Origin of the sequence: Salinicoccus albus DSM 19776, assembly GCF_000385175.1 — a bacterium.
Lineage (GTDB): Bacteria > Bacillota > Bacilli > Staphylococcales > Salinicoccaceae > Salinicoccus > Salinicoccus albus.
In genome coordinates this window covers 1-57,671 of the sequence record NZ_ARQJ01000024.1, presented here as the reverse complement: position 1 = coordinate 57,671, position 57,671 = coordinate 1, and the positions used below count along the sequence as shown (strand labels likewise).

The following is a 57,671-nucleotide window of genomic DNA, read 5'->3' as shown; positions in this document are numbered from 1 at the left end:
TTTATTCATGATGTGGTTGCCTCTGACAATCGCAATATGAAAATCATTCTGTTCCTCAACAATCTGCTGTGAAGAACCGACTTTGATCTTTATATTTACATTGGGATACAATTTTAAATACTGGGCAAGAATTTCCGGCAGGATCGTATGTCCGATTAAAGAGGAAACGCCGATTGAAAGATTCCCCTGGACAGAGTTTTGATTAATCCTGATATATTCTTTGACGTGAGCCTCTCTGTCCACTACATTTCTGGCATGCTCAATAATCTTCTCCCCTTCACCGGTGATATACAATTCCTTTTTCGTACGGATAAAGATTTTAACGCCCCATTCATCTTCTATGGATCTCAGCCGCTGACTGACAGCAGGCTGGGAAATGAATAATTTTTCAGCCGCCCGCCTTAAAGTCCTTGTCTCATCCAATGTCACCAGCAGTCTGTAATCATCAACTTTCATAGCCAACACCCTTTCATACATAAGAGAATCTTATCATAAAATACATATTATTCAATCGATAACTATAAATGTGTCGATGGAGCGTTTTAAGGGTATCTTTTTAATGTATACACAAAGAGGAGGTATCTTTTAGTATGGATGACAGGGATAAATTTGAAAAGATTGATGAAAACATAGAAGGTTATACACAGGAAAGACAGCCGGGCATAGAAAAAGATATGACACCCAGGCCTATTTATGAAGCTGACTATTATAAGGGCAGCGGGAAACTCAGAGGCCAAGCGGCTGTGATTACAGGCGGCGATTCCGGTATCGGCCGTGCGGTTGCCATTTTGTATGCCAAAGAAGGGGCGGATGTTGTCATTGGATACCTTGATGAACACGAAGACGCCGAAGAAACAAAAGCACTGGTTGAGGCCCACGGGGTAAAATGTGAAACTTTCTCTTTTGATGTTAAGCGCAGATCAGAGTGCCATAAACTGGTCAATTTCACTTTAGATAAGCTGGGTAAGATCAATATCCTGGTCAATCACGCGGGTGTCCAGTATCCAACCTCAGATTTTCTCGATGTGAGTGAGCCGCAGTTAAAAGACACTTTTGAGACAAACGTCTACGGCATCATTTTTATGGCACAGGCCGTCCTCCCCCATCTGGATAAGAATGATACAATCATTAATACGACAAGCGTCACTGCGTACAGAGGATCGCCGGGACTTATAGAATACTCCGCAACTAATGGAGCAATCAGCGCCTTCACCCGGTCTTTGTCTGAAAACCAGGCCGGTAACGGCATCCGGGTGAATGCAGTGGCCCCCGGACCCATCTACACACCAATCATCCCGGCCTCATTTGATGCTGAAAAAGTGGAGAAACAGGGGGGTAACACACCGCTGGGCCGCCGGGGTCAGCCAAGTGAGCTGGGGCCCGCCTATGTATTCCTCGCTTCGCAGGATGCCAGCTACATGACCGGGCAGGTCATTCATGTCAACGGCGGGGATTTTGTCAGCAATTAGATACTTTAACTAGAATGGCACAGGGGAAGACGCCGGGGTCAAATGATTCCGGCGTCTTCTCAATGACTTTGTTCATTGCCCTTTCAATGCGTTCAAACAGTGTGATACCAGCGCCTCAAACTGACTGAAGTCCCGGTCGATCTCATCCATGATATGGCGGGCGGTCTTGTACGCAAAATTATACAGATCCCCTGCTATCTCACCCCGCAGCTTTGCAAGCTCCAAATCCCTCTGATCCACCAGTTCACATCGTCCGTCCGGCAGTGCCAGAACATCAAGATATATATCCTTCCGTCTGGCATTGGCAGGTTCGAGTATATGTTTATAATTGATATCGAAATAATACTGGAGCGTATTCCAATCATCATCATACATGACAGTCATGCTGTAGTTCCTGCCCTCCGGTAATATCTGCAGCCAGTGATAGCCGTCGTCACATACCAGTACATCTTTATCAAGAACCGGCACCGTCAAGGGCGATCTGACTTCTATGATATCAATGATGCCTGTCAGGATTTTTTCACCTTTGTAATTGATGATCTTTTCATGGTAATTGGACTGGAGGAGACGTCTCCATCCTCTTTTATCGAGATACTTGGTCTTCATCACACTCATCTCCTTCCCTTAATTATACAGAAATTTTAGAAAGGATGTTAAGAGATAAGGGTTTAATACTGCTGCCCCAGACCCAATATGGCAAACTTTCAGCTGCTGTTGTTCCAAAACCCGGGTCGCTCAAAATCAGTGCCCCCAAGTTATATTATCGTTCATTCTCAAAAAAGCGTCATTTTTTACAATGCATGTCCGGAGCCGCCGTCAATGTTTACTGCCGCACCGCTGACATATGAAGCAAGGTCGGAGCAGAGGAACGTAATGACATTCGCTGCCTCTTCGGTGTCCCCTATCCTCCCAAGCGGGATATTGAACTTGTCGAGCGCACCGTATTCTTCAAATGTTAATTCCGGCGATTCCGCCTGCCAGATCTTTTCAATCTGGTCGCTCCTGACCAGGCCGATACACACAGTATTCACCCGGATATTGTATCGGCCAAGATCCTTGCTCATCGCTTTTGTCATCGCCATGCCGGCCGCTCTTGAAGTGGTTGTCGGCAGCGAAGATGCGGATGGGGTCTTTGCCAGTACTGCTGTCAGATTAAGGATGGCGCCGCCGTTTTGTTTCATGTAAGGCAACGCTGTTTTAGACATTTTGACGGCTGACATCAATTTAAGATCAATATCCTGCTGCCAGTCGGAAACTTCCAGGGATTCAAACGGTTCGGCAAATGAACCCCCGGCATTATTGATCAGCACGTCCAGTCTGCCGAATTTATCAATCGTGTGATCAATGACTTTTTCTGCTGCCCCTTCCTCGGTGACATCAGCCTGGATACAGTCCACTTCACCATACTGGGAAATATCTGCCTTCGCTTTTTCCAGCGTCTCAGAGCCTCTGGCAACAAGCATGACCCTGGCACCGAGTTTCACCATCTGTTCAGCTGTCTCTCTGCCGATGCCTTTGCTGGACCCGGTAATAACGACAGTTTTTCCTTCATATCCAAAATTCATAAAATCGCTCCTTTCATATTACTGAACACCTAAATTTACATTATGATGGACGTCTGAAACGTCTTCCAAATCTTCCAGCGCTTCAATCAGTTTTTCGAACTGTTCCAAAGATGCTTCATCCAGGGAGGCTTCGCTCTGGGCGATCATAGAAGTTTCAGCAACTTCATAATCATCGACCCCCATCTCATCCAGAGACGGTTTTACGTCATGGAAACGCCGGGCACCCGCATAAACGACGGTAAATCCATTTTCTTCTGTTACATCATCAACATCCACATCGTTTTCCATCAGATAAAGCATCGTCTCTTCGGCATCGAACCCATTGAAAACAAACACCGCCTTCGGGTCAAACATGTAACTGACCGACCCGCTGACACCCATGTTGCCGCTATTTTTCCCAAATGCTGCACGGACCTCCGATGCCGTCCGGTTCACATTGTCAGAGAGCGCATCCACGATAATCATTGAACCCGCCGGACCAAAGCCCTCATAGCGTAATTCATCGTACGTATCGTCATCGCTGCCCTCCGCCTTATCGAGTGCTTTATCAACAATATGCCTGGGCACTGAATATGTTTTCGCCCGGTCCAGAACGGCTTTTAAAGCCTGATTGCTTTCAGGGTCCGGCGCCCCTTTTCTGGCGGCAGCATAAATTTCCCGGCCGAATTTAGCATAGATGCGGCTGGTGTCCTGATCCCTCTGCGCTTTTTTCTCTTTAATATTATTCCATTTTCTTCCCATAGTCTTCATCTTCCTTCAAATCGATTTTCCATGCTATTATATATCATCTAACGCCGGCTGTTTACATATCTGTACAGGCGGAGCAGCCGTTTAATAATCATCAGCAGATTGATGAAAAGATGAAAGCCCATCACCCGCGGGGTGTATTTTTTATTCTTAATGCGGTTGAAGTCATACATTGTAAAACAGACGTAAACCACAAGCGCTGCGATCGTAATGATCAGTGACAGGTACGGTAAATTGATAAAAAAGTTCATCAGTGATGCAAAGATGACAATGAGGAGGGCAATGAACAAATACTTACCCCAGTGTGACACATCATCCAGCCAGAAATAACCGATGAAACCGAAGAATATAAACACCAGTACCCCCAGTATGATTACTCTGTAAAAGATTCCCGAGCCAAAATCTTCTATAAACGATTCGAACAGTCCGTATGAAACAAGGCCAATCAGTATCGCGTAAAAATGACTGATGACAGGACCAGCGCGATTAAACCCTCTTACAAACAGGGATATCATCAGAATGCCAAATACCACCATCGATGCCGTCGGCCGCCATGATTCCGGGAGATACTGGCCAAAGTATGTACCGATACCGAAAATAACCCAATAATATATAAAATAAAGCCAGACAAGGCGTAAATTTCGATCTTTGCTCATGATAAAAACCCTCCGATTAAAAGTTTACGTCACCATTATACCCTTAAACAACTGCATCAACCACATTGTTCTTTCTTTTAAATTACAATCACCCGTATTTTATAACCTTAATATTTTATTTATATTACAGTTCGATTACATCGGTCATTTTGGCACTTTTATCTGTTACCATGAATGATGTGATTAAAGACAGCGGTTCAGAACAATCATACAAGATGCATTCATACTATATAAAATAATCCAATACCCAGGAGGTCGAATCAAACTATGAACAAAAAATTCGTTACAGCACTCACTGCGACAGCAGCATTCACTACATATGGCCTGGCCGACCAGGCAGAAGCTTCAAGTACATACACCGTCGACAGCGGTGATACGCTCTATGGAATTTCACAGGAATACGGCGTTACAGTAGACCAGCTTAAATCTTGGAATAACCTGTCATCCGATTTAATCCTTGTCAACCAGACTTTAACTGTTTCCGGCGGATCAAGTGAGTCATCAGATGATTCTTCTGACAGCCAGTCAAACACTTCATCCGACAGTGCTTCCGAGTCAAGCTCAGGCGGCACTTACACAGTCAAATCCGGTGATACACTGAGTAAAATCGCGAGAGCCCACGGCATGAACTACAGAACATTGATGAACAACAACAACATCAGCTCACACATTATCCATCCGGGTCAGACGCTTTCGGTAAACGGCAGTTCTTCAGGCAGCTCTTCCTCGAGCAGCAGTTCTGCTTCCTCCGATAATAGTTCTTCTGAATCAGCTTCGCAAAATGTTTCAGCTCCCGCACCATCAAGTACCAGCAATGGGGCAAACCATTACTGGTGGGGCGAATGTACATGGTATGTATTCGAACGCCGTGATGAGATGGGCAAACCCGTTGGCAATGACTGGGGGCACGCTGACAACTGGGATGACGAAGCGAGAGCTGACGGATATACAGTCAATAACTCACCATCAGTCGGTGCCATCATGCAGGCAAATGCATGGACAAATAATACGTGGGGCATGGGGCACGTTGCAATTGTTGAAAAAGTGAACGCTGACGGTTCCATCCTTGTTTCCGAAATGAATTTCGGCAGCGGCCAGGGTGTTAAGACATTCAGAACAATCAGTGCTTCATCCGCTGCAAACCACAACTTCATTCACTAATACTTAGGCACAGAAATCCTGAGTCCAACTTTGATGATTGGACTCAGGATTTTTTCGTTTTCCTGTTGTGACAGGCTGCCGGGACATTGTCCGCATTACAATCGCCGGCATCGGTATTTCACCGCACGTAAAAACGCCCGGACCTCAACTTGAGGTGTCGGGCGCTTTCTTCATTCACCAAATGGTCTGTTATGTGAGCCGGGTGCCTGGGTATTTATCGCCATTTCAACCTGGTAAATACGGTTAACCAGACTGTGTATCGGGGCCTGGGTCATCATGTAGACAATCCAGGGCAATTTCGGTTCAAAGTCATGCAGGGCAATGAGAAATTCATCCCGCTTTGGCAGTTCTCTGAACTCAAGACGCGGCACCTTATTGGGTTCGCGTTTAGACAATCCGCCGCCCTTGATCCGGTAGATTTCCACCCCGTTATAACTGCTTTCTTCATCATATTCTATCAGCAGCACAGGCTGATCCCGATTGGCAACCCTGATTTCAATCAACGGCTTTTTAAACTCGACATTTATCAGGCTGTAAAGGATTTCATCCAGCCATTGAAAATAATACATACCTACATTTTTGATGGACCATCGCTCAGGGAGCGGCCCTCTCTGCACGCTTCTGACGTTGTTGTAGTCTGAAGCTCTGTATGACAGGGTTTTACCGTATCTTTTTATCGGAGTGGCAGTAACTTTTACTTCTGCTCCCCGTGCGCCGAGTACTTCGACCATATAATCATTGCTGATTTCATCTTCAACGAAAATGATATTATATATTTCATTTATCTCGCAGGCTCTGGCGATATTATCTGCGATCAATACGTAGAGATCCTCAAAGCGTCCCTGGGTCAACCTGTTTAATCGCATAATCGGGTCTTCAAAGAACACGACGACATCGATATCTTTGAGTGCGGCTTCGACTTCAGGCAGTATGAACAGGTCATTTTTTAAAAGTGTGATGTCCAGTCCTTCATCCACCTGATGTTCACTGGAAAAAGCAAACAGGTTGAAGTCATCTTTTAATTCTTCATACAAATTCTGTCCAATTCTTCCGTGAATCCCCATCAGCAACAGATTCTCCTTCATGTGACACCCTCCAATAATCTTCCTTACATCACTTCTGCTGTGGCCTCACTTTTTTTGTGGGCAGTGTAAACCAATGATAATAGAAGAATGATAATGATGCCAATGAATATGAATGGCATTTCAAAATATGTTGCGAATATACCTGAAAGGTACGAGCCTGCAACGGAACCGAGCGAAAAGTACGAATAAAAGATCCCGTTGGCCTTGCCCCGTTCGCTCATGCCGGCATTCTGTCCGATGATTTTATTCATGGAAGGGAAGATGAAGCTGAATCCTGCGCCATAGAGTACCATTGTCAGGTAGACCAGCGCTGTATTCGGTACCAGATGGAGCAGTATCATCGATATACCGATGGTGAAAATACCGGCGGATACAAGCGTTACGGAACTGAATTTCGTATAGATTCTGTTGAGCGGGGTGCCAAAAACAATGATGGCTGTAATACCGAAGACACTGAGCATCGCTCCGGTAGAAGCATCCGCCAGCCCCAGCGCCTGTGTTTTCAACGGCAGCCCAAACGCCAGCGAACCGTTGGATACCATCAAGGTGAATGCAGAAATATATGCAACAATTAATGACGGCCGCTTCATAAGCTGCCAGTAGTTCGTTTCATAGTGGCCGCCCCGGCTTTCCCTGGTCGTACTTTCCCTGACGGTAAACAGGATCAGTGCAATACCGACTACAAATATGGCCGCCATGATCAGATAGACCATCTGGTAACCGGCATTGGCTGAAATAATTCCGCCGAGCGCCGGACCGGCGACAGCAGCGGTCCCGATCGAAACCCCAGTAAATGCCATTGAACGACCGATTGTTTTCTTCCTGGAAAGATCTGCAACAAGGCTGAATGCGGCAGGCGTTAACAAACCGCTTGAAAAACCGTGGATGACACGGATGACCATTAACAATGCCACGGATGGAACAACCGTATAAGTCAGCAATATAATAATCTGTATCCCCATTCCGAGCAGGAGCATATTCTTTCTCCCTAACTTATCCGAGAAATAGCCCCCGAAAACATTACCGACCATATTGAACAATGAATAGACCGCTACGATCACGCCGGCAGTATATTCGGATGCCCCGAGTGACATTGCGAATGGCGTAATAATCGGCAGCTGGACGAATAAGTCCAGAAAACATATGACGATGACAATATATAAAAATTTATTCATTCCGATTATCCTTTATCTTTTTTTCACTAGTATATATTATAGACAAAATCGCCTTCAAAGTATAAAAAACCGCTCAACAATAATAAAAGACCGTTTAAAAACGGCCTTTTATCCTATTCAATTGTTCGTTTCCGGTCATAGGCATCAATCATCGAAGACACTGCACCGTCCCCGGTAATGTTTGCCGCAGTGCCGAAGCTGTCCTGGGCCATATACAGTGCAATCATAAATGCAACAGCCGACTCGTCGAAGCCAAGATTGGTCGACAGTATGCCGCTGGCTGCCATGATGGCACCGCCTGGAACGCCCGGTGCGGCAATCATTACGATACCCAGCAGCAGGATGGTGCCCAGCATCACGCCGAACCCGGGCAGATCATAATCCGGGAGCACTGTCATGACAGCGATGGAACAGCTGACAATCGTGATTGTACTGCCGGAGAGGTGAATGTTCGCACAGAGCGGGACGACAAAGTCTGCAATCCGGTTCCTGATGCCATTTTCTTTCGTCTGTTTGAGTGTCATCGGTATGGTCGCTGCACTGCTCATGGTTCCAAGCGCGGTGAAGTATGCCGGAATCATGGTTTTCATCATTTTTGCAGGGTTTTTACCGAGCGCTGCGCCCGCAATGGAGTATTGGATGGTGATCCAGACCCAGTGCAGCAATACGGCCACGAGAAGCACAACCCCGAATACCGCGAGCGTATCGAAAATGGTTCCCTGTGCAGCCATGCCGGCAAATACGCCTGCGATATAAAACGGCAGGATGGGGATAACAGCCTTTTCAATGAGGAATTCTATAATATTCTTGCCTTCCTCAAACCACTTTCTCATCAGTTCCGAACGGGTCAGAGTAATGACAATTCCGAAAGCGAATGCCAGCACCAGCGCGGTCAGAATATCCATCAGCGGTGTCACTTCAAACTCAAAAAATGGTTCCAGTTCCGCATTTTCTTCGGGGACACTGCCGCCGTCAGTAATCCTCGGCATGACGAACATCGACACAGCATAAGCCAGCAGACCTGCGCCCAGCGTTGAAAGATATGCCGTCCCCAGTGTCGCACCAACCACTTTTCCGGAACCTTCACCAATCTTTGTAATTCCATTAACGATGAAGAATAAAATAATCAAAGGAATCATAAAGAAGATGAAACTGCCAAGGATTGATTCAAGTGTGACAAACAGCCTTGCCAAAAATTCAAAAACAGCGCCTGCAGTTCCTTCAGGCCCCGCCGCATAATAGATTGCACCGATTGTGATACCGACAACGATACCGGCAACCAGCTTAAGCAGTAATTTCACTGAAATTCCCCCTAATATGTAATATATAGCTTCTCTATATTACACCATCCAGGGCAGGGAACAAAAGATTAAACCCATTTTTCAGATTTTCTCTGCTATTACCTTTTCGTAAGCCACGTACCAGTCATCTGAGTCCGCTTCAAGTTTCAGTTTTCCTATAAACTGATAATCATGCTGTTCAAACCTCATCTGCATTCTCTTATTCTCCAAAGACGTGTCGGTGCGTATCCCTTTATATCCTTTTGCAGCAAGCTTCTGTTCGACAGCTTCAATGATATTAGCGGCAATGCCCTGTCCCTGACATGCTGGATCAACAGCCATCCGGTGCATCGCAGCACTTTTTTTCCTCGTCAGTCTCCACGAAAGCGCTCTGTATGGTTCAGGATGTTCATCATCTGCCACAACGAACCCCTTTATCGCGTCATCCGCCGTATATACATATAACGAGCCGTTAGAGACATCTTCACTAAACCTTTCATAATCCGGGTACGCATCACTCCATTGCGTATTTCCTGCATTTATCATGATCGGCACAACCGCATCCTTAATCTCCATTACTCTGGCCAAATCGTCAGCACCGGCTTTTCTCAAAAACATCTGAATCACTCCTTAATTTTCTCATTAATCTTTATTTTCACTATTTTTCTGTTCATACACACATAAATATAGTGTATAATGTGAGTGATAATTAATACAGAGGGGGTTTAAAAAATGTTTAAATTCGACAAGTATACACGACCCTATCACATCTCCAACTTCATATTCTATACATTTATGCTGGCCGTAATCGCGTTGATCTATGTCTATGTCTTTTACCCGCCCATCGCTGAAGTGACCACCAGCGAATTCTTCGCCAGCTTCGGCCTGCGTCAATTTGGAGGATCCCTGTTCTTCGTGATTTTAGCAGTTGTGCCGCTCATGGTACTTTTTGGAGCAGTCTTTCATCTGTATAAGCTTGTGACTTTCAAGAAACATTCGGCAACAGCGGAAGATTAATCGCAGCATCTTATACAGACAAATCAAAGGGGTGAAAAACGCTTGGATATTTAATCCAAGCGTTTCCATCATAATCACTTTATACCGCTGGATGCAGCCCCTGCCTATGACTGAACCCGGGCGGAATCATAGGCCATAGGCTCTGCAGCTTTTCCTCTTCCCGCCATTTTAACGAGCAGATATACAACAGGGGTATCAACAAGCGCAATAATGAGTTTAACAATATACTGTGCACCGATCATACCGAGCATTGCCTGGGTCGGTACGGCTCCCCAGAAAGCGATGACGATAAAGATTACGGTATCTGCCAGCTGGGCGGCAGCGGTGGACAGGTTGTTTCTGAACCAGAGTTTTTTCTTCCCATGCTTTTTCTTCAGCGTGTGAAAGATTGTGACATCCAGGTTCTGGCTGATCAGATAAGATACAAGGCTTGCAGCGATGACCTGAAAACTGCCGCCGAGTACCATGGCGTACTCTGCCTGCATCCCGAATGCAGGGGCCGCTGGCAGTTCTATCGCCAGATAGATGAAGACAAGCGCAATAATCTGCGTGAAAAAACCGGCCTGAACAGTCCGCCGGGCGTTTTTCCTGCCGTAGACCTCCCCAATGACGTCAGTAATGAGAAATGTGGCCATATAGACAACCACTGCTGCAGGCATCATGAACGGTCCGATTGAAAACAATTTCACTCCAAGGATATTGGAGACAACCAGCAAACCGGAAAAAAGTGCAGTCAAATAGAATAACATTTCATTTCCTCCTCTTTGATGTTTCAGGAAGAAATTCTTAGCGCCCTTCAGTATTAGCGGTTATCAATCATTTCAGGATTCATATCGTGGTTCATCATGCGGTGATCCGCCATCTCTTCATATTTCGTCCCTTTACGGCCGTGGTTACAGTAAGGATCGATTGAGATACCGCCTCTTGGTGTGAATTTGCCCCATATTTCGATATATTTGGGATCCATCAGATCTATGAGATCATCCATGATCATGTTGATGCTTTTTTCATGAAAACCACCGTGATTTCTGAAACTGAAAAGATACAGCTTCAGCGCCTTGCTTTCCACCATCTTCACATCCGGTATGTAGCTGATGTAAAGGGTCGCAAAGTCCGGCTGGCCGGTGATCGGGCAGAGCGTCGTAAATTCGGGGCAGTTCAATTTAACGAAGTAATCGCGTCCCTGGTGGCTGTTATCGAAAGTTTCCAGCAGATCAGGGTTGTAGTCAAACTCATATTTGACTGCTTCTTTACCCAGCAGACTTAAATCTTCAGTATTATTTTCACTCATGATTCTTCTCCTTTCAGACACAGGCTGTTCAAACGATAAAAATGCCATGTATCCCGCTAAGGCACATGGCATATAACTTATAATTATAGAATCCGTGTCTTAGTTTTTTATAGAGGGTTGGGCTAAGAACCTCTTCATATTCATTTGCACTTGCAATAGTATACTACACAGATTTTGAAAATGAAAGCCCCATTTTCATTATTGGTCTGACTCTTCATATGCTTTGGCCAGTGCTTCCTGGAAAGCGTCCGCCGGCTGCGCGCCGGAAATGCCATACTTCCTGTTGATGACAAAAAACGGCACGCCCTGGGCGCCCAGCTGATTGGCTACGTTCTGTTCAGTATAGACATCCTCTTTATAATCATCACTATCCAGCATTTTAGTGACCGCGTCTGTATCCAATCCGAGCTCGCCGGCAATCTTAAGCAGTGTTGTTCTGTCTGCAACATTTTCACCGTTCGTGAAATAGGCCGCATAGAAACGCTCCACCGCCTCCTCCGGGCTGCCGGATTCTGTGGCCAATTTGATAACCCGGTGGGCATCCATCGTGTTCGAGGGCACCACTTCATCCATATTGAAAGTGAGTCCCGCTTCTTTCGCCGCGTCAGCAACCTGGGTGTTCATAATCTCAGCTTCCTTTATGGTCTTACCGTACTTATTGGCCAGCAATTCATGCATGGATTCAGTCGGCACCTGTTTAGCGGAAGGGGCGAGCTGATAGCTTCTGAAAACAATATCAAGCGCTTCTTTTCCTTCGAATTGATCCACGCCCGCTTCGAAATTTTTCTTACCGATATAACAAAATGGGCAGCCAATATCCGACCAGATTTCTACTTTCATACAATTTCCTCCTGTCAGGCGTTTTATAACCCTGCTTACTTATTAAAATTATATCAGTTTGATCCGCAGCCGTCTCCCCGCTTGCTTCAGTTATATAACCCCGCTGTTGCGTCATAGCGGCGTGTGAAACGATGCAGCACCCAGAGTTCATTCATTCTCAAATCTTTCATCGACATACCGTCCTGCCGCCTTTTCTTCCATATATGTATACAGGCCGTCATTTCTTAACTTACAGGCCGGACATTCACCGCAGCCATCTCCCATGATCCCTTCATAGCAGGTCAGTGTATTTTCCCTGATATAATCAAAACTGCCGTATTTATCTGCCAGCGCCCACGTTTCTTTCTTGTCGAGCCACATGAGCGGCGTTTCAATCACAAAATCGCAATCCATCGCAAGGTTTGCCGTTACATTCATCGATTTTACAAATATATCCCTGCAGTCCGGATAGCCGCTGAAGTCTGTCTCACAAACACCAGTAATAATCGTCTTCGCTCCGATCTGATACGCCAGGGCAGAAGCAAAAGATAAAAACAGCATATTTCTTGCAGGCAGGCACAAATGTATTCGGCACCTCCCCTTCCTCTATCTTTATGTCATGCCGGGTCAGTGCATTCGGACTCAGCTGGGAAAGCAGTGACATGTCCAGAACATGATGTTTCAATCCCTGGTCTTCTGCAATGTTTTTCGCAACATCTATTTCCAGACTGTGCCGCTGGCCGTACTGGAAAGTGACCAGTTCTGCTTCCTTGTAATGCGCCATCGCATGAAACAGGCAGGTGGTGCTGTCCTGACCGCCCGAGAAGACTACGAGCGCTTTATCTTTATCCATAGTATCATCCCTTCCTGAGTACATATCCAGTATCTATTCGATTATATGATTTTAACAATTTATCGGTAACATTGCTACATTCTGTGTTACAGGGCCCCCGGTGGCTCTGTGGATTCGCAGATATGCCCAGCGATGACAAATTGACATCTATGTAAAAATTACTTTCAAATACACTTCATTTTTGATATAATCCAACAATGCATGAAAACTTCTTCATGCATTTCTATCAGGTATATCCTGCAAATATAAATGATAGGTGGAAACAGACAATGAAATATCAGGTATTACTTTATTATTATTACACAGACATTGAAGCCCCCGAGGAATTCGCCGCAGAACATCTCGAACTGTGCACAGATATGAACCTGAAAGGTCGTATCCTGGTGGCCACAGAAGGGATAAACGGTACCGTATCCGGGACTGTGGCAGATACTGAAAGATATAAGGAATATATGGAAAACCATCCATTATTCGAAGGGATTACATTTAAAATCGACGAATCGGAGGATCATGCATTCAAGAAAATGCACGTACGTCCGCGTCCGGAACTGGTAAACCTCAGCCTTGATGAAGATATCGATCCGAGGGAACTGACCGGCGAGTATCTGGAGCCGTCTGAATTCATGAAAGAGATGCAGGACGACAATACAGTTCTCCTGGATGCGAGAAATACGTATGAGTATGACGTCGGCCATTTCAGAGGTGCAATCCGTCCGGAAGTGGAAACATTCCGCGATCTGCCTGAGTGGGTAGCGGACAATCGCGACATGCTTGAAGGTAAACGCATTTTAACCTACTGCACCGGCGGCATCCGCTGTGAAAAATTCTCAGGCTGGCTGAAGCGTGAAGGGTTTGATGATGTCGGCCAATTGCATGGCGGGATTGCAAGTTACAGTAAAGATCCTGTGGCAAAGGGACAGAACTGGGACGGCATGATGTACGTGTTCGACGAAAGGATTACCGTACCGGTTAATCAGGTTGAACATACTGTCGTCGGCAGAGATCATTTCGACGGTACACCATGTGAACGCTATACCAACTGTGCCGACCCTGACTGCAATGCGCAAATTCTTGCATCAGAAGAAAATGAGGCAAAGCATCTGGGCGGCTGTTCCATCGAATGCACAAAAAGCCCGAAAAATAGATATATCATCGAAAATGAACTTCCAGCTGAAGCTGTTGAAGCACAGATTCAAAAACTGGAAGCAGAATATTACGCAAAATAAGTAAAAAAGCAGTCCAATCGGAATCGATTGGACTGCTTTTTACATTTTTACAATGATTCTCCCGCGGATTTCTCCTTGGAGTATACTGTGCAGTGTATCCGGCAGTTCATCCAACGATATTTCGTGGGAAATATCTGTCTCGAGCGCGGAAGGCTTCATATCGTCAGCAAGTCTCTGCCATACTTTGATGCGTTTCTCCATCGGATATTTGACCGAATCAATACCCAGCCAGTTAATCCCCCGGGAGATAAACGGCAGTACAGTCGTCTCTACTTCAATACCGCCGGCAAGCCCGCATGTGGCCACTGATCCGCCATAATCCAGGCTGCTCAAAATATACTGCAGTGTCTTACCGCCGACTGGATCGATCGCAGCGGCCCACTGTCTTGTGCGTGTGGCTTTGCCTCTGAAGTCCGTCACCTGATCCCTGTGAATGACTTTGGAAGCGCCCAGTGATTTCAGATATGATGCCTCTTCTGTGCGCCCGGTACTCGCAACCACATCATAATCCCTGTCATAAAGCATGTTTATCGCCAGGCTGCCAACACCGCCACTCGCGCCGTCGACCAATATTTTACCGGAGCCCGGTGTCAATTCATTCTCCTCCAGCCGCTGAATGGCGAGTGCTGCAGTAAATCCTGCAGTGCCGAGTTTCATCGATTCCTCAAAGGTGAGTCCGTCAGGCAAAGGAACCACCCATTCAGATGGTATTCTGGCTACTTCACTGAAGCCGCCTGTATGTCTCGTACCAATGAAATAGCTGGTGGCAATCACCGGATCGCCTTCCTGGAAGCGATCATCCTCTGAAGCAATGACTGTACCGGCCAGGTCAATACCCGGAACCAGCGGCAGCGTTTCAGCTAAATCCCCTTTAACAGCCACCATACCATCCTTGTAGTTCACGCTGGAATAGGCGACGCTTATCGTCACTTCTCCTTCAGAGAGGTCGGAAAGGCCAATATGCTTCACTTCCATAGACATCTTTTCATCTTTTTTATCCACGACTAATGCTTTAAAATCGTCCATATGTGCATCCACTCCTTCATAATGATTCAAAGTTGATTTACAACTCATTATAATACATATGGATGCCAGTGTATTCCCAGACGAATTAAGAAGGGGCCCTGATGTCTTCAGGCGGATAGCTGCCATAATCAGAAACCATTAGAGAAAGTGGACACTTCGAAATCGGGTATCACACCATCAAAACACAAAAACCAGGACGCAAGCGCCCTGGTTTTATTTATCTGCACTCTAGTCTAATACTGCCAAGATGAATCCGTCATGTCCCTTGCTTCCTACTGTCTGAACTGCAGTTGCATCTACTCTTTCACTGTTTTTGAGTATCTCCATACATCTCTGCATTTCAGGATCAACCGAGTTCTCATCGAACTTCTCAACAATTTTACGTTCGGTTATAATCACCGACCCGCATTTCGCCATGTCTATGGCTTCTTCCAGATAATCCGGGAATAATTTCTGATTGGCATCGATGTAGATGAAATCAAACCGCGGATATCCGCGTTCGAGTAATTTCGGCAATGATTCTTCAGCAGGCTCGGTAATAATTTCAACTTTGTCTTCAAGTCCAGCTGCAGCAATATGATCTTCAGCAATTTCTGCATGTTCACTGTTTGATTCAAGTGTTGCCATTCTCCCGTCTTCAGGAAGTGCTTTACCCAGCCATAATGTGCTGTATCCGCCAAGTGTGCCAATCTCTAAAATCGATTTGGCATCTTTGATCTTGGCCAGCAGCTGCATGAATTTTCCCTGGCCGGCGACTGCCGCCTCCCGATCTTCTTTCGTTTCGAGAATGCCTGTTATCACTTCATCATCAGCATTCAATTCTGAATTAAAATAATCGTCCACAGCGTTCCAAAGTTTGGACATGTTAAATAAGACCCCTCCATAGTTGATGGTTCTTTCTAGATTATAACTTATCTGCACTCACAATATTTTCAATATTCACAAATAAGTTATGTTGGTTATTTTACAATAAAATGAAGTTCTATGCAAATCGTATCAATAATTTCCAGGGAGAACAGACAAGCGAAGCGGGAGCCGCTTCGCTTGTCATCAGTTGCCTGCAACATCCCGTTTTGTGAACGCCAGCCATGAAGCCGCCATTAATATGACCCAGTATACAACAAGTACCACGATTGAAAAGCCCATCGTCATCTCGTCTCTCACCGGTCCCATACCGCTTGTATAAACAGTCAGATCTGTATTCGCAAACAGTATATATTTGACCCAGACTCTATCAGCAAAGAAAGAGACGATCGAAGTCCCTGCCATCATCAGGAATACTGCCGTACCGATGGCAAGTGCACTGTTGCGGAAAATCGCTGAAATCATAAAAGCGAAAGTCGTCATCATGAACAGATTGACTAACTTGAACCCGTAGCTGCTGATGATTTCTTCAACCACTGTTGAGGCTTGAAGTTCGCCGCCTTTCCTCAGCACCATTTCCGGGTTCAGTCCCTGGACGCCAAACAGCATGGCTCCGGCAATCCAGGATAGTACCAGCACAAATGCCAGTGTAGCTAATGCAAATATTAAGACAGAAATATACTTGGACAGCAATATTGTACTTCTCGATATCGGACGGATGAGAAGCTGTTTGATCGTCCCCCATTTGAATTCATTGGCAACGATGCCACCAGCCACAATAATCGTCAGCAGACTGATGAATGAGGACAGCATCGAATTTTCAAAAACAAACTGCCATGCATCATACTCTGCAGGTTTGATGTCATTTTCGATGTGGTAATCATTCTTTTCAATTTGCTGAGTGTTAAAGTCACCCGCAAACTCGCTTTCCTGCATCTCTTCGGTCAGCGCTTCATTCTCTGCTTCGAGCTCCGCCTTCCAGTCATCGCCGTATTCATTGTTATTAACGTCTGAAAAGAATGACAGTGCAGCAACGCCGGCAATCAGCAATATGATAAATATATACATGATCCAGGTAGATTTCTGTATATATATTTTCGCCACTTCATTCCATATAAGGCTGAACAATCTACCCAATCACATTCTCCCCAATCATATCAAAGAATTTATCCTCCACTGATGCTTTGGACACTTCAACCCTGTACACAAGCACTTCCTCATTAACGAGCGTTGTGACAATCTGCGGCACAAAAGTCTTGGATGCCTCAAAAGCGACGAAACCTTCTTTCATTTCAACGTCGATACCATGGCGTTCTTTGAGCAGTTCCGCCGCTTTGTCAGACGGCTCCGCTTCTATGGCAATCTGTCTGCTGCCATCATCGTCAGCGTCTTGCTCATTGACGGACTCAAAACCGATCATTTCCCCATTTTTGATAATGCCTATCCTGTCACACATTAATTCAATCTCGGTTAGCAGATGGCTGGAAATGATCACTGCGACATTCTCTTCAGAAGCCAGGCGCCGGATATACTTCCGGATATGGCGGATGCCTGCCGGATCCAGTCCATTCGTCGGTTCATCCAATATGAGTATGGACGGTTTATGGAGCAGCGCCTGTGCAATGCCGAGACGCTGACGCATACCGAGTGAATATCTGCCGACTTTCGTTTTAATCGCATTTTCCATGCCGACCAGACCCACAACCTCATCGATCCGCTCCCTTGTGATCCCCGGCGTCATCCTGGCAAAGTGCTTTAAGTTCTGCATGCCCGTCATAAATGGATACATTTCAGGGTTTTCGACGATAGCGCCCACTTCCTGTATCGCCTTCTTGAAATTCGATTTTACACTCTGGCCCTGAATAACGACCTCTCCTTCTGTAATGCCCATCAAACCAACCATCATGCGGATGGTTGTTGTTTTACCTGCACCATTCGGTCCGATGAAACCAAACACTTCACCCTTTTGAATTTCAAAATCCAGTCCTTTAATAATCTCTTTACTGCCAATTTTCTTTTTTAACTGCTTCAATTCCATGGCTGTTTCAGACATCATCCACCAGCCTCCTTAATAAAAAGTACATTTCAATACTACCAGATTATAATATTAAAAACATTATTTTATAAATTCCTTTTGAACAGCCCGTCCGAACTATAAAAATGCTTTTAAATTAAAAGCATTTTTATACTGAGCATTTTATTTTTTCCTGACTGATCTGACCGTCGTTTGATTTCCATACTTTCTCTTAGCAATCTTTCTGGCATCGACTTGATTGCGTGCCGGTATTTCATGCTGCATGACTTCGTTGCCCTCCTCGAGCTTCACGACAAAACATTTTGTCCCGCATCTCACTGAACTTTCCCCTTTCTGAATATGAATGTTTTCTGTCCATCGGTGTGTATGGTTTCCAGAAGTTCCCAGCCTTTTTGCATATAATAGTCATATCTTTTCTGTGAATCTGTCCTGGCATAAATGATCTCAAAACCCAGCTCACTGATATGCTCCAGCATATCTGAAACCAGTCTGTCAGCGATGCCTTCCCCGCGATAGCCTGGCAATACATACAGTGCTGCCAGCCAGGGCTGATAATTTGGTCTTTCCGTCAGATCATTTTTATAAATGGAGACAGTCCCCACACATTTCCTGCCTTCCAGGTCAATCAGGGTTATGGGATACCCCTTTTCAGTCGAGCCGCCGAAAAATTCTACCGCTTCTTTGTAATTCCCTTTGATATTTTCATCCAGATCGAATCGTTCATGGATGATCATGGCAACTTCTGTAATATATTCTGGTCTGTCAGATAAAAATGAAGTATTCATATCATCACCCCTGCTCTATATCACATTTTCATATTTAATGTATGATAAATTTCACCAATTATATTATGTATGCATCTATTCATGATACGATGGACAGGTTAGGAGGAATGCATCATGACGGGCAAAACACATGCACTGGGCGGTATTGCAGCAGGACTTGCATACGCCCATATGACCGGCCAGCCTCCGGTGATCATGACAGGGGCTGCGATCGTCGGTGGTTTGCTGCCGGATATATGTCACAGCGGCAGTAAAATTGGCAGAAAACTGCCGCTGATTTCAAAGCTCATCAATTTGATTTTCGGCCACAGGACATTTACCCACAGCTTATTATTCCTTATTATTATTGCATTTATCATGAACCGTTTTATCCAGATCGAAGCATTAACTGCTGGTCTGATTATTGGAATACTCAGCCATTATGTTCTCGACATGGCTACAAGAAATGGTATAAAATTATTTTTCCCGCTTGGCCTGACGGTTAAATTTCCACTGACGATCCGGACCGGCGGGCTTGCAGAAAACATTATTTTCAGCATTCTGGCCGCAGCGTCATTCTATTTCGGATTTCAGGTGCTGCAGTTCTATATCTAGTCAAGAACCTCCTTGACTCTGCCAACCGTGCCATCTTCAAGCTTCACTTTGATGCCGTGCGGATGCGTCCCTGAGTTTGTCAGCAGACGAGAGACTGTACCTTCCGTCAATTTGCCGGAACGCTGATCCTGTTTCTTCACTATTTTAACTTTTTGGCCGGCTTTAATATCGTTTCTGTTGGTTCCTTCCATCTTAACTTCTCCTTTTTGTATCCTGCGGTCTGTTACAACTCCTTTGGATAAACGTATCCAAAGGAGCCACCGGACCAGATTATAATGAATGCTTATACTGGGCTGCCGTCAGTCCGCTTGCATATAGTCTGACAGACTGTAGAGCGACAGAAGCAGCCCTCTTTCGTGATCCTGCTGATCGATTCCTGAAGGGACATCCGTGCATTCCACAATAACCTCCGTACTGCCGCCTCTGTCAGCCAGAGTCCAAGTCTGTCTCATCGTTCCCCCGAACGCCGGAGAACCAGTTTCAAATGCTGTTTCTAAAACAATCCTCTGGTAGGGAACAAGTTCTACAAACCTGCCCTTGAAAGCATCGCTGTTACCGGTCGTCTTTCCGATTGCTTCATTATCATGATAGTAAAGGGTCATTTCGTATGCCCCGCCTTCAACTGCATCAAAGGTTTTTAGGTCACCGGTCATATCACCCGGCGGCAGCCATGTTTCAAACGCCTCCCTATTGATGAATGCCTGATAAATTTTCTCTTGAGGTGCATCTATTACCAGTCTCGACCGATCCTTTCTCTCAGCCATAAAATCCGCCCCTCACTATTATTTTATCTTGAACTTCAGAAACGCGTCTGGTTTATCATGTAATCGGTGAAGCCGGCACTTTCTTCCGGCAGGTCCAACAGATTTCCCCTGCGCCACAACCTTTCTTCTACTCCAATCTTTTCATTCCCCATGGCTCCGCTTAAAAACATTTTCAAAGCGGGTAATTTACGTTCCGCATCTTTATAACCCTGATTATATATATCTTTGAGTCTGATCTTGCGCTTTTCAACCCGGCTGGCTGCCAGCGGAAGATCCGGCTGGATAAGAAATATCTTATTTTCAGCTGCCAGTTTCTTGAGCTTTTCAATCGTCTGATTGTAAATGATATGCCTGTTAAATAATAACTTAACAAGCATCGGCCTTTCTTTAAACATCTTTTTATATAACCAATTCAACTGTGTTGCCCGTTTAAAATAGCCCATGTTACGTGTCAATATGACCACATTCTTTTTATATCCTCTGTCAATCAGCGAATCAATAAGGATTGGATTTGAAATGCCGCCATCCATGAGTTCATGATTATCATACAGTACACTTCGGGATAAAGCAGGCAGAGAACATGACGCCCGTGTAACAGTATTTAAATCATCCATCGTCTCATATGTATCGTAGTAGACAGGGGATCCTGTGTTGATATCTGTCGTACCGATCAGGAAATCCGTGTTCGAATCTGAAATCCTGTTGAAGTCTAGCGGGACAATCTCACTGGGAATTTTATCGAAGATGTAATCCATATTAAAGAGTTCACGCTGTCTGAGGAGCCTTTTGAAGGAAATTGTCTGAGGATGGCTGCTCACCGCTTTTAAAATTTCATAATTCCTGTCGCGCTGTTTTGATATAAAAGAAGAAGAAATGATCGCGCCTGCCGATGTTGTTGCAACAGCGGGGAATTCTATATTCTGATCGAGGAACAAATCCAGTACGCCGGCAGCATAGGCACTTCTCATGCCTCCGCCTTCTATCATCAGCCCTGTACTGTCTGTCACTGCTTCCACCTCATTTATATTCTAATGTTAAACTTCCCGGTTGATTCTCTGAGGAAGCATTTTATCATTTAATCCCCCCCTCTTATATAATGATATAAAAAGGGGGGGCAGATTACAATTCATTCAGTTTACAGCGTATTATTTCAGTGACCCGTGTGGATCAATGACAAATTTCTTTGATACACCGCTATCGAAATCACTGTAGCCCTGCGGCGCTTCATCCAGGCCGATGACTGTCGCATTAACTGCCTTAGCAATCTGCGCCCTGCCTGAGAGCACAGCTTTCATCAGATCACGGTTGTATTTCATCGCCGGTGTCTGACCTGTATGGAAGGAATGGGCCTTCGACCATCCATGCCCGAACCTCACATTCAAAGAGCCTTTCTGGGCATCTTTATCAGGTGCACCGGGATCTTCAGTGACGTAAAGACCCGGGATGCCGAGCTGTCCGCCGGCCTGTGTGATATCCATCATGCTGTTGAGCACAGCTGCAGGCTGGTCTCCTGCATCCTCACCATGACCGGAGGCTTCAAATCCGACCGCATCGATGGAACAATCCACCTCAGGCACACCCAGAATCTGTTCAATCTGTTCACCCAGACGGTCATGTTTTGCTACGTTGACGGTTTCACAGCCGAAACTTTCCGCCTGTTTCAGCCGCTCTTCGATCATATCTCCCACAATTACCGTGGAAGCCCCCATCAGCTGGGCAGCGTGTGCAGCTGCAAGACCGACCGGACCGGCACCTGCCACATATACTGTAGAACCTGCTTTTACACCTGCAGTATATGCCCCGTGATAGCCTGTAGGGAAAATATCAGAGAGCATAGTCAAATCCAATATCTTTTCCATTGCCAATTCCTTATCCGGGAACACAAGCAGCTGAAAATCAGCGTACGGTACCATTACATACTCTGACTGGCCGCCAACCCAGCCGCCCATGTCCACATAACCATACGCAGCACCAGGTTTTTCCGGATTGGTATTCAGACAGATATGTGTCTTCTGCTCTCTGCACATCACACAACGGCCGCAAGCAATATTGAATGGCACAGATGCAACGTCCCCTTTTTTGACGAACTCGACATCCCGGCCGACTTCAATCACTTCACCTGTAATTTCATGCCCCAGCACCAGCCCTTCGGGGGCTGTCGTACGGCCGCGCACCATGTGCTGGTCACTGCCGCAGATATTCGTCGTAATGACTTTTAGAATAACGCCGTGCTCGCATTTACGCCCGACATTTGCTTTAGGTACGCCCGGCCCGTCTTTTAGAACCAGTTCCGGATATTCGATATCCTGCACTTCCACGCTTCCTGCTCCAGTGTAAACAACGCCTCGATTTCCTGCCATTATACCCCTCCTAGCAGTATTGATTACTGCGTATTATAAATCGGTTTGTTCAAACACTTTTAATCCCGCTTCTGCCACCTGCACATCCTGCTTAACGCTGCCGCCGGAGACACCGACTGCTCCGATGACCTTATCATCCCTCTCAAGCGGTATACCGCCGCCAAATACTACAATACGCCCCTGATTTGTTGTATTCAGTCCATAAAGTTCAGCGTTCGGCACCGTCGCTTCCTCGAGATTTGATGTCGGCATCTTCAGCGCAACAGCCGTCCATGCCTTATTCTGGGCGATATCCACACTCGCAATCCATGCATCGTCCATACGATGTGTCGCTATCAGATTCGCCCCTTCATCATAAACTGAAATGACCATCTGCACCCCGATATCAGAAGCTTCCTTTTCCGCACCTTCAATTATCTTCTTTGCAACATCCAAATTAATCTTACTCACAAAAATACTCCTTTCATGAATGATTAAATGATATTAGAAGCCTCATTCAAGGCTTGGAATCACATTGTAACTGCCTATACTGTGACTGCATGAAAACCATTTTTTAGTAAACGTTCAATTGCCTTTATCATAACCAAATCAGAATTTTCGGTCAAATAAACAGACTTTTATAAAACCTGGCGCACTGCATCTGTGCGATGCGCTTCGTTTTTCCCGGATAAGAACGCGATATTTTTTGAGTACACTCGAATTACGACCGAAGATAAGCGGAACCGCCAGCGTATACGTAGAAACACTCCATTTTAAGCACACAAAAAACTCCATCGCAGGAATCGTGAACTTACTGTTCACAAATATCCTGCGATGGAGCTGAAATATTAAATAAAATGCTTCATGCAGCGTTATCGATCTCCGCTCTTAAAAGTTACTCATCCTGCGGCGGTTCTCTTAATTCTTCTCCGTTTTTACCTTCAAAGCGCAGCCCCCATCCTGTAAGTGCTGCGATCAGCATGACGATTACCAGGATCCAGCCCTGGAAAACGAACGGGAACACTTCTGTGGGATTAACGATTGGCAGCCATTCATAAGTCCCCTGCATTGTCTGGATGGTAGAATACCCTAATAACACCGGTGCGCCCCAAGGGAAAATATATCCCAGTGCGGAGGTTACTGCATCGAGCATATTCGCTCTTCTGTACCGGTGGATCTTGTATTTCTCACCCAGTTCCTTGACGAATGGCGCAGCAGCAATCTCAGCCGCTGTATTAATGGTAATGGCACTATTCAGCAATCCAACAATGGCCCACATGGCTACCTCTGCCTTACGCACAGATTTGCCGATCCACTTTATAAGCCCTTTCGTTATGGCATCCATCGTGCCGCCCAATCTCAGCAAGTGGGCAGCAGCAACGATCAACAGAATAAGGATCGCCATATTCACATAACCCGAAATACCTTCAATTAGGGCACCTTCAACAACGGCATCAGACTCCGGATTAAAACGGATAATGTCCCCGAATGTTCCAAGGTTTAAAATGATAATCAGTGGTATAGCGGAAATAATTCCCCATGTCAGGGAAGTGATCAAATGATGGCCGGATAATGCTAATATAAGTACTAAAGCGAATGGAGCCAGCATCACCAGACCGCTTGGGTTCGTTTCATCAATCATCGAAGTGATCGCTGCCTGATCAACATTGGCAAGTCCCCCGCCACCGCCAAATATAGCAAATAAGATCACTGAAGGCACAGCTGCCACAATCGCATATTTGAAACGGCTGCGAACAACCCCCGGCACATCCGCATCCTGCGTGGTTGCAGAAACAATCGTGGTATCAGAAACCGGTGCCAGGTTATCACCAAACACTGCACCAGCCAAAATTGCCGCAAACATCATCACCGGATCAGCTTCAACCGCAACACCTGCCGGGAACATGAGCGTACAAAAAGCGACGGTCGTCCCGTATCCTGTGCCCACCGCTGTTGAGAAGACGGAGGCGAGCAGGAATGTTAACGCAACGAATAACCCGCCGGTTAAACCTGTGATACCGCCGACCCAGACGAGCCCTTCAACTAAACCGCCCACCTGGAGCACTTGCGCGAACATACCGGCATAAAACCATGCCACCATCGCGATAACCCCGACAGGCTGCGCCAGCCCGTCGAACAGCCCTTGAGCATAGTCCGCCCACTTGCTCTTTGACATCAGCAGGCCGAGCGTCAAACCGATGACGGCACCTAACACCAGCCCGATTTCAGATGACAGCTGAAGCACACTGGTCGTAATTGCCCATATTACGAAAAATACTAAAGGCACTGCTGCACCGAATACGCCAAAACGAAAATACAACCTTTTAATCGATGTATTCCCTGTCGCGCGGTCCAGCTCTTCGTTATTTGACATTTTTCTTCCCCCTATGTAAAGTATTCTCCCATCTTGTTTCCAACGTTAAAGCATTCAATTGATACCTATTTTCATATACAAGCCTTGTTACAGCGTACCACATATTTAGAAAATTATGAATATGTAAATAAATAGACTTGTACTGACTGCCCTAGCTCTTATAAAAAAGGGGAGAAGCTGTGAGAGACATAGGAATTTCACTGGTTAAATGTCCGATTACAGTTCCATTGACAGTCTGACCATATCCCTGAGAAGGATACCATTAATAATAATGGATTCATCATAGTGTTTCACGAAAAAACCATGATCGATGGATGTCATCCTGAATCCACACTTCTGGTAGAACATCAATTGCTCCACCCCCAGGCTTGCAGTCCCGACATCCATGATCTTATAGCCCTGTTCTTTTGCGGCGGCTGTTGCATGTTCAACCATCTGCTTTCCAAACCCCTGGCCCTGGTAATCTTCATCGACAGCAATATTCATCAGTTCGAGTGTTTCGGGACGTGTGGGCACAAGGACATACACCCCGATTATCCTGCTGGCTTTTTCTAACAGATACACTTTGCCCCTCGAAACTTATGCCCTCACAATTTCCTCAGCAGGATCAGCTATCAGCAAGAGTGCCATTGGCAGTGATTCATTTTTGTTTATTTCCCTAATCATAGTTATCCCCTTGATTTTTCGTTATTTTCAGATTAATTATTATCAGGCACTACTTCAGCCAGCCTTTTTCTTGTGCTTTGCTGATGGCTTCTATACGGTTCTTTACTTGAAGTTTTTCAAGTACGATGGATACGTAATTCCTGACGGTGCCGTTTGACAGATGCAGTTCTTTGGCAATTGATTTGGTGGAACGTCCCGATGACAGCAGCTGGATAATCTCAATCTCCCTGTGTGTCAGTGGATTGCCGGATTCGAATGCGATATCGATCAGTTCCGGAGAATATATCCGTTTTCCTTTAACGATCTGTCTGATCGAATTTGCCAGCGTTTCACTCGGACTGTCTTTTAACAAGTATCCGCTGACTTCTGCCTTCTTGGCCCTTTCAAAATAGCCGGGCCGCGCAAAAGTGGTCAGGATCACGACTTCGCTCCGGGCCCCTTTGAGCTTTTCAGCTGCCTCCAAACCTGTCATTATCGGCATCTCTATATCCATCAGACAGATATCCGGATCTTCCTGTTCCACAAGTTCAATGGTTTCCCGCCCGTTGCCTGATTTACCGACCACTGTCATATCTTCCTCCAGATCAAGGAGCGAGCCAAGCGCCCCAAGCAGTAAATTCTGATCTTCTGCAATGACGATACGGATCAATGCTAAACCTCCTCCATCTGTCTTAATACTTTAGGTACGGAAATATTTATCTCAAACCCTGCCTTGGAACTGAACACATGTATACTGCCATTGATAAAGGACAGTCTTTCCCTCATACCGAGCAGACCGTTGCCATATTCGGGCGTCTTTGATTGATTGGCCCCATCGTCAGACACCTTCAGCAGAACTTCTTTGTCTGTTTCCGTGAAATGAATGATACATGTGCCCGCTCTGCTGTGTTTGACGATATTGGTGACCGCTTCCTTTAAACACATACTGAGTACATTTTCTATCAAAACCGGCAGATCTTTTATATCGATATCAACATTAATATCCTGTTCTATATCGGCGGCCCTGAGCAACGTACTGGCATGATTGATTTCGTCACTCAGATTCACTGATTTCATATCGCTGATCATCTCTCTGACTTCATTCAACGCCTGCCTGGATGCACTCTGTATATCACTCAGTTCCGCTTTTGCCTGATCAGGATCCCTGTCGATAAGTCTGGCCGACAGCTCACTCTTCAGGCCGATCATCGACAGCTTCTGCCCAAGGGTGTCATGCAGATCCCTGGCGATCCGATGCCTTTCTTCAACAACGGCGAGTTCTGAAATCTTCTGGTTGGCATCTTCAAGCTGATCTTCCAGTGCTTCCTGCCGGAGCCTGTTCCGTTTATTCAGCGGAATCAGAATGACAGCGAGAACCGTCATGATCAGAAAAGGCAGATGTCCCAAAAACAGCTGATAGTTATAGAAGAACCCTGTCAGAATCGCGCCTGAAGTGCTCACCAGATGGATCACATACATGGATATGAATCCTGCTTTGCTGCTGATACTGCCAATATAGAAGGCAATGAATATCGCAAAATACACATATCCATACAAAATCGTCATCACAATATTGATCAAAAATTCCAGGCTGATGCCAATATAAATCGAAGGCCCCCGGGTATTGAACGTGAGCCAGAATACCGCAAAGAACAGAAGCGTAACGATGATACCGAACACAACTTCACCCAATGAATTGGAACGGAATATGAAGTAAAAAGGAAGCACACAGAAAATGATCCAGATGTACAGACTCAGCCCGGTATTCCTGGGGAATATATGATACCATTCCCGCATATCACCACCGCCTCTCGTTATTCCTTGAACGTATTGTAACAGTTTTTTCGTCTGTAAAACACGAACAATCCCCCTTCAGTCCAGGGGGATTGTCTATCCGCTTTTCTAGGTTGTATGGGAGCTGGCCGCAGTGTTCCTGAGCCTGTCCCTCACCTGTTTGAAAGTGACGAATGCTTTGGATTCCTCATCATACAGCCGGAATTTCACTGATTCGAGACTGGTCTTCAATGTGATTGTCGTTGCTCTGTGGAGCGGCGGTGTACTCTCATGAGCTGCTTCCAGATTATAGTTTGGCACCCTCGGCACGAGATGGTGGACATGGTGATAACCGATGCTGCCCGTCATCCATTCGAGCCACCTGGGGAGCTTATAGTAGGAACTGCCGTCAACTGCCGCTTTCACATAATCCCATTCAGACTCATTTTCAAAATAGGAATCCTCGAACTGGTGCTGGACATAGAACAGCCAGATCCCCATCGCACCGGCGATATAGAGGATCGGCAGCTGTACCATCAGAAGCACATGCCAGCCCAGCCCAAATCCGATCAGGCAGTAAATGCCTGCAAGTATGAGGTTGATCAGATAGGTGTTCATCCGTTCTTTTTGTTTCGCCCCTTTACGGTTAAAACGGTTGGCACTCAGGAACAGATGCAGGGGACCCAGTCCGAACATAATGACCGGGTTGCGGTAGAGGCGATACTGCAGCCGCTTCCATCTGCCGGCTTCCTTATATTCCTGTACTGTCATCACCCAGATATCTCCGATACCTCTTTTATCAAGATTGCCGCTTGTCGCATGATGCATTTGATGTTCATATTTCCATCGGTTATAAGCGAAGTGTGTAATCACGCCTGTACATGTACCAATGAAATTGTTGAGCTTTTTATCCTTGAAAAAAGAATGGTGGGCACAATCGTGAAAAATAATGAACGTCCGGATCATAAATCCGGCGGCACCCACGCTGAACAGCAAACTCAGCCAAAACGAAATGCTTAATGACTGGTAGGCCAGAAACCATAATACAAAGAACGGGATGATTGTATTGCATAACTGGATGATGCTCGCTTTAGTCTGTGACTTTGCATATGGCATCACTTCTTTTCTGAGTTGTGCTTGCTTTTGTTTCGTCATACCCTGACCCTCTTTTCAGTAATCTATTCGATTCCAGTATAGCTTACCGACAGCTGCGGGTGCAGAGTAATATGTCAGCAATTCAGCATGACATTTGTCATATCTGCGTTTAATATGCGCTCAATTCACACTTTTAATACACCGCGAAATCCTCTCACACCATAGTATGAATCCGCCCCGTTATGATAAGTGAAGACGGTATCATAACGGTAATCACAGAAGAGTGCGCCCCCGAGGTTCCGGATTTTCTGCGGGGTCATTATCCAGCTTGATGTCTTTTTGTCAAAGACCCCAAGCGTCTGCAGGTATCTATACTGCCCTTTATCGAGCATATCAATCCCCATCTCCTCTGCCATATCCATGGCGCTGGTTTCCGGTTTATATTTTTTCCTTGCTTCCAGAGCCGTACGATCATAGCATACTTTCCGCCGGCCTTTCGGACTTTCCGGTGCACAGTCATAGAAGATGTATTCACCCGCCTCGTATGCCACAACGTCAGGCGCCCCTTCGGTCCGCTCCATCTCATTCAGCGACCATAATTTTTCCGGATTTCCGCCGAGTTTCTTTTCAACCTGAGTCCATTCTATCCCTTCATGCCTGTATGCATGCTGGTCAAAACGCTTCTTCAATGTTTGAAGCAGTGCCTCCTGTGTGTCTTTAGACAGCGCTTTATTCACCATATAGTTATCCCCTTCAATTCCATACTTTTGATGCTGTTACTATTTACCACATTTCTCAGGCAAAAAACCTCAATCACCCATGAGTGATTGAGGCCATAAATATACGATACAATTTTTATGGAGCTTCGACGCCGCTTTCTTCAGCCAGCTTCCTGTATCTCATTGTAAGATAGAAACCATAGATTACTGAAGCCGCTGCACCGCCAATTCCCGCAATCGCAAATACCATCATCCAGGTCGTATCTGCCTGGAATGCATAATATGACGCGATACAGCTGGAGATAATCGGCAGCGGTGCAACCAGATAATCGATTTTCCGCGTGGTGATTGAGGCCTGCTGTATGAAATGGACGCCGACCATAAGTGACAGGAACGGCAGTATGAAGTGTACCAGCTCATAGGAGATGAGCATGACAATCACTATGACCGCAATCGCACTCCCGATACCGATCAGCAGCCCCATAGACTGGCTGATCCGTCTGCCTTCCTGACTTCTGTATAATTTGAAACGTCTTAAATGCTGCAGATGCTTATAGTTTTTCCAGAGCAGATAAAAAGCCACCGCTAACATTACAATGGTCAATATCCAGCCGGCTGCCCCCCATGCCGCACCAAACCAGAGTGAGTAGGCAATTGTAAACAGTCCCATGAGTATACCAAATGGGACAATCTGCTGTGCCGCCTCCCTGTATGTTCTTGGTGCTTCATCTGTTGTAACTTCTGCATTCATCATATCAACCCCTTATATTTCGGACATTTAACGCATAATAATTAGAACGATAATATCAGTACTTAATTTTATTATGACAATTTTATGTATGTATTTCAAATTAAATAATCTAACTTTCATAAAATTAAATCATAAATTAAAACCTTACATTTCATACTGCTGATTAATAACGGGGGACAACATATATCAACGAAACTCAAGATGGAAAAGTGTCTCATGAACTGCTCTGAGAAACTATCATCAATGAAAAAATGAAAAGACGATAAAACAACCAGCAGAACTTTGTTCTGCTGGCTGTTCTCACTCTCATAACTATTGACTGAACTCCTGTGAGTGAATCTGGCTGACAATTTCTTTTTCTTTTTTGGGCGGCTGCAGGAACAGGGCGAGTATAAATGCGATAAAGGAAAGGATTGTACTTCCCATGAATGCCCATTCGAATCCTGTAACCTGTGCCAACTGTGCCGCCATCTCCGGCGAGGTACCAGAGGCCGGTGCGTAATTTGCCGCGCCCATCGCGACGAGTGTGACAAGAATCGCTGTACCGATGGAGGCTGCAATCTGCTGCAGTGTATTGGCCATAGCGGAGCCATGTGCATACCATTTCGGCGGCAGCTGATTCAATGCTGAAGTCATTACAGGCATGAGGGCCAATGACAAGCCAAACATGCGGACAGCAAACACGACGGTCATATACAGGAATGAGGTTTCCAATGACAGCTGGGTAAACATGAATGTCGTTGCAGTCACGACAGCAAGGCCGCTGAGCGCCAGCCATTTGGCACCGTACATATCAAACAGGCGCCCGGTAATCGGCGACATGAGTCCGATTACCACCGCTCCCGGCAATAATACGAGTCCGGACTGAAGCGGTGTAAACCCAAGGACATTCTGCATGAACAATGGCAGCAGTGTTTCAGCACCGATCAGGGAGATCAATACAGTCATTGTAATAATGATGGCCAATGTGAATATGCGGAACTGGAACACTCTGAATTCGAGCATCGGCGTTTGCAGTATCGTCTGTCTCTTGATGAACAATCCGATAATGAGTGCACCCGCGATAACAGCAGTCAGTACAAGCGGACTTGTCCATCCCTCTTCTGAAGCGATGCTGAAACCATACAGGAAAGATCCGAAACCTGCAGACGACAGAATAATGGACAGAACATCGATTTTAGGCTTCCTCAAATCAGTGACATTCTTCAGGAACAATGCACCGACAGTCAATGTCACAGCAACGATCGGCAGAACGGTGATGAACAGGGAACGCCAGGAGAAATGTTCCAGCAAAAACCCTGATAAAGTCGGCCCGATCGCCGGGCCGAACGCGATGACGATACCAATCATACCCATGGCAGTCCCGCGTCGATGAACACTGACCACTGCCAGCAGGACGGTCATCAGAAGCGGCAGCATAATGCCCGATCCCGATGCCTGGACAATGCGGCCCAACAGCAGGATCGGATACACGGGGGCGACAGCCGCAATGGCTGTGCCGGCACCAAATAATCCAATTGCAGTCAGGAACAGTCCTCTCGTTGAAAAGCGTTCAATTAAAAAGGCGGATATCGGAATCATGATACCGTTCGTCATCAGGAATGCTGTGGTCATCCATTGTACTTCTCCCTGTGTGATACCAAAGGCATCCTGTATCGAAGGAAGTGCGGTTGCCAGCAGCGTTTCGTTCGTAATGCCCATGAAAGCTCCGATGAGGAGCGCTGCGATCATCAATACTTTTTGTTTCATGGGCAGATCCCAAGTGTCATTCATTTATATTCTCCTTCCACACTTCCCATTCAATGATAATGGAAGTCAGTTTTCTCTTTAGTTCCGGTATTTGACTCAGCTGGGTAAATAATGCTTCCACAAGGAATTCCCTCGGCCGGGACTGGATAAGTTCTTCAATAAGTAAATCAAAGGTCTGGATTGTTTTCTCTTCTGCTAAATCGAGTGTTTCACGATGTGCTTTTAGCTCTTCGACCATATTAAGATGCAGATTTTCTCCATCTTTCATTTCGTCCATCAATTTCGGCAGCACCGGCTGCAATGCATCATCGTTATTCACGATCGCCCGCAGACTCTCGGCTATGAAATCTCCAACCATATCAAGCGGCAGATCAGTATCCGACCAGATGATTGTCATCAGATAGAAATGCATCGTTCCTTCCATCATTAATGAAAGATCATTGATATAGTTTAAAGGCTTCGTGCCGAATGCTGCAAAAAGTGCCTGCCTATGCCATTCCTGTATCATTTCAATGATGCGCCCCAGGGCTGTCTGTACGTCAACTTCGTTCGACAGAGAGGCATCATTCCTGATTTCATGAAAGAAATAGTGATAGTCAAACAACTGTTCCAATTCAATCGTAATCTTCTTTTTCAGAACCAGTAAAGCGTCCCCCTGGAGCGCTTTGACATGATGCTCGGATTTCTCCAGCATATCTTCATAAAAACGATTCAGCAGCCCCAAAACCAGACTTTCTTTTGATTTAAAATGTTTATAGAAACCGCCTTTGGATATTCCAATCGCTTCTGTAATATCCTCGACAGATGTTGCATGAAACCCATTTCTCTGAAACAGATCAATTGCAGCATCGAGCAGTTCTTCTTTTCTCCCTGCCAATATCTCACCCCGAATGACTATTCATTTACCTTAAGTATCTTTTGAGTCACGATGGATAATGTAACACATACATTTTTTACATTCAATCTTTTTTAACCATAAAAATTCCCGTTAACGGAATGCATCCGCTAACGGGGTCTAAATTACATAAATGGGAGATCTGCCCGCTTGTCCGCTTCATTTTTCGGACCACTGAAACTGCCTGCATAAGTCATCTCTGCCCCGAGGTCCGCAAGAAACAATACAACAATGCTGTCTTCAACCAGATTGAGAATCGGAAACGTTTTTGCTTCTCCTGACATTGCATCTCCTTTTTCAAGTACGCTGCCGTCCGCTTCCGCCCTGCCTTCCATCATATAGAGGAAAGGTGTCATACCGTTGAAACGGGGCAATTCCAATTGCTGTCCGGCTTTACCATGGGCGTCATACACGACAACTGCCTGGCGGATTTCAAGCGGGGGATCAATTTCTCCGGGCCCTGCAACTAAGTGCCATTCGCCGGTCTGTTTAATCTTTCTTTCAGCAAACTGCACGTTTGGGGACATATCTGCTTCGCGCGGTCTGATAATGACCTGAAGCATATCCACATCACCGTATTTTGCGGATTCCTGATGATAGAAACTGTCACCGGCATTCATCATCATTGTACGGGCCGGACTCACCCAAACCTTTGAGCCATCCGAGTCTTCATGAAGCATTTCACCTGTGTGGATGTAACTCAATATTTCGTCATTCGTGTGCTCATGCATTTTAATCTTCAGACCTTTTTTAAGTCTGGCATGATCGATCAGCGCAATCGGACCGAAAGCCCAGTCATCACTGCTGCCATTTTCAAAGATCAATCCCGGCCGGTATCTCTCAACACTGAAAAAACCTGTCCCTATACGAAATGCCTGATCTTTCTTCATTACATTCATAGATCTGTCCTTCCCTGCTTTATATCTCAATTTTATCATCAAACATCGGTTATTCATCAGAATCTGATTCATTAGAAAGCCTGCCACTTTGAGTGGCAGGCGGACCCGTCATTATTTGATTACCGGTTATTGTTCAATCACACCGCAGGCAATTCTGTCCCCTGCATCACCTGAAGGCTGGGATTCATAGTCATCCGCTTCTGAGTGGATAACCAGCGCTGTACCGTCTTCAGTAAACAGTGTATTGTCCTGACCTTCTTCGAGCGTCACCATATCTGCTGTACGTTCAGCACTTACAGTGCCATCTTCAGACACTTCGATATTCTCCAAATCACCGGCATGAGGGCCGTCCGGGTCATCAAAACCGTGATTGGCATCCGTCGGGTTATAATGATCTCCTGCTGATTGGAAATCCGGTGTTTCACAGGCACCGCTATTGTGTATGTGGAATCCTTTTTCACCTGAAGACAAGTTTTCACCTTCCAATGCAATGTTTACACCGGAGTCATCTTCAGTCAATGTCGCGGTTGCAGTTTCTTCACCGTCATTATTCTGCATGGAAACTTCCACTTCTTCAGAACTTCCGCCCGAAGATCCTTCCTCTGTATTTTCCGAACTGCCGGAATCTTCTTCAGAGCCGTTCTCGCCTGTGCCGCATGCTGCCAGAACCAGTGTAAGTGCTGCAATCAGAGCTAAAAATATCCAGCGTTTCATAAAGCACTCCTTTCAACTTACAATTTTCTTAACCTTTCCCATTCACAGACAGCTGTAAACTCACTTTCCTCAATATGGTCAGTCACATTATATAAAAGCTGCCTGCAGATGCAGGCAGCTTTTATATTACTATTCTTCCTCTGTACCTTCCGAATTCTGCCCATTTTGCTGCTGGGGTGTGTCATCAATGGTCTGCTGCTGATCGCCTTCATCCTCATCATTTCCCATTCCCGGAACACATCCAGACAATATGAGCATAAACATTGCCATAAGGGAGGTGAACAACCATCGTCTCATTTAAATCTCCTTTCAAATGCAACTGACAGGATCACAGTTACGCATCATACGATTCCATTGCATTCACACTGTGTGCAAAAGCTGAACCTGCTTTCAATGCAGTCCCCACCATGATGGACTCGGCCATTTCTTCACGGGAGACCTCCAGGCTTTTAGCATTTTTAGTATGAATTTCAATGCAGTACGGGCAGCCGGTGATATGCGCCACTGCCACTGCAATCAACTCTTTATCTTTCTGGCTGATCAGGCCGGGCTTCATCGCCTCTTTATCAAACTGATTGAATGCTTTGAATCCATCCGGACTCAGTTCCCCGAATTCACTCAGTCTCTTGATGTTCGATTTCTGGTAAAGTTCCTCATTCTCACCGTCATATGCCTGGAGCGCATTGACACCATGCGCCATGGCGGAACCTGCTTTAAGTGCCGCCGCCACCATGATCGCTTCTGATATTTCTTCTTTTGAGACTTCCAGTTTTTTAGCATTGTTTACATGGATATCAATGCAGTACGGGCAGCCGGTGACGTGGGCCGACGCCACCGCAATCAGTTCTTTCGTCTTTTGCGGGACGACGCCGTCGGCAACCGCCGCCTGATCAAAGGCATTAAATTTTTTGAATGCATCCGGGGCGAGTTTGGACATTTCAGGCAAACGCTCGAGATTTGATTTTTGATAAAGACTGTCTTCAGACATATGATGACCTCCTGGAATTTAATATAAAGTTAATTTTCAGAACATAAAAACATTTCTTTATCCAGAATATCCAAAGCAGCGCCCGGTTTCAAACGATTGAACTTACCTACTGTCCGTTTCAGCCCATATCAGATACATACTGCCTGCCAGATATCTTTCTTCCCTGAGGATATTCAGTCGTGAGGACTTGACAATACCGCTGATATCCCTGTTCTGATGGCATCCCACAATCATAACTGCTGCCGGATCAACCAGTCTCTGGATGCCGGAAAGAAATTTATTGGAGCTGATGCCATGTTCCATCAAAAGGATTTTACCCTCCGGTCTGCACCACTTCCGGAATTTTTCCAATACCTTCGCCGGTTCCCGGTATGCACAAAAACTGAGCGAAGAGACGATGGTATCAAAACTGTCTGCATCAAAGGCCATCGACTCCACATCTGCTTGTATCAGCGTCGTTGTAAAAGGGTAATCTTTTGAAGCAGCAGCAGCCGCTTTCAGCATTTCCCCGCTGAAATCGACCCCGGTCAGCTCAGACACTTCGCTATAGAAGGCAAAGTTATATCCCGAGCCGACAGCCACCTCCAGAACATGCCCTTCAGCTTCTGGGAAAATGCGTTTTCTGAATCGGTAAGTATTATCTTTTTCACGTCGTGCGTCATACTTTTTTGCCTGTTTATCAAATTTCCTGATCAATGATTTCCGGTCCATATTATCCCGTCTCCCCGAGTCCATCATTTTCCATAAGAATATCTGTTTGCAGACCGTTTGTCTATCAGCAAAAACCGGTTGTTTATCAAAAGCGAGAATTAGATATATAATGGGAAAGAATGCAATACATCCATGCTGTTATAGGAGCTTCACTATGAATATATTGGAAAAATTCCAGACGCTGATCATCCTGTCCGGCGTTGGCATGGGTCTGTTACTCGGGCAGCTCCCCGTTGTTGAACAAAATGCCGGTGCCTTCATTATCCCTTTCATACTGCTGATGCTGTACGGATTGTTTTTAACCATCCCTATCCAGAACCTGAAGGATGCGTTTAAACACATCAAATTCCTCAGCACGAGTACACTCATTAATTTTGTGTGGTCACCGCTTTTAGCCTGGGCCCTCGGTGCAATATTCCTAAGCGATCATCCGGCATTGTGGATCGGCTTCATCATGCTGATGGTGACCCCGTGTACAGACTGGTATCTGATGTTTACTGCTGTGGCCCGCGGCAATGTCCCGTTATCCGCCTCACTGCTGCCGGTCAACTTTATCCTTCAGATTCTGCTTTTGCCGGTCTATCTGCTTATCTTTTCAGGCACGATTACAGCCGTTCCCTTTAACACGGTGCTGGAAAGCATTGTGCTCGTAATTTTCTTACCATTTATAATTGCTCATCTAACCCGGCTGCTGTTCAAGAATAGGAAAAATCTCCTCGAAGACAAGCTCATCCCGTTCTTTTCATCAGCGCAGATATTGTTCCTGACAATGGCCATCACGGCCATGTTTGCCTCACAGGGCGCGTATTTGACGAATAATCCCGAAGTTCTCTTCATCATGATGATACCGGTCCTGCTCTTCTTCATCATTAATTTTATCGTCGCACAGACTGCGGGCAGAGTAATGAATTTTTCGTATGCGGATACGGTGAGCCTCAACATGACAATCATTGCCCGTAACTCTCCGGTAGCGCTGGCTATCGCCGTCACCGCATTTGTGGACCAGCCGCTAGTTGCACTGGTGCTTGTCATCGGGCCGCTGATTGAGCTGCCGGTGCTGGCCATCATTTCGCAAATACTGCTTCTCTTCAGAAAAAGACGGGGATAAATACACCCGTCTCCAACGTATCATTCATCATTTTCAGATTTTTTGTTATTTTAGATTATTATAGATGAAACTTTTGCCGGTAAGATGTTATAATACGTTTAAAGGGGATAGATATCCGTACCACCCTTTTTATTTTCGTATAATATGTAAGCGCTTTCATTATGAGATATGAGGAAGGATGTGCGGTAATTATGGAAAAGAAAGTGAATCCAGCCACAAACACTGTCTGGGCAGGGGAGAAGGCGTACAGAGTCCATGGTGCCAGCCAGGTGCCGATCGTCAATAGTGTCACCTATAACTATGATGATCTGGACCTTTGGTACCAGGTCGCGCTCGGTAATGAGAAAGGGCATATTTATGGCAGGAATACCAACCCGACGCTGGCCGCTTTTGAGGACAAGATCAGAGATTTGGAAGGTGCTGAAGCAGCCACAAGTTTTTCTACTGGAATGGCGGCAATCAGTGCCGCAATGCACACCTTTTTGCGCCCCGGAGACCGGGTCGTCAGCATCAAGGACACCTATGGCGGAACAAACAGAATTTTCAATGAGTTCCTGCCGAAACTGGACATCGTTGTCACACTTTGTGAAACCGGGGACCATGATGGACTGGAAGCAGAAATCAGTAAGGGATGTAAAATTGTACATCTGGAAACACCGACGAACCCGACGGTGAAAATCACTGACATTGAACGAATCGCCAAAACAGCAAAAGCAAATAACGCACTTCTCGTGGTGGACAACACATTTGCAACCCCCATACTGCAGAACCCCCTCGATCTCGGCGCAGATCTGGTTATCCACAGTGCGACGAAATTTTTGGGCGGGCATGCGGATGCGCTTGGCGGCGCGGTATGCGGCAGCAGGGATCTGGTGGGACAGGTCTTCCACTACCGGGAAATCAACGGGGCGACAATGGATCCTTTCGGTGCCTACATGATGCTCAGAGGGATGAAAACGCTGGACTTAAGAGTATGGAAACAGACTGAGAATGCGGGAAGGATTGCTGAATTCCTTTCTGGGCATCCGGCAGTTTCAGAAGTATTTTATCCAGGGTTCCCTGACCATCCGAACCATGAAATTGCCAAAAGGCAGATGAAAGGGTTTGGGGGTATCTTCAGCTTCTCACTGTATGGCGGCATGGAGACAGTTAAAAAAGTGCTGCCGAGATTGGAATATGCCAACCGGGCAGCCAATCTCGGCGCTGTTGAGACGACCGTCGGGCCCGCTTATACGACGAGTCATGTGGAGTCCACTTCAGAAGAACTTAAGGCGCTCGGAATCGCGGAGAGTCTGGTGCGCTACTCAGCTGGAATCGAAAAATTTGAAGATTTAAAGGCAGATCTTGAATCTGCTTTACAAATACTGAATGATTAGGAGGGTAGATATAGATGTTCTCCACTGAAGAATATGTAATGCGTAATGATAAGACCAAACAGAAGATGCTCGAATATGGTGTAGAGGTGCTGGTCGTTTCCAATCCCTCAAACATGTGCTACCTCACCGGATATAATGCATGGAGTTTCTACGTGCACCAGGCGGTCATCCTGTTTGTTGACGAAGAAGAGCCGCTCTGGATCGGCAGAGGCATGGATGCACGGGGGGCCGAGCTGACCACCTGGATGAAAAACGACAGCATTATTTACTATCCTGACGAATACGTGCAATCCACTATCCGTCATCCGATGGATTTCATCGCTCAAGTATTGAACCGGCGGGGGAAAGGCAGAAAGAAAATCGGAGTCGAAATGGATGCATTCTATTATACAGCCAAATGTCAGGAACGCATGAACTATGGGATGCCCAATGCAGAATTCAAAGATGCCAGCGGTCTGGTGAACTGGGTCAGAGTCATTAAAACGGAGACAGAAATCAGCTATATGAGAAATGCTGCCCAAATTGTCGAAGACGCCATGCAGAAGGCCTATGACCTTGCAGATATTGGTGTCAGGGAAAATGATGTCGCCGCCGCAATCACCCATACACAAATATCCGGCAACGAAGAATTCGGCGGTGATTACACATCCATGGTACCGATGATGCCTGCCGGCAGACATACAGCAAGTCCCCATCTGACATGGACGGAAGAACGATACAAAGAAGGGGACATTATCACTTTTGAAATTGCCGGCTGCCAGCACAGGTATCACGTGCCGATGGCCAGAACAATGTCGCTGGGGAAAGCGCCTGAGTTCGTGCTGGAAGTCGGCAAAGTTGTGGATGAAGGGATCAATGAAACCTTACGTCACATGAAACCCGGCATCACGGCGGAAGATGTGAATAATATATGGAGTGATACAATCGCCAGACACGGCTATGAGAAAAAATCCAGAATCGGCTATTCAATCGGGATGAGTTATCCGCCGGACTGGGGAGAGCACACCATCAGTTTCAGACCGGATGACCGTTCCATACTCGAGCCGAACATGACATTTCATCTGATGCCGGGCATATGGTTCGAAGACTTCGGCGTATCCATTACAGAATCTATACGCATCACGGAGGACAGTGTTGAACAGTTCACCTCCTTCGATCGAAAGATTTTTGAGAAAGAGATTAGATAGATATCAATCACACCCGCAGAAATTAAAAAAGCTGCCCCGGAGGCATCATACATTTCAGCCCGGGGCAGTCCAAATTTATTTGCCAGTAATTTTATATCAGGAAAGTTTACTTTCAACTCTTTATCTGCTGCCGCTTAACGTAGATGCACCTTCTCGTACAGCGATGTACTCAGGACGTTCTTTGCCGCCTGAATACGGTCTGACCAATTGGTTTTCAACGCTGTTATATACCATAAATAAGTTGTTGCGGCTATACGGTGTAATATTACCACTTGATCCATGCATGGTATTGCTTTCAAATAAGGTGATGGAACCCGCTTTTCCTGTGGGTACAGAGATGCCTCCGCCCTGATCAGCTAACCAGCGCAGGCTGTCATGATCAGGTACACCGAATTTTTGTTTCTGCAATGACTCTTTGTAATTGTCATCTGGGGTTTCCCCAGCACAGCTGACATAATATTTATGGGATCCAGGGATAAGCATTAAAGGCCCATTAAATGTATAGTTGTCGGATAAGGCAATCGACAGGCTGACCGCCCGCATCCGAGGCATTCCATCTTCCACATGCCATGTTTCAAAGTCCGAATGCCAATCAAATTCTTTGCCTGAGAACCCTGGTTTATAGTTAATTCGAGATTGATGGACGTAAACCTCGCTGCCAAGCAGGTAGTTTACGATATCCAGCAGCCGCTGATCACTGGCTACTTGTTTAAAATAGCTGTCATCGTTGTGCACATGGAAAATAGATCTGATTTCTTCACTTTGCGGCTCACGAATCACTTTCTCAGAATTCACGTCTTTAGTGGAGTCCTGCAGTTCAAAAATGCCGTTTTGCATATCGGTGACCTCTTGCGGAGAGAAGAAATTTTCAATCTGCAAAAAGCCATTTTGTTCATATGAATCAAGCTGTTCTTTGGAAAGCGGCGCCTGATTATCTTTGGACCGATCTGTGTGAATCACAGGATCCTTGCGTTTTAAAATCTCCGGTTTATTATTCTGTCTTGACGGATAAAGATCTTCCATTATAAACACTCCTATCAAAAATTTTGTATCTCTATATTCAATGTAGTGTCTATTGTTGTCTAATTACCGGCTTTTAGTAAGAGAACCTTCCTGTATCCCGACCCATACCCTGCCAAATAGTTAATAAACTTAAAAATGCAGAAATTTTAGTATAAAAAAGCCAGCGCTGGGTCAAATCATTTGACCCAGCGCCGGCTTGACTTTTAGTTCTATGCTCTGACTACTTTAATTTCGCCATCCTGCACTTTGGCTCTTACCTGCTGCAGATCTTCCTCTTCAAGGATCAGATCAGTCAGCTGATCTTCTATCTTGTCCTGGATGACTCTGCGCAGCGGTCTGGCACCGAATCGTTTGTCATAACCGAGACTGACCAGTTCACGCTTGGCACTGTCTGTGATCGTGATGGATATATCATTTTCTTCGATTCTTTCTTCCAGTTCAGCAAGCATGAGGTTGACGATTTCCCGCAGATTTCCTTCTGAAAGTTCATTGAAGTTGATGATGGAGTCAAAACGGTTCAGGAATTCCGGCTTGAAATACTCACTCAGGTTATCAAGTGTTTTCACGGATTCGTGCCTGTCCGGATTGAAACCGACACTTGCAGTATTCACGCCTGTACCTGCGTTACTTGTCATGATGATGACTGTTTCCTTGAAGCTTACTGTACGTCCGTGAGAATCAGTCAGATGACCATCTTCCATAATCTGAAGGAACATGTTCTGTACATCCGGATGTGCTTTTTCAATCTCATCCAGCAGAATGATGTTATACGGATTGTGACGCACTTTTTCTGTCAGCTGTCCCGCTTCTTCATGGCCGACATAGCCTGGAGGGGAACCAATGATTTTAGATACGGTGTGTTTTTCCATATATTCACTCATATCAAGCCGAATCAGTGAGTCCCTGGTACCGAACAATTCTTCAGCCAATGCTTTTGTCAGCTCTGTCTTGCCAACACCTGTCGGTCCGACAAACAGGAATGAACCGATTGGGCGATATTCGGACTTGAGACCGGCACGTGAACGTCTGATTGCTTTGGCCACTTTGCCGACCGCTTCTTCCTGACCGATGACTTTTGATCCCAGGTTGCCTTCAAGGTCCCGCATTTTTTGCTGTTCGTCCGCTTGAAGCTTAGTGACAGGAATACCCGTTCTTTCTTCTACCATCAATTGGATATCGGAGACATCCACTTCGACTGTCTGTTCATCGTCTTCTGCCTTTTCAAGCTGTTTTTCAAGCTGCAGCTGCTGATATTTTAGATGTGCCGCTTTTTCATAGTCTTCCTCGTCTGCAGCTTCATCTTTTTCTCTTTCGATCTTATCGAGCTGCTGCTGGATTGAACCTGAATCATTTTCGGCATTTGAAAGGTTCAATCTTGATCCGACTTCATCCATCAGATCTATCGCTTTATCCGGCAGGAATCTGTCCTGGATATAACGGTCTGATAATGTGACGAATGCACGGACCACTTCATCGGAATATCTGACTTCGTGGAAGTTTTCGTAACGGTCTTTGATGCCATGAAGAATCAGTTCGGATTCTTCCAGTGAAGGCTCTTTGACCATTATCGGCTGCAGACGGCGTTCAAGCGCTGCGTCTTTCTCAATCTGACGGTATTCTTTCAGTGTTGTCGCGCCGATAATCTGGACTTCCCCGCGTGCAAGTGCTGGTTTCAGGATATTGCCTGCATCCATCTGGGAACTTTCCGCAGTACCTGCGCCCACAATCTGATGCATTTCGTCGATGAACAGAATGACTTCTGTACGTTCCTGCAGTTCACTGATCAGCTGTTTCATGCGTTCTTCGAACTGACCGCGCATGCTCGTGTTTGCGACGAGGGATGCCACATCAAGGATATATATTTCCTTATCCATCAGTTTTGCCGGCACAGCGCCCTCAGAAATTTTCAGTGCGAGCCCTTCAGCAATCGCTGTTTTACCGACACCGGGTTCACCGATCAGAACCGGATTGTTTTTATTTCTCCTGTTCAGTGTTTCAACGACGCGTTTAACTTCCTTATCACGGCCGATGACAGGGTCGATATTCCCCGCTTTGGCTTCATCAGAGACGTTTTTACCTAACTGGTCAAGCAGACCATCGTCTTTTTTCGTTTTTTGTTTTGTTTTTGTTCCCGTCTGGCTGTTTCCATTCGCTCCGAAAGCATTATTATTAAATTCATTATTGTCGAATGGAGCACCTTTAAAGAAATCGTTGGAATTCATCATTTGGCCCTGGATTTCACGGAAACAATCATTACATAAATGTACCTGCATTTTCTGGTTGTTAATATTCATAGCCAGATTCACACTGGATTCGTTAACACCACAATTTTGACATTTCATGGATTTTTCCTCCTCTTTTAGTCGATGAATTTGTGTTCATTGACTTTGACTATCTTTGACTATATTTACAGTGTAAAACGTTGTTTTGATGTTTTCAATCAAGTTGCTCAATCAAAAGCCAGATGTTTTGTAACTCCAAACCATCTGACTATCTTTGACCTTCGACTGTAATACCATTATACATTGACCTTCTTTGACTTTCAAGAGGTTTATTTGAAAAACTGCGATTATTTTGCAAAATATAGATGATGATGATGCCGACAGCCTTCATTGAACTGTGCACCACACGTTTTGCAATGGCTCGCCTTTAAATATTCATGAATAGTATGTTCTGTACTGCACACACCGCACATGATCGCTTTCTCGCTGAATGCATCACTTTTCCATCTGATCACCGGATGGTCTTCACATTCCGCATGACATTTGTAACAGGGATAATATCTATTGCAGCATGCAAATTTGATCGCGATAATATCTTCCTTTGTATGGTAGTGGATACAGCGGGTCTCATCATCAACGGTCCTGCCGCAAATCATATACCTTCCCCCTTGGACGTTGTAAATAGTGATAAATGTCCAGCATGCTCGTATCCATTTACTTTCCCGTTTATATTTTTCATAAAACAAGGAATTTAGACCGCCGCATGTCATTGTTATTATAAAATGGAATCATCCAGTTGATTAACAAAGCCTCCGTCCATTATACTCGGAGAAATGACAGGCGTTATTTTTATGTGTGTAAGCAAGATAAACAAACCCAATTTTGAATGATTGAAGGAGAATCGCTATGAACAATGATGAAATTCGCTGGAGACAGGATTTCGATAGTTACTATAAATCATATACCGAGCTGAAAAAATACAATGATCGCATATTCCAAAATGACCTTGAAAAGGCCGGCTACATCCACTATTTTGAAATGGCCTTTGATTTCGCGCAAAAAGTCATGTTTTCCTATTTGGATGCCAAAGGTGAAACGGTGAAAGATTACCGTCAAGCGGTGAAAAAGTTAGAGGAACGGAATATTATTCAAAATCACAGAAGCTGGCTTAAGGCGAACAACCGCAGTAATTTAACCTTGTTTCTGCACCAGAATGAAAAACTGTTTGATACACTCATCGACGAGATTAAAAGTACTTATTTGCCAGAACTGACGCTTTTTACAGAGAAACTTGAGGAAATCAAATAGCTGTTGCACGGATATTTCCGTCACACGTAAAAGGAGAGGATGCCTGTAAGTGGCATCCTCTCCTTTAGCCAGAAAAAATTATATCCAGGCGGTTCGTTTTATGCCTGATCATTTTTATATTGCATATAAGCGACCTGGGTAACAAGGAAATCTTCCACCCCGTGCCTGCCGTCCGTGCCGCCCAGACCGGATTGTCGCATGCCGGCATGATAGCCCTGCACGGCTTCGAAGTTTTCACGATTGACATATGTTTCGCCAAACCGCATTTCATTGATGACACGCATCGCTTCATTGAGGTCTTCAGTGTAAACGGAGGAAGATAAACCATAATCCGTGTCATTGGCTTTTTCAATAGCCTCATCCAACGTACTGAATGTAACGATCGGCAGTACAGGTCCGAATATTTCATCACGAATGACAGTTGAGTCATGTGACACATTGGTCAGTATCGTTGGTTTGTAGAAATACCCGGCATCAACTTCCCCGCGTGCGCCGCCGGCTGCAATCTCAGCGCCTTGCTCCACCGCTTCGCTGACCATCCCTTCAACTGTTTCAAGTCTGTCACGGTTGATCAGCGGGCCGACATCCGCTGCTTTGTCTTCCCGCGTATTGCCCAGTTTCTTCGCTTCAAATGCTTTAACCAATTTTTCAGTCAGGGACTGGGCAACACTGTCATGGACGTACAGACGCTCAGCATTCGTACAAGCCTGTCCGTTATTGGCAAGCCTTGAAGTGACAATCGCCTCTGCAGCCAGATCCAGGTCGGCATTTTTAGTCACAATTGCCGGTGCTTTGCCGCCCAGTTCAAGATTCACCTTCGTAATATTCTGTGCAGCGGCTTCCATCACCTTAGTGCCCGCGCCAACACTGCCGGTCATTGTTATCATTTGAACATCTTTGTGTGAAGCCAGCGCGTTGCCAATTTCTGAACCTGCCCCTGTCACCACATTGTAGACACCAGCGGGTACTTCTTCCATCTCATCCATGATCTTCGTAAATTCCATTGCCGTATTCGGCGTATGCTGGCTTGGTTTTATGATAATCGTGCAGCCGGTCACCAATGCCGTTGCTACTTTCCTGGCCAGGATAAAGACCGGGAAGTTCCAAGGAATGATACCGGCGACGACACCAATCGGTTTTTTATAAATGAAAATATTTTCATTCGGACGGTCACTCGGGACGATATCGCCTTCCATTCTTCTGGCCCATTCAGACATATAACGGAAATAGTCTATCGCCAGATCCACTTCGCCGCTGGCCAGTTCGTAATCTTTTCCCTGCTCCTCCTGGAGCAGATCAATGAATTTATCTCTTCTGTTTTCAATCTCATCGCCTAATTTACGAACAATCTTCCCCCGTTCAATATTAGGCATCATTTCCCATTTTGAGCCAGCTTCAGAAGCAGCCTGCACTGCCCGTTCAACATCTTCACCTGTGCCCTTCGGAGTTTTTGCAATCACTGCTTCAGTTGCCGGATTGAGAACGTCAATCCACTCATTTCCTGCAGATGCAGAATATTCACCATTGATATATAACTGATGGTTAAGCAAAGTCATTCCTCCTTCTCATGATCACAGTGGTTTTTCCCTTTAAAAGTACAGCTGAAACAAATGGGCAGAATGACAAAACAGAGGACATAGACAGTTTCATCAACTCTGCGAATATTGTCATATTATCTACAATTACTAAAGATCACCTGCGCTGGATAAAAAGCCCTGGCACCTCCTAAGTTTACAGATGAAATAAAAAATCTTTTCGTCCAGGGCCAGTGCTTTCAAACTATCTTTAATTACGAGGTCTATTTCTGTTCCAACCATACAAACGCTCCTTTTTACATGATGTTTTACGCACATCCACCGCTTAGATCTATTCTAACCTTGTTCATTCATCCGCTCTTTCCTTATAGTACTGCCGTTCTTCCTTCGCGCTGCCGAATGTTTTCTGTGTCGGATGGTGTGCTCTGGCAAATGAACCGCCGCTGACGTCCTTAACTGTATCCACCACTATAAACGCGGCTTCGTCCACTTCATGTATCAGCTTTTTAAGGAAAAACAACTGCTGTTTGGGCACAGCCACATAAATCAGATGCTCATTATTTCCGCTGCCCTCGTTGTCACCCCGGAGAATTGTCGTATGGGCGCCAAGATTCCGCTGGATGGAACCGGCGATTGATTCGCTGTAATCCGAGAAGATATGAACTACCTTTTTGGATTCAAAACCTTCCAGTACATAATCCGTCACTTTCTTTCCGATGAATAATGCCACAACAGTATATAAAACCATGATCGGACCGATGACAAACACCCCGCTGCCGACAATAAGCGCATCCAGCACAAAATTGGTACCGGTCAGGCCCCATCCAAAATGATTGTTCAGCATTTTGGCAATTGTGGAAGTACCGCCAACCGTGCTTCCTGAGCGAAAGATGAAACCAAAACCGATCCCTGTGAACAGCCCTGCGTAAAGCGCGGCCAGTAAAGGGTCATTCACTGCTGTCCCGTAGTCTTCCATCAAAAAGAGGAATAATGAGAATAGCGGAATTGCCGCAATCGATTTTATGATCATCGCTTTTGGCAGGTAGCGGAGACCGACAGCAAAGATAATACTGCTGACGACGAAAGTGACCGCTGCGGGGGACCATCCCAGACCATAATAAAGGAGGAGGGATAATCCCGGGATGCCGCCTTCAGCAAGCGAGTTCGGCATTGAAAACATCGCGACTGAAAAAGCGAAGAAAAAAGTGCCGAGCACCATCATGCCATAATCTTTCATACTGCACGTCCTTTTCTCTTTATTTGTAATGGACAATATTGGAGGAATGTTCATGGTCAGGGTATCTGTGTAACAGCAAGGATGGCTCCAACAATTGATGTGTTTAGCAGCCAAGGCGGTTTCAATTATTCTATTTTAGTTGCTGTACCTTTGACCACATCATACTGATTAAAATCTCCTTCCGTCGCATAAGAAACAAATATGCCTGTGTTAAAATCAGTATCTGAGTTCTTGAAGAAAACGCCGTCTTCCACAGATTGCTGTGTCTGACTTGTAACAAGTACAAATTCCCCATCGCGGCCGGAAGGTTCAAGGGCTCCATAACGCCCCTTATTATATTCCCAATCTCCATACGGGAAGGCAATATCCGGGGCGATAAAATGGAGCTCCAGGAACGGCATTTTCTTCAATACATAATTCGCAAACGTCCCGCTGACCAGCTCTTCCCATCTGCTTTCCGGGATATGGGCCAAGACAAGCTGGGTGGCTGCTTTTTCTTTAGCAAACTGGTGCAGGATTTTCAGGATTTCCCGGTGCCGTTCAAATGTTTCAACCCTGTATTCCGCTACATTCAGATCTTCACTCAGCTTTTTGCTTTCAGTGAGATAAAGCTCTTTTTCCGCAGAGGAGACACCAGACTGTATATACTCAAGAAAGAGTACAGAAAATTTGCATTGGAACGCTTCAGCCAATTTGGCGCCACGTAAAATCGTATTCGGATTGTATGACTCAAAATCCAGCATGACTAATACATTTTCTTCCCTGTAGCTTGGAAATAAATTTTTCATCTCTAACCTGCCCCCTTTTAATTCTCATTATCTTCTAAGACCAATGATTATTCAACCATTACTCCCAGTGCCCACTGCGGCGAGCCCCCGGATTCTTTTTCCCGTCAAATGTTCCGGCCATTTCAATGACATTTGTTCCCATGTCTTCCCGCCATCATCGGACAGATAAACTCCTTGATTATTGACGGCGTAAAACACACCGGGTGCTGAGGGATCTGTGGCTAAAGCAAAAACGGTGGAGCCGTATGCTTCTGGAAGGCCTTCATGTACAGGTGTCCACGGACCTTGTTTTTCCCGGCGCACTAAAATTGTATTAGCCCCTTCCGGGCGATAGGCTGTACGGGGGCTTTGAGCCGCCGATGCTACCATTGTATTTTCATCTGCCGGGTCGACAGCGATGCCCACCAGATAGTTGTAAGGTTCAAGACCCTCATTGACCGTCTGCCATGTCGCCCCTGCATCGGCGCTCTCTGCATACCCGCCGCCTGCTGCTTCATACACGCGTCCCGATACGTGCGGATGAATCGTTAACATATGGCAGTCATGCTGGGACCCTGGTTTCCTATCCTCCCAGGTTCTGCCTTTATCTTCACTTTTCATGACACCGCCGAGTTCGATGCCGACAAAGATGCGATTCTCGTCATGCGGATCCGGCTCGATCCAGCGCACATGATGCGTGTGCGGCCGGGGCGGGAAACTCCAAGTGGATTTCGAGGGCAGATCCAACAGTGCCGGGCAGTCGATCCATGTCCGGCCGCCATCCTCAGAACGGAACAAGCCGCTGGGTTCAGTGCCTGCCCATACGACGCGATAGCCGTTTCTGACCTCCGTCGGACTGACGGCGACACTCATCACTCGGTTATAGGTAATGCCTGTCCCTGCGCGCTCCCACGTCTCACCGCTGTCATCGCTGATCCAAAGACCGTTATCAAACGTTCCGCCATACAGCCGGCCCGGGCTGGCCGGGTCCGCAGCAAGGCATAAGAATTGATGGGGGGATGGTTTCTCTTCCATCATCCAGTTCGGCCCATCTGCGTTCACCTCATAAATGGCACTGCCTGCTGAAAAATATAAAGCGTTCATTCTGTTCACCCCTTGTATCATTTTTTACTTATCCTCATTATAAACATATTGAATATGAGGCATTCTTCTCATCAGCCGTTTGATCGATTTATCCGCTTCCTTCAGCACAATATTTTTGTCGATGTTCTTTATCTCCCTGTTTTTCATAATCACCTTCCCGTTGATGATTGTTGTTTCTACGTCTGAAGCGGCAGCTGCGTAGACAATTCTTGAAACAGGATCAACATCGTATGACGGAAAAACATGAAAATCATTCATATCCAGAATGGATAAATCGGCTTTTTTACCCACTTCCAGACTGCCGATTTCATCTTCCATCCCGATCGCTTTAGCCCCTTCAATGGTCGCCATCCGGAACACCGTCTGTGCATTCATTGCCGCAGCCCCATGCGCCGGCTTGTGAATCCCGGCAGCCAGCCTCATTTCATTCAGCATGTTCAAGTTGTTGTTGCACGGGGCACCGTCTGCGCCAAGACTCACCTTGGCGCCCTGGTTCATCATCTCAGGCACATCAGCAATTCCTGAAGCCAGTTTCAAGTTGGATCCGGGAGCATGGCTGACTTTCACCCTTCTATCTTTAATAATTGACTTTTCTTCATCATCCAGCCATATACAATGCGCCAGAATCAGCCGTTCACTGGCCAGGCCAAGATAATCTAAATATGTGACATTCCGCATGCCTGTCCGGTTCCGTACAATCTCGATCTCGCCGCTGCTTTCTGCGGCGTGAGAATGAATATGAACACCGTAATGAGCGGAAAGATCCCTGACCTGTGTAAGCAGCGCTTCAGAACAGGAGATGACAAAACGGGGGGAAAACGCATACTTTATCCTGCCGTTATCGAAGTCATGCCATTTCTCCAGCAAATCCACACTTTCCTGAACTGAATCATCGGTGTTTTCCTGCAGTAATAAAGGCGTTTCATCCCCATAATCCATCATGACTTTACCGCTCAAGGCACGGATGCCGCTCGCTGCAATTGCCTGAAAAGCGGCATCGGTGTGGTGGACAGTCTCCATATCCACAATCGTCGTTGTCCCGCCCTGGATAAGCTCCCCGAGGCCGAGCATCGCTGAATAATAATTTGATTCTTCATCATGGGCGGCTTCAAGCGGCCAGATCCGTCGTTTCAGCCAGTCCAGCAATTCCATATCGTCCGCCTGTCCCCGGAATATTGTTTGACATAGGTGAATATGCGTTTGGATAAAACCGGGAATGACCGTTTTACCCCGGGCTTCTATCACTTGATCCACATGATATGCATCAATTTGGGGTGCAATCTGAGTAATACAGTCATTTTCAATCAATAAATCTCCATATATGATCTCGTTATTGTCATCAGCAGTGATAATTTCACCGTTTTTAATAAGTATTTTTGTCATTCCTTTCACCCCGGCTGCAATCAATGATTTTCTTGTCCGTTAGAAACCGTTTCCTTTCACCTCATTATATTAGACGGCGGTGAAATATTCTACCATTGACCCATCATATATATCATCTGAACGGCTGAGCTGTGTACAGGCACAAAGAAGCCCCACAGCCACAATGACAAGTGGCGATGGGACTTCTCACACCATTTCAGTTTTAAAAAGCCGATTTAGACATTGACGGTGACGTCTGAATTGTCACGGAGTTCAGATGCGAGTGTCTGTGCCGCTTCACTTTCCTTCTGACTTTTAACCTGTTCTTCCAGGTCCGGTTTCATTTCTTCAAAGGAAGGCATCTCCTGGTCTCCGCCCATCTGTTCCTGCTGTTCTTTTGCCTGATCATAGGCCTCCTGGAGTTCTTCCTCTGTCGGTTCAATATCTCCGGCCTCTTCTGCAATCAGCTGATCCACCTTCACCTGTGTTTCTAACTGGGACATCGCTTCATCTTCAGACATCCCCTGTTCTTCCAATGCAGCAAAGAAATCATCCTGTGATTCCATGCCGTTCTGTTCGACCATCTGGTCTATCGCTGCATTGACATCTTCTTCCGGTGCGCTGATGTCCCGGTTATTCGATTCCTGGATCAGCAGTTCCTGATCAACCATACCTTCGGCCACCTGCTGTTTCAGCTGATCCTGGTCAACCTCTTCCCCTGACATCTGCTGCTGCATAGCCACCTGTTGGAATTGACCGGTATACGTTTGTTCAAATTCTTCCTTCGTCACTTCTTCACCGTTGACTTCAGCAACAACATCCGGAACACCTTCAAGGTCCGGTTCCGGCATTTGGGCCTGTTCACCACTGCCGGACTGGCCGCCATCACCGGATTGCTCTCCACTGCCGGACTGGCCGCTTTGACTTTCCTCACTGCCGCCGGAAGCCTCTTCCTGTGTATTTGATCCTTCATCTGTATTTTCAGCTGATTCATCTCCGCCGCCACACGCGGTCATAACAACTGCGAATGTGCCGATGGATAGACTCAATAGCCACTTTTTCAACTTTATTTTCCCCTTTCAACCTGTATTGCCGTCATTTTAACACATCGTTAGCGCTGGGACATTCAATTATGTGCTCACGCTCTCAATTAATTCCCGGCGGGTTTAGAATTTATAAAATAGGATATGGGAATAATGGACATCTCAGCGGGAGGTGAGATCATGAAATATGCACAAGAGATCACTATAGAACCCGTTAAACTTGGCGATGACGGGGCCATTCCGAACCATCCTTCATTTCCATTGCTGCTCTATAGGAATGTGATTGAAGATGATGACCGGCCAGTCAATATCTTATCGCGGAACAACTGGCTGGGGGCCTGGCACGGCGCTGTGGCACCGCATCATCATTATCACAGCACTTCCCACGAAGTCCTTATCGTATCGAACGGCACCGCGACACTGCTGCTCGGCGGGGCCCAGGGAGCCAGTATGGATGTCCGGCAGGGGGATATGATTGTTCTGCCGGCAGGCGTCGGCCATAAACGCTTAGCGGCAAGTAAAGACTTTGAAGTGATTGGTGCCTACCCTGATGGCAGGGATTATGACTTTTGTTATGGATATGAAGATGAACGTCCGGAGAAACTGGACAATATCAGACAAGTGCCGTTACCCGACTATGACCCGTTATACGGCGCAGATGGGCCGCTGTTCACCCATTGGCAGCGGTAAATGCAGCAAATTGCTGCACAATGCTTACATTATAATGATTTTAAGGAGATGAGACTTTGATTATTGATAATAATCACTTTGTTCTAAACGACGGTTCAGTGCTCCCATACGTGGGATTAGGCACGATTGGCATTAAAGGAGATCAGGGCACGTTTGAAATCTTAAACGCCTTAAATTCAGGATATCGTTTAATCGATACTTCAACAAACTATGACAATGAAGGCATTGTTGGTGAAGCGGTGCGCAGATCCAGACTGCCAAGAGAAGAAATTTTAGTCAGCACCAAATTGCCCGGTTCTTACCATGCGTATGATCAAGCATTTCTTTTTATCCAGGAATCTTTGCGCCGGACTGGGTTAAAATATTTTGACAAGTATTTAATTCATTGGCCAAATCCCAAAGACGGCAAATATGCAGAGGCTTGGAAAGCTCTGGTGGACGCTCAGAAACAAGGGTTAATCAGAACCATCGGTGTGTCAAACTTTGAACCTGAGCACCTGGACCGCATTATCGCAGAAACAGGTGTCACACCTGCCACCAATCAGGTGGAACGCCACCCGTATTTTAATAATAACCGTTTGGTTGAAGCAGATAAAAAGCGGGGGATTCTCACTGAATCCTGGAGTCCTTTTGGCCGGGGTTATCTGAATGATGTGCTCGACAATGCTACAATTAAAGAAATTGCGGAGAAATACGGCAGGACGCCAGCCCAGATTATTCTCAATTGGAACTATCAGGCCGGCGTATTTACGATTCCTAAATCCAGCGATCCGACGCATCAAAAAGAAAATATCGATAGTACCGGCTTTGAACTCGCCCGCGAGGATATTGAAAGGATTGATGCGTTGGATAAAGGGGAAGACGGCCGTGTTGAGGGGCAGGACCCTAACGAATATCATGAATATGTATAAAACAACAGCTAATATTAATTAAATACGAACTATTATCTTCAGACTGTTGAATCATAGCCGCAGGAATGTTAATTTATATAGTATTGTGATTATATTCGTTATCTAATCAAAAATTATAAATTCGATAATGAATTGGTTTTAAATACGATGATCTTGATTATTCATCGTATTTTTACTGCGAACACTAGCAATCTTAATTTCAGTTTCTAGGAGGTAACAGTCTTGAAAAAAAAGCAAACCTTTACTAAGGTGTTTTGGATTTCTCTAATAATTGCAGGAATCTTTATCCTGTGGGGCGCCATTTTCCCAAACAATGTTGAAACAGTGCTTGGAGCCATTGACGGGTTTATAGCCTCGAATTTCGGATGGGTTTACATGCTGTCCATGACCCTGTTTGTGCTCTTTGCCCTTTTCATGATTATCAGTCCTTTTGGACGAATCAAACTGGGCAAACCAGATGAAAAACCGCAGTACAGTTATTTTACATGGTTCGCTTTCCTGTTTACAGCGGGCATGGGCGTCGGCCTTGTGTTCTTTGGTGTCAACGAGCCATTGACCCATTATTATACGCCGCCAACTGCTGACTCAGGTACAAACGTTGCAGCCCAGGAATCATTACAGTATACATTATTCCATTGGGGCTTCCATCCATGGTCAGTCTACGCAGTGGTCGGTATGGCGCTTGCCTACTTTAAATTCAGGCACCAGTCTCCGCTGCTCATGAGTGCTTCGCTCACCCCCCTGCTGGGTGATCGTGCGAAAGGGATCATCGGCAATAGTGTGGATATACTGGCAGTGTTCGGTACCATTTTTGGTATCGCGACATCACTGGGGCTCGGAGCCACACAAATTACCTCAGGGCTCAGTTACAGTTTTGAAGCCATAGACAACAATACGCTCACCCAGATGATCGTGGTTCTGCTCATTACAGTGGCATTCATCATTTCATCCGTAACAGGTGTAAATCGCGGTATCCGCTATCTCAGTCTGACAAATATTACTGTTGCCATTGCGCTGATGCTCTTTGTACTCGTCGCCGGCTCAACGCTGCAGATGGTTGAGGCATTCATGAGTACGACAGGTAACTATATACAGAACCTGCCAAGCATGACATTAAACATGAATACATTTGTGGGAGACAGGGAATTCCTGAATAGCTGGACGCTCTTCTACTGGGCATGGTGGATCGGCTGGGCCGCATTCGTCGGCAGTTTCATCGCCCGTGTATCCAGAGGCAGGACGATCCGCGAATTTACAATTGGTGTAATTTCTGTACCATTCTTATTCAGTGCAATCTGGTTCTCTATTTTCGGTATCGCAGGTATTGAAATGGATAACGCAACCGGCGGAGAACTGTCCACGCTGCTGACTGAAATGGGCGAGGAAGTAGCATTGTTCGCCTTCCTCGAACAGTATCCATTCAGCATTGCATTGGTCGGTATCGCTGTATTGCTCATTGCATCATTCTTTGTAACGTCCGCCGATTCCGGTACATTCGTTCTCGGCATGCTGACTTCAGGCGGCAGTCTCAACCCAACCCTCAGGATAAAAATCATCTGGGGTCTCATACTGGCTGGAACAGCAATGGTGTTGCTGTTGTCCGGAGGACTGGCAGCGTTGGAAATGGCAATGCTGATTGCTGCATTCCCATTCACCTTTGTTGTGATTCTGCAGGCCATATCACTTATTAAAGCATTAAATGCTGAGTACGATATCCTGACGATGGAGAAAAAACAGCAGGAATTATCACCCGGTTACCAGGAAGAGGCACAGCGTGAGCTGGAAGAAAAACGTGAAGAATTCCGGGAAGCACTTCCGGATGAAACCGGTGAAGAAGAAACAGAAGAAAAATAGAAAAATGAAATATAGACAAGAAAAAGTCTTCCGGATCAGTTTGATCCGGAAGACTTTTTACTTATTCATTGTTTATAATGCCTTCTCTATCTTTTCCAATGTCACATCATCCGCAATACCATTGACGGGCAGCCCACAGTCTGCCTGAAACTGCTTCAGTTTCTTTTCAGTAAGTCCGCCAAACTTGCTGGTAATTTTCATATTACCGTAACCCAGCCGGTTCAGATTCACTTTCAACCGGATGGTATCCTCGTTTCTTTTCCCCAATTGCAACGGGCATTCAAGCAGGGCATTGAGCTTAGCGGCCGTGTCAGAATCGAGCACACCGGTCTCGGCCAATCCAAACCATCTTTGAAACGCTGTTATCCGGCTTTTCATTTCTTCGGAGACAGATTCATATGTATCTTCACTTGCAAAACCGAGGCGTTCAAACACATTCATCTGGTGCTCCATCTCACTACTGCTGTCTCCCGGTTCATGAACTTTCGTGTAAGCTGTGTTAATCTTTTTCTTTGTTTCACTATCAACCACACCGCTCTCGGGCAGCTGGTAATCTGACTGGAACCTTTTCACCTGTTTTTGAAAATAAGATCCAAACTTCGCTGAGACCTTACTTTTTCCATAACCCAGCCAATTCAGTTTGGTCTTCAGATCCACTATATCTTTGTGTTTCATCCCTTTTTGGAGAACAGATGATGATATATTGCCATTTTCATCCGATCCCCCCTCAGTGAGGTGATTCTTGTTTGGCGAAAGTTCCTTATTTACAGCCACGCTCAGGACCTCCTGTGCTTCTTCACTTTAATATTGTGATTCCATAATAAAGTATAGAAGGGCTGCAAACTTCCGTCAAGAGCGGAGGGACAGCTTAATCAAAAAGGAAAATCATATCAAAGATGTGGCTTCAAAAGGTAAGATGGCACCACCTCACCTTTTGAATAATGAAGAAAGTTTTCGAATTGGCTGAGTCATGCGCCAACTCTTACTGTCCAAGATATTATTGTATTTCTTGTCAATGCGATCTCTTTCCTTTTGTAACTGCTGATTATCATTTTTAAGCGTCTGAACACGCTTATTCAATTTCTTGACAGAGGGCTGATTTTTAGAAAAGCTTTTAAATCGCGGCGAATGCTTATCATTTCTTTCTTTATGCATATATTCCAGTATCTCTTCCGTTAAATCTCCAAACAATGGCCGTTCTGCCAGCAATTGGTAGAACCATGTCCCGCCCTTAAAATTCGCTTCCAGAAATACCGGCAATCCGTCAGCACCCACGGCGATATCCCACGAAATGAAGTCATGATGAAGGATAGGTTTGTGTAAATCAGTTACATATTGCTTAAACTGATCAAAATTGGGAATCGGCTGCATATCCTTGAACAGAACACCTGTCGTTGGATGTTCAGCGTGTACTTTAAAGCTTCTATCCAACGCCGTGTCCATAAACTCACCGTTATCTTTGACTCCGATGGACACACCGCCTGAACTGGTGTTGTCCAATACTTTGCCCTGTGCGCCGAATTTAGCAAAAGTGAGCAGATACCTGATCTCATCTTTCCACCTGAGAGTCACCATCCTCAAGGTGTTGACAGAATCAGGATGGGGTTCAGACATTACAGCGTGCTGCTGCACGACCTTCTGAACCGCAAAATTGGCTCCATACATTTCTTCCAGAGCATCGAGATGCAGTTTCTCGTCATCCAGAAATAGATAATCCTCACGATAATATAGCTTTTTTATCCCCTGCCCATTGTTGGTGTTACTGGGTTTGACGATAAAGTCTTGCTTGTAGGATAAAAGTTCTGTTAACGCTGCGGATTTATCCAGAAAGTTGTTATGCTGATCGAAGTATAATCCATGTGCTCTTTTCAGAACAGTTTCTACAGACCGCTCTGTAGGTATCAACAAGTCATATAGATTCTTATCCTGATACACACTGTTCATTTGCTGATCATTTAAAAATGGGATAATTTCATTCCAGGAAGTTCTTGGATCAACAATTCTCGGTTCTTTCTCCCCTGTATAGTTCATAAAAGCGATGTGAATCATAGGATCCACATTTTTATGATAATGCTTTTGCCAATATTGTTTAACTTCATTTATGAAGGATTCATCTACATTTTCCAGCAGACCGGCCTTATAGTAACTTTTAAAAGCCTCAGTTTTTGTATTCATCTCTAAAGATTTGTAGTAACCCATTTCAGTTTTATCTTTAACCAACTGTTTCCCCTCCTACACACAAATAAAGATGTGAATATCTTCTCCGTATTTAACCTAAGTCTCTCATTAAGTAAAAACTAAGGTACTAAAAACATTATAGTTTAAACAATCCTTCAAAGGAAACTATTTTTATCCTGAATTATTCATAGAAAAATATTAACAGGCAATTAATGCCGGTTTCATTGGTTTTCCAAGGGAATGACCATTCACTTGAAAAGTGAAAAAAGAACCCGTTTCTGATAAGGTTAAATTACCACAAAATAACCAAAAGAAAGGGTTCTTATAATGGCTACTTTACCTCAAATCTCATTGGATTTCAATCGCAAGATCAAACGCTCAAACGACGGCGGTGCGCTCTCCTCCGATACGGGCACGCTGCGCTTCCGGGAATTCGATGAAACAATCGGGTTCTCAAAGACCATCGCCGAGCATCTGCACCTGAGAGACAACCGGCTGTATCATATCCATTCCAATGATCATTTGTTGCGGCAGAAGCTGTACCAGATGATTGCCGGCTATGCCGAAGACGATGCCGCGGACCAGCTGACCGAAGATCCAGTCTTTACGCAGGTCATCGACGCCGGTGATCTGGCTTCCCAGCCGAGTCTGTCGCGTTTCTGGTCCCGTTTTGATGATGCATCCATCGAACAGTTGGATCGG

61 protein-coding genes, 1 pseudogene and 1 riboswitch (1 of these 63 running past the window's edge) are annotated in these 57,671 nt (G+C 45.7%); of the genes and pseudogenes, 13 read left to right on the top strand and 49 right to left on the bottom strand.

All coding sequences use genetic code 11. The annotated features are described in order from the left end of the window. Nucleotides 1-456: the 5' portion of a LysR family transcriptional regulator gene (locus G343_RS0104845; protein ID WP_020006992.1), read on the bottom strand. It extends 402 nt beyond the left edge of the window; 456 of the gene's 858 nt are visible here — the first part of the coding sequence; it begins with the start codon at nucleotides 454-456; the stop codon falls past the left edge of the window. Between the two features lie 134 nt (nucleotides 457-590). On the opposite strand from G343_RS0104845, the gene G343_RS0104840 reads away from it, so the two are divergent. After that, on the top strand, nucleotides 591-1,469 hold the full coding sequence (locus G343_RS0104840) for an SDR family oxidoreductase (RefSeq protein ID WP_020006991.1): 879 nt from the start codon (nucleotides 591-593) through the stop codon (nucleotides 1,467-1,469). A 72-nt stretch (nucleotides 1,470-1,541) separates the two neighbouring features. Here the strand turns inward: G343_RS0104840 and G343_RS0104835 are convergent, their stop codons facing one another. The 4 genes from G343_RS0104835 to G343_RS14300 form a co-directional block, all read right to left on the bottom strand. After that, complete coding sequence (locus G343_RS0104835; protein ID WP_020006990.1) at nucleotides 1,542-2,075, bottom strand: ribonuclease FAU-1 family protein; 534 nt, start codon at nucleotides 2,073-2,075, stop codon at nucleotides 1,542-1,544. A 185-nt stretch (nucleotides 2,076-2,260) separates the two neighbouring features. Continuing rightward, nucleotides 2,261-3,034 carry an SDR family NAD(P)-dependent oxidoreductase gene (locus tag G343_RS0104830; RefSeq protein WP_020006989.1) on the bottom strand — a complete coding sequence of 258 codons (774 nt, stop codon included), beginning with the start codon at nucleotides 3,032-3,034 and terminating at the stop codon, nucleotides 2,261-2,263. 18 nt (nucleotides 3,035-3,052) lie between these two features. After that, nucleotides 3,053-3,775, bottom strand: coding sequence for a YebC/PmpR family DNA-binding transcriptional regulator (locus tag G343_RS0104825; protein ID WP_020006988.1), 723 nt, complete (start codon nucleotides 3,773-3,775; stop codon nucleotides 3,053-3,055). A gap of 47 nt (nucleotides 3,776-3,822) precedes the next feature. After that, on the bottom strand, nucleotides 3,823-4,437 hold the full coding sequence (locus G343_RS14300; RefSeq protein ID WP_020006987.1) for a Bax inhibitor-1/YccA family protein: 615 nt from the start codon (nucleotides 4,435-4,437) through the stop codon (nucleotides 3,823-3,825). 267 nt (nucleotides 4,438-4,704) lie between these two features. Between G343_RS14300 and G343_RS0104815 the strand changes: the two genes are divergently transcribed. Then, nucleotides 4,705-5,598: a LysM peptidoglycan-binding domain-containing protein gene (locus tag G343_RS0104815; RefSeq protein ID WP_020006986.1), complete on the top strand. Its 894-nt coding sequence runs from the start codon at nucleotides 4,705-4,707 to the stop codon at nucleotides 5,596-5,598. A 170-nt stretch (nucleotides 5,599-5,768) separates the two neighbouring features. On the opposite strand, the gene G343_RS0104810 is transcribed toward G343_RS0104815, so the two are convergent. From G343_RS0104810 to G343_RS0104795, 4 genes are all read right to left on the bottom strand, one after another. Next, on the bottom strand, nucleotides 5,769-6,683 hold the full coding sequence (locus G343_RS0104810; protein ID WP_020006985.1) for a Rossmann-fold NAD(P)-binding domain-containing protein: 915 nt from the start codon (nucleotides 6,681-6,683) through the stop codon (nucleotides 5,769-5,771). Between the two features lie 23 nt (nucleotides 6,684-6,706). Continuing rightward, nucleotides 6,707-7,858, bottom strand: coding sequence for an MFS transporter (locus G343_RS0104805; protein WP_020006984.1), 1,152 nt, complete (start codon nucleotides 7,856-7,858; stop codon nucleotides 6,707-6,709). Between the two features lie 113 nt (nucleotides 7,859-7,971). Continuing rightward, a complete protein-coding gene (locus G343_RS0104800) occupies nucleotides 7,972-9,159 on the bottom strand; it encodes a dicarboxylate/amino acid:cation symporter (RefSeq protein ID WP_020006983.1) in 1,188 nt (395 codons plus the stop codon). An 81-nt stretch (nucleotides 9,160-9,240) separates the two neighbouring features. Further along, nucleotides 9,241-9,756: a GNAT family N-acetyltransferase gene (locus tag G343_RS0104795; protein ID WP_020006982.1), complete on the bottom strand. Its 516-nt coding sequence runs from the start codon at nucleotides 9,754-9,756 to the stop codon at nucleotides 9,241-9,243. A 114-nt stretch (nucleotides 9,757-9,870) separates the two neighbouring features. On the opposite strand from G343_RS0104795, the gene G343_RS0104790 reads away from it, so the two are divergent. Then, nucleotides 9,871-10,155, top strand: coding sequence for a hypothetical protein (locus G343_RS0104790; protein WP_020006981.1), 285 nt, complete (start codon nucleotides 9,871-9,873; stop codon nucleotides 10,153-10,155). Nucleotides 10,156-10,259: 104 nt separating this feature from the next. On the opposite strand, the gene G343_RS0104785 is transcribed toward G343_RS0104790, so the two are convergent. The 4 genes and pseudogenes from G343_RS0104785 to queC all read right to left on the bottom strand — a co-directional run bounded on the left by G343_RS0104785 (nucleotide 10,260) and on the right by queC (nucleotide 13,118). Further along, nucleotides 10,260-10,904 carry a queuosine precursor transporter gene (locus G343_RS0104785; RefSeq protein WP_020006980.1) on the bottom strand — a complete coding sequence of 215 codons (645 nt, stop codon included), beginning with the start codon at nucleotides 10,902-10,904 and terminating at the stop codon, nucleotides 10,260-10,262. A gap of 53 nt (nucleotides 10,905-10,957) precedes the next feature. After that, complete coding sequence (queF, locus tag G343_RS0104780) at nucleotides 10,958-11,446, bottom strand: preQ(1) synthase (RefSeq protein WP_020006979.1); 489 nt, start codon at nucleotides 11,444-11,446, stop codon at nucleotides 10,958-10,960. A gap of 93 nt (nucleotides 11,447-11,539) precedes the next feature. After that, a riboswitch (PreQ1 riboswitch) is annotated at nucleotides 11,540-11,585 on the bottom strand. 59 nt (nucleotides 11,586-11,644) lie between these two features. Next, nucleotides 11,645-12,286: a DsbA family oxidoreductase gene (locus G343_RS0104775; protein WP_020006978.1), complete on the bottom strand. Its 642-nt coding sequence runs from the start codon at nucleotides 12,284-12,286 to the stop codon at nucleotides 11,645-11,647. A gap of 147 nt (nucleotides 12,287-12,433) precedes the next feature. Beyond that, a pseudogene (gene queC, locus G343_RS14765) lies at nucleotides 12,434-13,118 on the bottom strand (7-cyano-7-deazaguanine synthase QueC). Between the two features lie 269 nt (nucleotides 13,119-13,387). On the opposite strand from queC, the gene trhO reads away from it, so the two are divergent. Then, nucleotides 13,388-14,344 carry an oxygen-dependent tRNA uridine(34) hydroxylase TrhO gene (gene trhO, locus G343_RS0104765; RefSeq protein ID WP_020006976.1) on the top strand — a complete coding sequence of 319 codons (957 nt, stop codon included), beginning with the start codon at nucleotides 13,388-13,390 and terminating at the stop codon, nucleotides 14,342-14,344. A gap of 39 nt (nucleotides 14,345-14,383) precedes the next feature. Here trhO and G343_RS0104760 read toward each other — a convergent pair whose 3' ends face one another. The 5 genes from G343_RS0104760 to G343_RS14290 all read right to left on the bottom strand — a co-directional run bounded on the left by G343_RS0104760 (nucleotide 14,384) and on the right by G343_RS14290 (nucleotide 19,054). After that, a complete protein-coding gene (locus tag G343_RS0104760; protein ID WP_020006975.1) occupies nucleotides 14,384-15,370 on the bottom strand; it encodes an acrylyl-CoA reductase family protein in 987 nt (328 codons plus the stop codon). A gap of 228 nt (nucleotides 15,371-15,598) precedes the next feature. After that, entirely contained in the window at nucleotides 15,599-16,234 is a 636-nt protein-coding gene (locus G343_RS0104755; RefSeq protein WP_020006974.1) for an O-methyltransferase, read from the bottom strand. Nucleotides 16,235-16,420: 186 nt separating this feature from the next. Next, on the bottom strand, nucleotides 16,421-17,371 hold the full coding sequence (locus G343_RS0104750) for an ABC transporter permease (RefSeq protein WP_020006973.1): 951 nt from the start codon (nucleotides 17,369-17,371) through the stop codon (nucleotides 16,421-16,423). Further along, the gene (locus tag G343_RS0104745) at nucleotides 17,364-18,287 is read right to left on the bottom strand and encodes an ABC transporter ATP-binding protein (RefSeq protein ID WP_026366271.1); all 924 of its coding nucleotides are present in this window, start codon (nucleotides 18,285-18,287) and stop codon (nucleotides 17,364-17,366) included. The genes G343_RS0104750 and G343_RS0104745 overlap by 8 nt, the downstream gene beginning before the upstream one ends. 296 nt (nucleotides 18,288-18,583) lie before the next feature. After that, nucleotides 18,584-19,054, bottom strand: coding sequence for a GNAT family N-acetyltransferase (locus G343_RS14290; protein ID WP_020006970.1), 471 nt, complete (start codon nucleotides 19,052-19,054; stop codon nucleotides 18,584-18,586). 114 nt (nucleotides 19,055-19,168) lie between these two features. On the opposite strand from G343_RS14290, the gene G343_RS0104730 reads away from it, so the two are divergent. Further along, entirely contained in the window at nucleotides 19,169-19,648 is a 480-nt protein-coding gene (locus tag G343_RS0104730) for a metal-dependent hydrolase (protein ID WP_020006969.1), read from the top strand. On the opposite strand, the gene G343_RS0104725 is transcribed toward G343_RS0104730, so the two are convergent. The 19 genes from G343_RS0104725 to G343_RS0104635 all read right to left on the bottom strand — a co-directional run bounded on the left by G343_RS0104725 (nucleotide 19,645) and on the right by G343_RS0104635 (nucleotide 36,064). Next, nucleotides 19,645-19,839, bottom strand: a complete 195-nt coding sequence (locus tag G343_RS0104725; protein ID WP_020006968.1) for a YwbE family protein — start codon at nucleotides 19,837-19,839, stop codon at nucleotides 19,645-19,647. The genes G343_RS0104730 and G343_RS0104725 overlap by 4 nt on opposite strands. Before the next feature lie 108 nt (nucleotides 19,840-19,947). Further along, nucleotides 19,948-20,412 (bottom strand): SRPBCC domain-containing protein, encoded by a 465-nt coding sequence (locus G343_RS0104720; RefSeq protein WP_020006967.1) that lies wholly within the window; start codon nucleotides 20,410-20,412, stop codon nucleotides 19,948-19,950. Between the two features lie 35 nt (nucleotides 20,413-20,447). Further along, a complete protein-coding gene (locus G343_RS0104715) occupies nucleotides 20,448-21,419 on the bottom strand; it encodes a patatin-like phospholipase family protein (protein ID WP_020006966.1) in 972 nt (323 codons plus the stop codon). Nucleotides 21,420-21,557: 138 nt separating this feature from the next. Continuing rightward, the gene (gene fdhA / locus G343_RS0104710; protein ID WP_020006965.1) at nucleotides 21,558-22,772 is read right to left on the bottom strand and encodes a formaldehyde dehydrogenase, glutathione-independent; all 1,215 of its coding nucleotides are present in this window, start codon (nucleotides 22,770-22,772) and stop codon (nucleotides 21,558-21,560) included. Between the two features lie 33 nt (nucleotides 22,773-22,805). Continuing rightward, nucleotides 22,806-23,222 (bottom strand): GlcG/HbpS family heme-binding protein, encoded by a 417-nt coding sequence (locus G343_RS0104705; RefSeq protein ID WP_020006964.1) that lies wholly within the window; start codon nucleotides 23,220-23,222, stop codon nucleotides 22,806-22,808. A gap of 424 nt (nucleotides 23,223-23,646) precedes the next feature. Continuing rightward, entirely contained in the window at nucleotides 23,647-25,125 is a 1,479-nt protein-coding gene (locus G343_RS0104700; RefSeq protein WP_020006963.1) for a Na+/H+ antiporter NhaC family protein, read from the bottom strand. Between the two features lie 216 nt (nucleotides 25,126-25,341). Beyond that, nucleotides 25,342-25,689, bottom strand: a complete 348-nt coding sequence (locus tag G343_RS14760) for a GNAT family N-acetyltransferase (RefSeq protein ID WP_020006962.1) — start codon at nucleotides 25,687-25,689, stop codon at nucleotides 25,342-25,344. Between the two features lie 151 nt (nucleotides 25,690-25,840). After that, nucleotides 25,841-26,440 (bottom strand): response regulator transcription factor, encoded by a 600-nt coding sequence (locus G343_RS0104690; RefSeq protein ID WP_020006961.1) that lies wholly within the window; start codon nucleotides 26,438-26,440, stop codon nucleotides 25,841-25,843. 2 nt (nucleotides 26,441-26,442) lie between these two features. Continuing rightward, nucleotides 26,443-27,567, bottom strand: coding sequence for a sensor histidine kinase (locus tag G343_RS0104685; protein WP_020006960.1), 1,125 nt, complete (start codon nucleotides 27,565-27,567; stop codon nucleotides 26,443-26,445). Between the two features lie 105 nt (nucleotides 27,568-27,672). After that, nucleotides 27,673-28,698: a Delta(5) desaturase DesA gene (gene desA / locus G343_RS0104680; RefSeq protein WP_020006959.1), complete on the bottom strand. Its 1,026-nt coding sequence runs from the start codon at nucleotides 28,696-28,698 to the stop codon at nucleotides 27,673-27,675. Between the two features lie 125 nt (nucleotides 28,699-28,823). After that, a complete protein-coding gene (locus G343_RS0104675; protein ID WP_020006958.1) occupies nucleotides 28,824-29,378 on the bottom strand; it encodes a DUF4256 domain-containing protein in 555 nt (184 codons plus the stop codon). Between the two features lie 115 nt (nucleotides 29,379-29,493). After that, entirely contained in the window at nucleotides 29,494-30,108 is a 615-nt protein-coding gene (locus G343_RS0104670; RefSeq protein WP_020006957.1) for a hypothetical protein, read from the bottom strand. A gap of 312 nt (nucleotides 30,109-30,420) precedes the next feature. Then, nucleotides 30,421-31,881 carry an MDR family MFS transporter gene (locus G343_RS0104665; RefSeq protein WP_026366270.1) on the bottom strand — a complete coding sequence of 487 codons (1,461 nt, stop codon included), beginning with the start codon at nucleotides 31,879-31,881 and terminating at the stop codon, nucleotides 30,421-30,423. Then, nucleotides 31,874-32,734, bottom strand: coding sequence for a TetR/AcrR family transcriptional regulator (locus G343_RS0104660; protein WP_020006954.1), 861 nt, complete (start codon nucleotides 32,732-32,734; stop codon nucleotides 31,874-31,876). The genes G343_RS0104665 and G343_RS0104660 overlap by 8 nt, the downstream gene beginning before the upstream one ends. A gap of 143 nt (nucleotides 32,735-32,877) precedes the next feature. After that, nucleotides 32,878-33,651 carry a pirin family protein gene (locus G343_RS0104655; RefSeq protein WP_051087877.1) on the bottom strand — a complete coding sequence of 258 codons (774 nt, stop codon included), beginning with the start codon at nucleotides 33,649-33,651 and terminating at the stop codon, nucleotides 32,878-32,880. A 126-nt stretch (nucleotides 33,652-33,777) separates the two neighbouring features. Further along, nucleotides 33,778-34,365: a superoxide dismutase family protein gene (locus G343_RS0104650; protein WP_020006952.1), complete on the bottom strand. Its 588-nt coding sequence runs from the start codon at nucleotides 34,363-34,365 to the stop codon at nucleotides 33,778-33,780. 129 nt (nucleotides 34,366-34,494) lie between these two features. Beyond that, nucleotides 34,495-34,662: a hypothetical protein gene (locus tag G343_RS15620; RefSeq protein WP_156823566.1), complete on the bottom strand. Its 168-nt coding sequence runs from the start codon at nucleotides 34,660-34,662 to the stop codon at nucleotides 34,495-34,497. A 37-nt stretch (nucleotides 34,663-34,699) separates the two neighbouring features. After that, nucleotides 34,700-35,353, bottom strand: coding sequence for a carboxymuconolactone decarboxylase family protein (locus G343_RS0104640; protein ID WP_020006950.1), 654 nt, complete (start codon nucleotides 35,351-35,353; stop codon nucleotides 34,700-34,702). A gap of 102 nt (nucleotides 35,354-35,455) precedes the next feature. Further along, nucleotides 35,456-36,064, bottom strand: a complete 609-nt coding sequence (locus tag G343_RS0104635; protein ID WP_020006949.1) for a class I SAM-dependent methyltransferase — start codon at nucleotides 36,062-36,064, stop codon at nucleotides 35,456-35,458. A gap of 154 nt (nucleotides 36,065-36,218) precedes the next feature. Here G343_RS0104635 and G343_RS0104630 point away from each other — a divergent pair, with 154 nt between their 5' ends. The 3 genes from G343_RS0104630 to G343_RS0104620 all read left to right on the top strand — a co-directional run bounded on the left by G343_RS0104630 (nucleotide 36,219) and on the right by G343_RS0104620 (nucleotide 39,735). Further along, nucleotides 36,219-37,172 (top strand): arsenic resistance protein, encoded by a 954-nt coding sequence (locus G343_RS0104630; protein ID WP_020006948.1) that lies wholly within the window; start codon nucleotides 36,219-36,221, stop codon nucleotides 37,170-37,172. Between the two features lie 191 nt (nucleotides 37,173-37,363). Next, nucleotides 37,364-38,548 (top strand): cystathionine gamma-synthase family protein, encoded by a 1,185-nt coding sequence (locus G343_RS0104625; RefSeq protein WP_020006947.1) that lies wholly within the window; start codon nucleotides 37,364-37,366, stop codon nucleotides 38,546-38,548. A gap of 14 nt (nucleotides 38,549-38,562) precedes the next feature. Further along, nucleotides 38,563-39,735, top strand: a complete 1,173-nt coding sequence (locus G343_RS0104620) for a M24 family metallopeptidase (RefSeq protein WP_020006946.1) — start codon at nucleotides 38,563-38,565, stop codon at nucleotides 39,733-39,735. 120 nt (nucleotides 39,736-39,855) lie between these two features. Here the strand turns inward: G343_RS0104620 and thpD are convergent, their stop codons facing one another. The 3 genes from thpD to G343_RS0104605 form a co-directional block, all read right to left on the bottom strand. After that, nucleotides 39,856-40,758 carry an ectoine hydroxylase gene (thpD, locus tag G343_RS0104615; RefSeq protein ID WP_020006945.1) on the bottom strand — a complete coding sequence of 301 codons (903 nt, stop codon included), beginning with the start codon at nucleotides 40,756-40,758 and terminating at the stop codon, nucleotides 39,856-39,858. A 209-nt stretch (nucleotides 40,759-40,967) separates the two neighbouring features. Further along, complete coding sequence (locus G343_RS0104610) at nucleotides 40,968-43,100, bottom strand: ATP-dependent Clp protease ATP-binding subunit (RefSeq protein WP_020006944.1); 2,133 nt, start codon at nucleotides 43,098-43,100, stop codon at nucleotides 40,968-40,970. A gap of 227 nt (nucleotides 43,101-43,327) precedes the next feature. Next, the gene (locus G343_RS0104605; RefSeq protein WP_020006943.1) at nucleotides 43,328-43,636 is read right to left on the bottom strand and encodes a CHY zinc finger protein; all 309 of its coding nucleotides are present in this window, start codon (nucleotides 43,634-43,636) and stop codon (nucleotides 43,328-43,330) included. Nucleotides 43,637-43,886: 250 nt separating this feature from the next. On the opposite strand from G343_RS0104605, the gene G343_RS0104600 reads away from it, so the two are divergent. After that, the gene (locus G343_RS0104600) at nucleotides 43,887-44,288 is read left to right on the top strand and encodes a nucleotidyltransferase substrate binding protein (protein ID WP_020006942.1); all 402 of its coding nucleotides are present in this window, start codon (nucleotides 43,887-43,889) and stop codon (nucleotides 44,286-44,288) included. A 98-nt stretch (nucleotides 44,289-44,386) separates the two neighbouring features. On the opposite strand, the gene aldA is transcribed toward G343_RS0104600, so the two are convergent. From aldA to G343_RS0104565, 7 genes are all read right to left on the bottom strand, one after another. Then, the gene (gene aldA, locus G343_RS0104595) at nucleotides 44,387-45,838 is read right to left on the bottom strand and encodes an aldehyde dehydrogenase (RefSeq protein ID WP_020006941.1); all 1,452 of its coding nucleotides are present in this window, start codon (nucleotides 45,836-45,838) and stop codon (nucleotides 44,387-44,389) included. A 135-nt stretch (nucleotides 45,839-45,973) separates the two neighbouring features. Next, entirely contained in the window at nucleotides 45,974-46,105 is a 132-nt protein-coding gene (locus tag G343_RS15825) for a hypothetical protein (protein ID WP_020006940.1), read from the bottom strand. 64 nt (nucleotides 46,106-46,169) lie between these two features. Further along, nucleotides 46,170-47,060, bottom strand: a complete 891-nt coding sequence (locus G343_RS0104585; RefSeq protein WP_020006939.1) for a YitT family protein — start codon at nucleotides 47,058-47,060, stop codon at nucleotides 46,170-46,172. 125 nt (nucleotides 47,061-47,185) lie between these two features. Then, nucleotides 47,186-47,848: a universal stress protein gene (locus G343_RS0104580; protein ID WP_020006938.1), complete on the bottom strand. Its 663-nt coding sequence runs from the start codon at nucleotides 47,846-47,848 to the stop codon at nucleotides 47,186-47,188. A 51-nt stretch (nucleotides 47,849-47,899) separates the two neighbouring features. Further along, nucleotides 47,900-48,931, bottom strand: coding sequence for a WD40/YVTN/BNR-like repeat-containing protein (locus G343_RS0104575; protein WP_020006937.1), 1,032 nt, complete (start codon nucleotides 48,929-48,931; stop codon nucleotides 47,900-47,902). A gap of 24 nt (nucleotides 48,932-48,955) precedes the next feature. Next, nucleotides 48,956-50,314: a 5'-deoxyadenosine deaminase gene (locus G343_RS0104570; protein WP_026366267.1), complete on the bottom strand. Its 1,359-nt coding sequence runs from the start codon at nucleotides 50,312-50,314 to the stop codon at nucleotides 48,956-48,958. A gap of 215 nt (nucleotides 50,315-50,529) precedes the next feature. Next, the gene (locus tag G343_RS0104565) at nucleotides 50,530-51,357 is read right to left on the bottom strand and encodes a SurA N-terminal domain-containing protein (protein ID WP_020006935.1); all 828 of its coding nucleotides are present in this window, start codon (nucleotides 51,355-51,357) and stop codon (nucleotides 50,530-50,532) included. A 159-nt stretch (nucleotides 51,358-51,516) separates the two neighbouring features. On the opposite strand from G343_RS0104565, the gene G343_RS0104560 reads away from it, so the two are divergent. The 3 genes from G343_RS0104560 (at nucleotide 51,517) to G343_RS0104550 (ending at nucleotide 54,791) form a co-directional block, all read left to right on the top strand. After that, nucleotides 51,517-52,026, top strand: a complete 510-nt coding sequence (locus G343_RS0104560; RefSeq protein ID WP_020006934.1) for a cupin domain-containing protein — start codon at nucleotides 51,517-51,519, stop codon at nucleotides 52,024-52,026. A gap of 56 nt (nucleotides 52,027-52,082) precedes the next feature. Beyond that, the gene (locus G343_RS0104555; RefSeq protein WP_020006933.1) at nucleotides 52,083-52,937 is read left to right on the top strand and encodes an aldo/keto reductase; all 855 of its coding nucleotides are present in this window, start codon (nucleotides 52,083-52,085) and stop codon (nucleotides 52,935-52,937) included. A gap of 222 nt (nucleotides 52,938-53,159) precedes the next feature. Continuing rightward, nucleotides 53,160-54,791 (top strand): BCCT family transporter, encoded by a 1,632-nt coding sequence (locus tag G343_RS0104550; protein WP_020006932.1) that lies wholly within the window; start codon nucleotides 53,160-53,162, stop codon nucleotides 54,789-54,791. 72 nt (nucleotides 54,792-54,863) lie between these two features. Here the strand turns inward: G343_RS0104550 and G343_RS0104545 are convergent, their stop codons facing one another. Together G343_RS0104545 and G343_RS0104540 are read right to left on the bottom strand one after the other, a co-directional pair. Further along, nucleotides 54,864-55,565, bottom strand: coding sequence for a peptidoglycan-binding domain-containing protein (locus tag G343_RS0104545; RefSeq protein ID WP_020006931.1), 702 nt, complete (start codon nucleotides 55,563-55,565; stop codon nucleotides 54,864-54,866). Between the two features lie 153 nt (nucleotides 55,566-55,718). Continuing rightward, nucleotides 55,719-57,011: a sugar-transfer associated ATP-grasp domain-containing protein gene (locus G343_RS0104540; RefSeq protein WP_020006930.1), complete on the bottom strand. Its 1,293-nt coding sequence runs from the start codon at nucleotides 57,009-57,011 to the stop codon at nucleotides 55,719-55,721. Between the two features lie 285 nt (nucleotides 57,012-57,296). On the opposite strand from G343_RS0104540, the gene G343_RS0104535 reads away from it, so the two are divergent. Next, nucleotides 57,297-57,671 (top strand): transposase (locus tag G343_RS0104535; protein WP_020006929.1); only part of this gene is annotated, 375 nt, incomplete at its 3' end.

Excerpts from the sequence above, each read along its gene's own strand:
- G343_RS0104840 (WP_020006991.1), top strand. The coding sequence starts at position 591 with ATGGATGACAGGGATAAATTTGAAAAGATTGATGAAAACATAGAAGGT.
- G343_RS0104835 (WP_020006990.1), bottom strand. The coding sequence starts at position 2,075 with ATGAAGACCAAGTATCTCGATAAAAGAGGATGGAGACGTCTCCTCCAG.
- G343_RS0104830 (WP_020006989.1), bottom strand. The coding sequence starts at position 3,034 with ATGAATTTTGGATATGAAGGAAAAACTGTCGTTATTACCGGGTCCAGC.
- G343_RS0104825 (WP_020006988.1), bottom strand. The coding sequence starts at position 3,775 with ATGGGAAGAAAATGGAATAATATTAAAGAGAAAAAAGCGCAGAGGGAT.
- G343_RS14300 (WP_020006987.1), bottom strand. The coding sequence starts at position 4,437 with ATGAGCAAAGATCGAAATTTACGCCTTGTCTGGCTTTATTTTATATAT.
- G343_RS0104815 (WP_020006986.1), top strand. The coding sequence starts at position 4,705 with ATGAACAAAAAATTCGTTACAGCACTCACTGCGACAGCAGCATTCACT.
- G343_RS0104810 (WP_020006985.1), bottom strand. The coding sequence starts at position 6,683 with ATGAAGGAGAATCTGTTGCTGATGGGGATTCACGGAAGAATTGGACAG.
- G343_RS0104805 (WP_020006984.1), bottom strand. The coding sequence starts at position 7,858 with ATGAATAAATTTTTATATATTGTCATCGTCATATGTTTTCTGGACTTA.
- G343_RS0104795 (WP_020006982.1), bottom strand. The coding sequence starts at position 9,756 with ATGTTTTTGAGAAAAGCCGGTGCTGACGATTTGGCCAGAGTAATGGAG.
- G343_RS0104790 (WP_020006981.1), top strand. The coding sequence starts at position 9,871 with ATGTTTAAATTCGACAAGTATACACGACCCTATCACATCTCCAACTTC.
- G343_RS0104785 (WP_020006980.1), bottom strand. The coding sequence starts at position 10,904 with ATGTTATTCTATTTGACTGCACTTTTTTCCGGTTTGCTGGTTGTCTCC.
- queF (WP_020006979.1), bottom strand. The coding sequence starts at position 11,446 with ATGAGTGAAAATAATACTGAAGATTTAAGTCTGCTGGGTAAAGAAGCA.
- G343_RS0104775 (WP_020006978.1), bottom strand. The coding sequence starts at position 12,286 with ATGAAAGTAGAAATCTGGTCGGATATTGGCTGCCCATTTTGTTATATC.
- trhO (WP_020006976.1), top strand. The coding sequence starts at position 13,388 with ATGAAATATCAGGTATTACTTTATTATTATTACACAGACATTGAAGCC.
- G343_RS0104760 (WP_020006975.1), bottom strand. The coding sequence starts at position 15,370 with ATGGACGATTTTAAAGCATTAGTCGTGGATAAAAAAGATGAAAAGATG.
- G343_RS0104755 (WP_020006974.1), bottom strand. The coding sequence starts at position 16,234 with ATGTCCAAACTTTGGAACGCTGTGGACGATTATTTTAATTCAGAATTG.
- G343_RS0104745 (WP_026366271.1), bottom strand. The coding sequence starts at position 18,287 with ATGTCTGAAACAGCCATGGAATTGAAGCAGTTAAAAAAGAAAATTGGC.
- G343_RS14290 (WP_020006970.1), bottom strand. The coding sequence starts at position 19,054 with ATGAATACTTCATTTTTATCTGACAGACCAGAATATATTACAGAAGTT.
- G343_RS0104730 (WP_020006969.1), top strand. The coding sequence starts at position 19,169 with ATGACGGGCAAAACACATGCACTGGGCGGTATTGCAGCAGGACTTGCA.
- G343_RS0104725 (WP_020006968.1), bottom strand. The coding sequence starts at position 19,839 with ATGGAAGGAACCAACAGAAACGATATTAAAGCCGGCCAAAAAGTTAAA.
- G343_RS0104720 (WP_020006967.1), bottom strand. The coding sequence starts at position 20,412 with ATGGCTGAGAGAAAGGATCGGTCGAGACTGGTAATAGATGCACCTCAA.
- fdhA (WP_020006965.1), bottom strand. The coding sequence starts at position 22,772 with ATGGCAGGAAATCGAGGCGTTGTTTACACTGGAGCAGGAAGCGTGGAA.
- G343_RS0104700 (WP_020006963.1), bottom strand. The coding sequence starts at position 25,125 with ATGTCAAATAACGAAGAGCTGGACCGCGCGACAGGGAATACATCGATT.
- G343_RS0104685 (WP_020006960.1), bottom strand. The coding sequence starts at position 27,567 with ATGCGGGAATGGTATCATATATTCCCCAGGAATACCGGGCTGAGTCTG.
- desA (WP_020006959.1), bottom strand. The coding sequence starts at position 28,698 with ATGACGAAACAAAAGCAAGCACAACTCAGAAAAGAAGTGATGCCATAT.
- G343_RS0104675 (WP_020006958.1), bottom strand. The coding sequence starts at position 29,378 with ATGGTGAATAAAGCGCTGTCTAAAGACACACAGGAGGCACTGCTTCAA.
- G343_RS0104670 (WP_020006957.1), bottom strand. The coding sequence starts at position 30,108 with ATGAATGCAGAAGTTACAACAGATGAAGCACCAAGAACATACAGGGAG.
- G343_RS0104665 (WP_026366270.1), bottom strand. The coding sequence starts at position 31,881 with ATGAATGACACTTGGGATCTGCCCATGAAACAAAAAGTATTGATGATC.
- G343_RS0104655 (WP_051087877.1), bottom strand. The coding sequence starts at position 33,651 with ATGAATGTAATGAAGAAAGATCAGGCATTTCGTATAGGGACAGGTTTT.
- G343_RS0104650 (WP_020006952.1), bottom strand. The coding sequence starts at position 34,365 with ATGAAACGCTGGATATTTTTAGCTCTGATTGCAGCACTTACACTGGTT.
- G343_RS15620 (WP_156823566.1), bottom strand. The coding sequence starts at position 34,662 with ATGAGACGATGGTTGTTCACCTCCCTTATGGCAATGTTTATGCTCATA.
- G343_RS0104640 (WP_020006950.1), bottom strand. The coding sequence starts at position 35,353 with ATGTCTGAAGACAGTCTTTATCAAAAATCAAATCTCGAGCGTTTGCCT.
- G343_RS0104635 (WP_020006949.1), bottom strand. The coding sequence starts at position 36,064 with ATGGACCGGAAATCATTGATCAGGAAATTTGATAAACAGGCAAAAAAG.
- G343_RS0104630 (WP_020006948.1), top strand. The coding sequence starts at position 36,219 with ATGAATATATTGGAAAAATTCCAGACGCTGATCATCCTGTCCGGCGTT.
- G343_RS0104625 (WP_020006947.1), top strand. The coding sequence starts at position 37,364 with ATGGAAAAGAAAGTGAATCCAGCCACAAACACTGTCTGGGCAGGGGAG.
- G343_RS0104620 (WP_020006946.1), top strand. The coding sequence starts at position 38,563 with ATGTTCTCCACTGAAGAATATGTAATGCGTAATGATAAGACCAAACAG.
- thpD (WP_020006945.1), bottom strand. The coding sequence starts at position 40,758 with ATGGAAGATCTTTATCCGTCAAGACAGAATAATAAACCGGAGATTTTA.
- G343_RS0104610 (WP_020006944.1), bottom strand. The coding sequence starts at position 43,100 with ATGAAATGTCAAAATTGTGGTGTTAACGAATCCAGTGTGAATCTGGCT.
- G343_RS0104605 (WP_020006943.1), bottom strand. The coding sequence starts at position 43,636 with ATGATTTGCGGCAGGACCGTTGATGATGAGACCCGCTGTATCCACTAC.
- G343_RS0104600 (WP_020006942.1), top strand. The coding sequence starts at position 43,887 with ATGAACAATGATGAAATTCGCTGGAGACAGGATTTCGATAGTTACTAT.
- G343_RS15825 (WP_020006940.1), bottom strand. The coding sequence starts at position 46,105 with ATGGTTGGAACAGAAATAGACCTCGTAATTAAAGATAGTTTGAAAGCA.
- G343_RS0104585 (WP_020006939.1), bottom strand. The coding sequence starts at position 47,060 with ATGAAAGATTATGGCATGATGGTGCTCGGCACTTTTTTCTTCGCTTTT.
- G343_RS0104580 (WP_020006938.1), bottom strand. The coding sequence starts at position 47,848 with ATGAAAAATTTATTTCCAAGCTACAGGGAAGAAAATGTATTAGTCATG.
- G343_RS0104575 (WP_020006937.1), bottom strand. The coding sequence starts at position 48,931 with ATGAACGCTTTATATTTTTCAGCAGGCAGTGCCATTTATGAGGTGAAC.
- G343_RS0104570 (WP_026366267.1), bottom strand. The coding sequence starts at position 50,314 with ATGACAAAAATACTTATTAAAAACGGTGAAATTATCACTGCTGATGAC.
- G343_RS0104560 (WP_020006934.1), top strand. The coding sequence starts at position 51,517 with ATGAAATATGCACAAGAGATCACTATAGAACCCGTTAAACTTGGCGAT.